Here is a 56,685-nt window from a genome sequence, read left to right as displayed (position 1 = left end):
TCAGTTTTACTATTTTTCATTGGTATCATCGGTGAATATATTGGGATGATTTATACACAAGTTTTGAACCGACCACTAGTTTTTGAAAAAGAGAGAATTAATTTTGATTAAAAATATGAGTGATTACATTTATAGAAATTTATTAAATAATGAACGGTTTCTTTTTTTATTTTCAATACTCGCCGTAGAGTTATACTTATTTCCCCTCTACTTTTTTGGTCAGGGGGCGCAAGTTCAGATTTTTGATAATCTTGATATTGTTTTTCCTGTTTTAAAAACACTAGTATCCAGTGGGCAGATTTTTGCACCATCAGATGCCATTGTCCCCAACATGATGGGTGGACTTCCAAGACTTGTCTATGGGACAGAATTTAATGTTTATGTATGGCTATTTTATTTCTTCCCACCTTTTACAGCCTTTGTTATAAATGAAACAATAATTCATCTTGGTGCATTTTTCAGTATGTTTGTGTTGTTAAATCGCTATTTTATCCCTTCGCATTCTCGCTATCGACTCTTAATTATTCATGCCGTTTCGCTTATGTTTGCCCTTTTGCCCTTTTATACGGGTGCCGGTTTGAGTGTTCCTTCGATTCCTTTGGCACTTTACGCATTTTTAAATATTAGAAGTGGAGTTTGGCGATGGTATGATTGGTTAATCATTATATTAATACCATTTTACAGCAGTTTGGTGCTTGTATACTTCTTTTTTCTTTTGCTGATGAGTGGACTTTTGGTGATTGATTGTGTCAAAAATCGTCGATTCAATCTTAGGTTCTTGCTGGCCCTTGCGATTATGTCATTAGTATTTGTTTTCGTTGAATATAGATTGTTTTATGATACTTTTGTCCAGCATCTTTTTGTGTCTCATCGAACAGAATTTAGAGCTATTCAAGATTATACTTTATTGGAAACGTATCGATCAGCTCATCAATCATTTTTAAATGGGACAACGGATATGGATACGCGAGCTTCTGTTGTCATTATCCCATTTATGCTTTTAGTTATTATTACTACTTTTTTCAAAAAACGTTTACCTTGGCAGCTTTCGTTGAGTTTTATAGGTTTGTTTTTTCTTTGGGTCTCATTGCCAGATTATGGGCAATACATCACGGGAAATAAATTTGCAATGCCAATTATAACCACTCTCTTAATTATTTTATGGATTTTAAAAAAACAGTATCGATTATTTTACGGAGCTATTTTACTTCAAATATTGTTTGCTTATTGGTATGCACTATGGTTCTACCGTGGAACAGGAGAGCTTTCCGATCTTATCCCAATATTACGAGAATTCAATTTTGCCCGTATTGCCATGTTGCAACCTGTGATTTGGATGGTTATTGCAGGACTTGGTATGGTGATAATGGCTCGAAAAATACGCTTTATGCCGCTTTTACTTATTGGCATTGTTTTGGTAGAAGCATATGTGATGTTAAATACTCGGCAGTTTTCGGCACAGAAGTCACCTTTTACGTATAAAGCGTATTTCGCCGAGGATCTTTTTGCAAAAATAAAAAACTATATTAATTTGGATCCTTCGAGCTATCGCGTAGGGTGTATTGGATTTGAGCCATCCATTGCAGTCTTTAATGGACTCTACACAATCGATGGCTATATTACCAGTTATCCTCTCGAATATAAGCATCAGTTTTATGAAATCATCGAAAAAACTCTTTCTACGGATAAGGCTAATCGTGAGCTGTTTTTGGGGTGGGGAAGTAAGTGTTATCTTTTTGATGGGGGTGAATCTACACTCTATTTTCGCTCTAAAGCGACTGTTAAAAAGCTAAGTCTTGATATGAGAGCCTACTATGCGCTAGGAGGACGATACCTTATCTCAGCCCATAAAATAGAGGAATCTCAGCTTAAACATTTGGCTTTTATGAAAGAATTCAGAGATACAAATACCTTTTGGACGATGTATTTGTATCGGGTTGATCTTACTAAAGAATGATACATTTAAGTAATCGTAACGCTCTTTGGTTTTTCATCAGTATTAGTGCGCTTTTTTTGTATCTTTTACCGCTCGTAGTATATGGTGAAAATAACTATATTCGTGTTCATGATAATCTAGATATTACTGTCCCCTCATTAAAAATATTAGCGCAAAGCGGGATGATATTTAGCAACTCTATGGAGATTGTTCCCAATATGATGGGAGGATTGCCCAGACTGGTTTATGGGAGCGAATTTAACTACCTGCTTTGGCTTTTTGTTTTTTTTAAACCTTTTACAGCCATGTTCATCAATGAAATATTCATTCATTTTGTCGCTTATTTTAGCATGGTTGCTTTGCTGCAAACTATCTTACGTGATCAAGACGTTGAATTTAAAAATGCCATTATCCATCTTTCAAGTCTTTGGTTTGCTCTAACCCCCTTTTTCCCTGCTACAGGATTGGGTGTTGCACTTCTCCCTTATGCCCTCTTTTTATTGTTAAAAATGAGATCACGGCAGGATAGGTGGTTTGACAGGACAGCGTTGCTGATCATTCCATTTTTTAGTAGTTTCGTATTGATCTATCTCTTTTTTTTATTTTGTATCGGTGTTTTCTTTATCGGTGAAATGCTTATGAATAAAAAAATAAATACGAAACTATTACTAGGTTTATTTGGCATGATCATTGTGTTCTTGTTTATCGAGTATCGTCTTATTTATGAGATGTTTATTGGAGATGATTTTATTTCTCATCGGAGCGAGTTTGTAAGAAAATCCGTTGATTTTATGGGGGCATACCGTGGAGCTCATAACGCATTTTTATTTGGACAATCTCATTCGATAAATTTGCAATTTTTCTATGTATTGGCAATGCTTCATCTCGCCATTGTTATCTCGTGGCTAAAAAATCGTTTATCCGTTACTATCTCATTGCTGATCGTTTTACTCTTTATGGTCTCTTTGTTTAGTGGATTATGGGAAAGCATATTGATGTCTCAATATTATCTTCCAATTCTTTTTCTTATCACGTTAATTTCACTAACGTATCAAAAACATTTTCGATTATTTTATGCTTTCTTGTTGTTGGTAGTATGTTGTTCAGCGTGGTACGGGTTTTGGTATTATCAAGGATGGATTGAATTTTCACAATCTATAGCACTTCTCAAAACATTCGATTTTTCCCGTTTTATTTTACTTACAAGCCCTATTTGGTATTTATTATTTGCGCTGGCCGGTATAATTATCCTCAAAAAGATACACTTTGGTATGGTCATAGTGGCAATAATATCGCTATTACAGCTTAATCAGACATTTGAATCCGCCCAATTTTTTCCAAATCCTAAAGGGATGACGTATCAAAAATTCTATGATACAGCACTGTTTGATGAAATTAAAAATTTTATAGCCAAAGAGCCATCCAGCTATAAAGTTGCGAGTGTTGGTATCCATCCTGCAGTTCCTCTGTATAATGGTTTTTATACTTTAGACGGTTATGCTGCAAACTATCCCCTTTCGTATAAACATCAATTTAAACAATTGGTAGAAAAAAATTTCTTATTCAATCCTAACGCTTACACGTTTATCGAAAATTGGGGGAGTAAATGTTACCTCATAGCAGGAGAATACAGCTATGATGAGTATCAGAGGGGGAGTGTTATCGAAAATTTTCATTTTAATGCAGAGCTTTTTTATGCGATGGGAGGACGGTATATACTTTCAGGCTATAAGATTAATAATGCAGCTGAAAATCATTTACAATTTCAAAAAGTGTTTACTTCGTCTAAAAGTTATTGGAGCATATATCTTTATCGAGTCGATCTCTAAATCATCATTAAAGATTAAGTTTTATTTTAGAGATAGAAATGTAATAGGTTCAGCTAAAATTAATCTATAATGACAAATAATACTAATAGAGTTACAAGTGTAACTACTTTATATTATGCATAAGGAGTAAGCCATGAAACGTTCTGGTTTTACTATGATCGAGTTGATCTTTGTTATTGTTATTCTAGGTATTTTAGCGGCAGTAGCTATTCCAAAATTGGCAGCAACGCGTGATGATGCAAAAGCATCAAAGGCGGCAACTGATTTGGCAACATTTATTGGTGATGTTGGAGCGTATTATACCTCGAAAGGTGCGATTGCGACAGACGCGAGCGCAACAAACGTGGTTCTTGCAAATGATGCGTGTTTTGCTACGACAGCATCTACGTCAAGTTCTATTACTATTTCTGGTGGAGCAAGTGTTGCTACCCCTGCATGTTCTGCTGCTAACACCATGGCATCAAAAGCAGGTAATTTAGGTCTTAAAACATTCGGTGGATCAGGCGTAACGTACTAAACCATTGTATGTTTTACTAATTCCCAAGTTTTAACTTGGGAACATAGTTAACTCTTGAATTGAATTTTGGTGATTGTGGCTCAATCGTAAAATTCAGCGCAATAGGATGAAATGATGAAACGAACTGCTTTTACAATGATAGAGTTGGTTTTTGTCATTGTTATTTTAGGGATTTTGGCTGCTGTCGCAATACCAAAATTGGCTGCAACGCGTGATGATGCTGTTAATTCCGGTCTTGCTCAAAATATTGTTGGCGGAGCAGGGGAGATAGCGGCTTATGCAACGGCAAACGGTCAGGTGTTGGATGATTTGACGCTCATGTCGAATGGAATGAAAACACTGGTCGATACGGGTGCGGGTGTCTCTACGAGTAAAAAAATGACCGTTACACGCGGTGCTGATAGTGAATGTGTTGTTGTTGAGATAGTTACAAGCGGGGGAATAGATACGCTTACTATTAGTACCAGTTCAAGCTCTGATCCTAAATGCTTAATACTGCAAAGCTTGATTGATACATCTACCTATCCTATGGTTTTACGAGGTACAAATGTTGTTTTATAAACGAAAAGCTTTTACAATGATCGAGTTGGTATTTGTAATCGTTGTATTGGGGATTTTAGCGGCTGTTGCTATACCAAAGTTTGCAGCAACTCGTGATGATGCGCAGATAGCCAAAGGTCGGAGTGATGTTGCGGCGATCCGTGCGGCGATTGTGAGTGAACGGCAAACACGTTTGTTAAAAGGGGAGAGCAGTTATATTTCAGCTTTACATGGTGCTACATCCGGTGTATTGTTTGATGGAAATGATTCAACCCATAAACTATTACAGTATGGGATTACGTCCGAAGATAAAAATGGACATTGGCAGTTAGCGAGCGGGAAATATATTTTTAAAGTAATGAACGTTAATAATGAATTTACTTATAATTCGGCTGATGGAACGTTCAAATGTACCTCTGGAACCTATTGCTCTGACTTAACCAATTGATAAAGTGACAGTATATTTTTACTCGATAGCCCTTTTGGGCTCCCCTCTCGAACCTCTTACATATCAATCAAAAGTACCTCTCAATATCGGTAGTAAGACGGAAGTTGCACTTTCCGGCCGCTCGCTGCACGGGGCTGTCATCGAATTGACCGAAAAACCTGATTTTTCAACCCAGCCGGTTGGTGCTGTTCTCCCTTTTGTATATTCGCCAACGCAACTCAAAACCGCTCAGTTTATAGCAGAATATTACGGGTGTTCGCTGGGGGAGGCATTAAATCTTTTTGTTCCATATCAACGTCATTGCGGACTTGATCCGCAATCTGAGATTCCGAATCAAGTTCGGGATGACGGAGTATGTCATTCCCGCGTAGGCGGGAATCTAGCTTATTCTTCAATTGCTATTATCCTCTCGGAAGTTCAATGTGAAGCTCTTGATTTTATCCGTACCCATCCCGTCTCCCTTCTCTTCGGCGATACGGGTGCGGGAAAAAGTGAAATCTATATGCGGCGGATGGATGAAATCCTTAGCGAGGGAAAACGGGCACTGCTGCTGCTTCCGGAAATCTCCCTTACCCCTCAGATGGAGACCCGTTTTAAAAATCATTTTGGAGATGCGGTAGTACTGTGGCATTCCAAAATGACACCGAAGCAAAAAAAAGTGACATTGGATAAGATTTATGAGGGTACGGCGCATATTGTCGTCGGTCCCCGGTCGGCACTGTTTTTGCCGATTCACGATTTGGGGCTGATCGTTGTGGATGAAGAACACGATGAGAGCTATAAGTCTTCCTCCCGCCCCCGCTACAATGCCCGTGATATGGCGGTTTATATCGGAAATCTGCTCAAAATACCGGTGATACTCGGAAGTGCGACACCGAGTTTGGCGAGCTATGTGAAATATCCGTTTTTCCGATTACGAGGAGGGTATTTTGAAGCCAAACGGACCTTTGTGTTTGAACCCTCCATTGAGGCATTGACTTCAAGCATCGATCGCGCCGTGATGGAAAATTTTGCTACGGGCCATCAGGGGATCGTTTTTATCCCTACGCGAGCCAATTTTAAATATACCGTGTGTGATGCGTGCGGCTACCATGTAGAGTGCCCATTTTGCAGTGTCGGGATGTCTCAGCATAAAAATTCTCGTGCCCTCAAATGCCATTACTGCAATTACACCGAAGTACTTCCGAAAGTGTGTCCAAAATGTCAAAGCGGTGCGCTGCGCACGGCAAGGCTGGGGACGGCCGAGGCGGTAGAACATTTCGGAAAACTGAGTGAAAAATTGCGGGTTCAGCAGTTTGATCGCGATGTCATTACGACCCAAAACAAACTCATCAAAGTGCTCGGAGCATTTAACAACCGCGAGATCGATTTACTGGTCGGAACACAGATGCTCTCCAAAGGGCATGATTATCATGATATTACCTTGGCCGTCGTGATGGGGATTGATAATCTCCTTTCCCAGTCTGATTATCGAGCTCGGGAAAAGGCATTGTCGTTGCTGGTGCAGATCGCCGGGCGGAGCGGTCGGAAACAAAATGCGACGGTGATCGTCCAAAGTTTTAATGCCTCTTTTTTCCGAAACTATTTGGACGATTATGAAAAATTTTTGATCGATGAGATGAAAATCAGAGAGGGGCGTTATCCCCCTACCAAAAAGTTGGCACGGTTACTGTATGCCCATAAAAATGCTCTTAAGGCAAAAGATGTCATGGAAAAGGCGGTTGAGCAAATCGAGCAGATGGAGAAGGTGCAGATCGTTGGGTCCGGAGCTTCTCCGATAGAAAAGATTGCCGATAAATACCGTTTTCAAATACTGTTGCGAAGCGATAAAAGTACCGATCTGATTCGTGCTATCAAGCATGTGAAATCGCCTCTGTGTGAGATCGATATGGACCCGATCGAGTTTACGTAACCAAACTTTCGTCATTCCCGCGAAGGCGGGCATTGTGCCCCTCGCGGGTAAATCCAGCTCTGCTTTATGGGGATGGATCCCCGGGTCAAGCCCGAGGATGACGGAGAACAAATTCATCTGTATAAGATTAGGTCATAACTTTATTTTAACATCTTAAAAGCTACAATCTCCCCTATGATAACACGCTACCCTACTAAACAGATTTTTGTCGGAAATGTCGCTATCGGCGGTGATGCTCCAATCTCGGTGCAGTCGATGACTTACTCACGCACTGCCGATGTCGCGGCAACCGTCGAGCAGATCAACCGTCTCCATTTTGCCGGCTGCGATATCGTTCGTGTCGCGGTTCCCGATGAAGAGGATGCGCATGCGCTTAAAGCAATCAAAGAGCAGATTTCCCTTCCTTTGGTTGCTGATATCCATTTTAACTACAAGCTTGCCCTTATTGCGGCAGAGAGCGTGGATTGTATCCGGTTTAATCCAGGAAATATCGGAGAAAAATCCAGGATTCGCGAAATCGTCAAAGCATGTCAGGAACGCTCAATTCCTATCCGTATCGGGGTGAATGCCGGGAGTTTGGAAAAAGAGTTTGAACAGCGTTACGGTCAGAGTGCGGAGGGAATGGTCGCTTCGGCGGAGTACAACATTAAATATCTCGAAGATCTCGGTTTTACTGATATTAAAGTCTCTTTGAAAGCGAGTGATGTTCAGCGTACGGTCGAAGCGTATCGGATGTTGCGCCCCAAAAACAACTATCCGTTCCATCTGGGCGTTACCGAAGCGGGGACGATTTTTCATGCAACGATCAAAAGTGCAATCGGCTTAGGGACCCTCTTGCTCGAAGGGATCGGCGATACGATGCGGGTATCCATAACCGGAGAACTGGAAGAGGAGATCAAAGTAGGGCGTGCCATTCTCAAAGACAGCGGGGTCGCAAAAGAAGGACCGAATATTATCTCCTGTCCGACTTGTGGACGGATCGAAGCTGATCTGGTGAGTGCGGTTGCCGTGATTGAAGAGCGTACGAAACACATTAAAAAGCCGCTTGACCTTTCGGTGATGGGGTGTGTTGTGAATGCAATCGGAGAAGCGAAACATGCGGATGTCGCTATTGCCTACGGTAAAGGTTCAGGTCTTGTGATGGTTCGCGGTGAAGTGGTTGCCCGTCTCGATGAGGATAAACTCGTTGACCGTTTTGTTGAAGAGGTCGAAAAAATGGAAGCGGAAGAGGATTAATTGTGGAAGAATCACTCTATAACTTAGCTTTTGAACGATCTGTTTTAAGCTCGATCATTTTTGACCCTTCACAGTTTGATGATTTTGATGCGGTTTTAACCCCCGAGGATTTTTATCTTTCGGCGCATCAGGAGATTTACCGCTCTATGCTGAGCTTGGCCCATCGTGATCTCCCGATCGATGAGGAGTTTATCCGTAAAGAGCTCACGGCAAAGCAAAAGTTTGATGAACGGGTGATGGTCGATATTCTCACCGCGAATCCGATTGCCAATACCAAAGCATACGTCCAAGAGATTAAAGACAAAGCGATTAAACGCCATCTTCTTACCCTCACGACCGAGATCAAGCGGGTAACGCTAGAAGAGGAACTCAGCGGAACCGATGTTGTCGATTTGGTCGAGAAGAAGCTCTATGAGATTACCCAAAGTTCTCAAGCGACCGACTTTAAAGATGCTCCCTCAATCGCAGATGAGACGTTGGCCTACATTGAAGAGATGAAAGCACGCGGAGATGCCATCCTCGTCGGAGTGGATACAGGATATGCGGAACTCAACAAAATGACGACAGGATTCGGGAAAGGGGATTTGGTTATTATTGCCGCCCGCCCGGCAATGGGGAAAACCTCGTTTGCCCTCAATATGGTTCAAAATCTCCTTGACAAAGGGAGTGGGGTTGCTTTTTTCTCGCTGGAGATGCCGGCAGAGCAGTTGATGCTGAGATTGCTCAGTGTACAAACCTCGATTCAGCTTCAGCGTCTCCGTGTCGGAGATATGAATCCGCAGGAGTATAAACAGCTTAATGATGCGGTTGACAAGATGCGCCGCTCTAAACTGTTTGTAGACGATCACGGCTCTGTCAATATTCATCAGCTCAGGTCCAAACTGCGCAAGCTCAAAAGCCGTCATCCTGAGATCGAAGTAGCGGTCATCGACTATCTCCAGATCATGAACGGTACGGGGGGAAAAGATCGTCACCTTGAAGTCAGTGAGATTTCACGGGGACTGAAGATGTTGGCCCGTGAGTTGGGGATCCCTATCGTTGCTCTCTCTCAGCTTAACCGCGGTCTCGAATCGCGCGCCGATAAACGCCCGATGCTCAGTGATATCCGTGAATCGGGTTCGATCGAGCAAGATGCCGATATCATTCTTTTCGTCTACCGTAACGATGTTTATCTCTATAAAGAGGAGAAAGAGCGGGAAAAAGAGGCAATTTCTGCCGGAAAAGAGTTTATCTCCAAATACGTTGAAAAAGAGGAAGAGGAGGCGGAGATCATCATCGGAAAACAGCGTAACGGTCCAACGGGACATGTGAAGCTGATGTTCCAGAAGAAATTCACCCGATTCGTCGATCGTCCGACGTTTGGTGCGGCGCAGATTGTGTATGAAAGTATCGATATGAAAAGTGCGACGATGAATATCGATGAAGGTGTTCAGAACGTTTCGATGCCGATAATATAATTTTGTCATTCCTGCGAAGGCGGGAATCCAGCTGGATCCCCGGGTCAAGCCCGAGGATGACGGGGAGGGGAATTTTATGTCTAAGCTCGAACGCGTTGATCTCTTCGATTTCAAAAGCGGCTCCCTTTTTGTTCTGTTTCTTTTTTTTATCCTCTCACTCTCTCTTTCCTATGAATACTATAAATTTACCGAACTCAAAACCTTTGACGATCCCCTCGTACGTGCTGAGGTAATCGATCAAGAGGTGCGTCTCATCAATGATAAGCCTAAGACTTCTATGAAACTTCGGCTTGTGAACGGTGCACATGTGCGATGCGCGATGAGTCCTTATCTACGTGATTTACGCGGACGTGAGGTGTTGGTTGAACTTCAGGTGGCAAAGGTTACTTTTTTAGACTATATAAAAGGCTTTCATGCACGCGGGATAATTTATGAAGTTTATCCGCAGCTGAGCCTCAAAGAGCAGTGGTATCGTCGTATCGCATCAACGCATGAAGATCAATGGATGAAAGAGCTTTACGGGGCACTTTTTGTCGCTACCCCCATGTCCCAAGAGTTTCAGATATTGGTCGGGGCAATGGGGCTCAGTCATATCCTCTCTATCAGCGGCTATCACTACGGTATTATTTCACTGATCGCTTACTTTTTTCTCCGTCGTCCCTACCGGTGGCTTCAAAATCGTTACTTCCCTTATCGTCATGGCAATCGGGATCTCTTTTTTATCATAGTGGGCATTTTGTTTCTCTATCTATGGGCATTGGAATTTATCCCCCCGATGGTGAGGGCATTTGGGATGATTGCGGTGGGATATTGGCTGTATGATCGTGGGATAAAAATCCTTTCAATCCAGACCTTGTTGATTGCAGTGGGACTGATACTCTCATTTTTCCCTAAGCTTTTTTTCTCACTCGGATTTTGGTTCTCGTCGTTTGGGGTCCTCTCAATCTTCATATTTATCCGTTATTATGAGCATTGGAAGCCGTGGCAGATATTTTTGGCCCTTCATATCTGGTGTTATCTGGTACTGCTGCCCATTTCACTTTCAATTTTCGGAACGTTCGGATGGTGGCATATCGGCTCGATTCCCCTTGCCCTTTTGTTTAATCTCTATTATCCTGCCGTTTTAACACTGCACCTGACACCATGGGGCGACTTTTTTGATCCTTATCTCATAACGTTATTTGAATCGGGAGATATTCATAAGGTTGTCATACCGATGTGGATAGGGCTGGGGAGTGTTGTTTTGGCATTGGGGGCCATGCGGTGGAAAACAGCGTTTTGGGCGTTAGGAATTCTGGGCATTGCGACGTTGGGCGGCGCGGTTTATCAGATAGCATAGCTTCATTCCATAGATCACGATGATCCACGAAACATAAATCCATAAAAAGAAAAAGATAAGGGCTGAGAAGGAGCCGTACATCGTTGCATAGGTTTTGTTGTAAAAGACATAGTGGACAAAGCTGTTTTTAGCCAATCCCCATACAATCGCAACGATAAAGGAACTGAGTGCCGCTGCTTTGGTTGAGACATCGGTATTGATGGCGATTTTATAGATAATAAAAAAGATCCCCCATAACAGTAAAAAAGGGAAAATAGAGAAGGCCGCAATGATCAAGGGGCTTTCAAACGATGTTTGAATATAGGCTTTGAGACTCATGGAAGCTATAAGGACAATCGGCGTAAGGGTTATAAGGGTCCAATAAGTGGTGATCGCTTCCCAGATTTTTCTCTGAGGCGCTTTGAAAATTTTTTCGGCGATGTATTCAAAATTTTGGAAAAAGAGCATGGAGGAGATAATCATCGTTATAAAACCGATGATTCCAAGTTGTACTGAATTTTGGAAAAAAGATTCGAGATATTCGGCAATTGCGGCCGTTTGTACCGGCATAATATTCTCAAAGATAAAAATCTGAATTTTGGCGTATTGATCTTCAAATATGGGAACATTGGTAATTAGACTCATGGAAATAATAAGGAGCGGTACAACAGTAAAGATGGTATAAAAACTAAGGCTTGAAGCGTAAACGGTAATATCGGGATCAAAGAGGGCAAGGAAGAAAAGACGTATATGTTTCCATGCTCTTTGGATCATCATTGATTACGCAAGACCCATTTTTGAGGGATTGAGAATATTGTTAGGATCAAATGCCCGTTTGATCGATTGAAACAGCGCCATCTCTTCTGGAGTGAATGCCATTGACATGTAGGGAGCTTTTGCCAAGCCGATACCGTGTTCGCCGCTGAGGGTTCCACCCAAATCAATCGTCGCTTGGAACACTTCACGGATTGCTTCGTAGCCGATTTTCACCTGTTCAGGATCTTTGCCGTCGACCATTACGTTGGTATGGACGTTTCCATCGCCTGTATGTCCAAAACAGGGGATGTTAATATTGTATTTTTGGGCAATCGCATAAAAACGTTCCAGCAGTTCAGGGAGTGCGGAACGGGGAACGGTAACGTCTTCGTTGATTTTTTTGGAACCGTACACTGAGAGCGATTGGCTGGCATTTCTGCGGGCAAACCATAAATCAGAGGCTTCTTGCTTATCTTTCGCAATTTTGAATTCACTGCATCCATTTTCACGGAATACTTTTTCAACCAGTCCGAGTTGAAAATCGAGGTCTTCTTCGAGATTTCCATCGACATCGGTGACCAAAATGGCTCCAGCTTCCACGGGAAGACCTTTATGATAGACTTGTTCCACGGCACGGATCGTGAGATTGTCTAAAAACTCCATGGCGACCGGAGTGACACCACTCGCCATCGTTTTATAAACGGCTTCCATCGCTGCATGAACGGTTGGGAAAATACCCATCGCCGTTTTGGTCATTTTAGGTTTTGACAGGAGTTTAAGGGTCACTTCGGTGGTAACGGCGAGTGTCCCCTCTGAGGCGATCAAAATCCCTGCAATGTTATATCCGGCAACGTCTTTGATGGTCCGTTTTCCCGCTTTGATGATGTCCCCGTTAGGAAGCACCGCCCGGATCGCCATAACGTAGTCTTTGGTAATACCGTATTTGGCTGCGCGCATGCCGCCGGCGTTTTCGTTGACATTCCCACCGATGGTCGAATACTCCTGACTTGCCGGATCGGGAGGGTAGAAAAGACCTACCTCTTCCACCGCTTTTTGCAGCTCCATATTGACGACTCCCGGCTGAACGATAGCAACCATGTTTTGCATATCGATCTCGAGGATCTTATTCATATGTTTTTCAAAGGCCAACACGATCCCGCCGGATGAGGGAAGGGCTCCTCCGGTAAATCCGCTTCCGGCTCCGCGCGGGACAATAACGATACGGTGCTCATTGCAGTATTTCAGGATATCACTGACATCTTGTTCATGGCGTGGGAAAAGGACAGCTTCGGGCTCAAAATGCTCGCGTGTCGCGTCGTAACTGTAGGCAATCAGATGGGCTTTGTCGCTGTAAACATTCTCTTTACCTAGCAGAGAGGTGAAAAAATCTAAGGCAGAAGTGCTAAGCATAGATTACTCCTTGATTTGAAAATGGCGTAATAGTGCGCTTTTATCGCTAAATTTCGCTTTGTAGAGCTCATATAGTTCTTTGTTTTGTGCATTGTTTAAAGCAATAACGTCGAGGTAATACGGATCATAACTCTCCAAGCGTGAACTTCCCTCACCCCACCATGCCGCACGGATCGTTGGAATGCGGGTATAGAAGGGGGTTTGCTCTTTCTCAGAAGCATGCAAAGAAGGGGTGCTCTGGAGAAGTGTAAAGCTTTTGCAATCAAGGGTAAAAAGGGTTTGGGCGCTTTGGATATAGAGCAATCCTACCGAATTGGCGGTGCAGTAACGTTTGAAGTCTTCGACGAGGGGGGTAGGGTGCCCTTCATAGGAGAGATAGCTGGCGTAGTTATCGGGGTGAATCCATTCGATACCGGAGATACTTTTGGTAATTGCGTCGTAGGCATCTTCGTTCGGAGCGATTAAGAGGGCGCGTTCATAATCGGAAGCTAAGACGGCCATATCCGATATTTTTGGGACCCAGTTACCGCTTGGGAGTGAGTTTTGACGAAGACCGTCGTATTCGCTGAGTTTCAAAATGGCACGTCCATTGGCAGCATTTGTTTTTTCGACGCGTGCATTAGCAATAATAGTGCTGTGAGCAGCGTCAAATTGACGAATAATAAAACCGCTCATTCCTTCACGTAAATTTTCGGCTACAATCGTTGCTCGGTTCTTCTCAACCTCGAGTAGTGGTGCAGTAATGGATGAAGCGTTTAAGACGCCACACGCGATAAGAGTAGTAAGCCAGATGCGCATCATGGTAACCTTTGGGTAAAGTAATTAATAGCGATTATAGCTTATCACATCTTTGTAAATGGAATTTTTGCTATGATTTAAATCTTTTTTATTTTGATCAAGGATGAGAATGGGCCGTTTGTTTGCATTATTGTTATTGCCCCTTCTCCTTTTCGGTGGCTCTGTAAAACCGTTTAAATGGAAAGACGGTGAAAGTTTTCTCACCTTTTTAGAGAGAAAAAAGCTCCCGCTTACCGTCTATTATAACCTCGATAAAGAGGATCAGAAACTTACCGAAGATATCCCCTTCAGTGCCAATTGTCAGATGATTGTGGATAACAAAAATTTTATTCGTCAAATTCTGATCCCTGTGAATGATGAACTTCAATTGCAGATTTACCTCACTCCTAAAAAACGTTATGAAATGAAAGTGACTCCAATCATCAGTGAAGAGTATACGGAGACCCTTTATGTTCCGATTCAAACCCTTCCTTATGATGACATACTCAAAACAACCGGTTCTAAAAATTTAGCTTCAGTATTTGTCAAAATGTTTAAAGGAAAAGTTGATTTTCGAAAAGGATTGCAGCCGGGTGCTCCGATTATTATGGTCTATACCCAGAAATATCGTCTCGGGAAACCGTTTTCAATGCCGGAAGTGCATGGTGCTATGGTAGAAATTAACGGAAAGCGCGTAGCGATTTACCGACATACCGATGGACGGTTTTATGATGAAAAGGGAGGGCAATATGAGACGTTTTTGTTTAAGCTCCCGATGCGAAATGCCCGTATAACCTCACGTTTTACGAAAAGCCGTTATCATCCGGTACTTCACCGTTACCGTGCCCACTTGGGAGTTGATTTCGGAGCGCGTCCCGGGACGCCGATTTTGGCTACGGGTGATGGACGTGTCAGTTTTGCCGGATATTCGACAGGATATGGAAAAACAATCAAGATACGGCATGAGAACGGATTGACCAGCCTTTATGCGCATCAAAAATCGTTTAAAAAAGGGATCCATTCGGGTTCAAAAGTAAAACAAGGAGAGATCATCGGCTATGTCGGTTCATCAGGGCTTTCATCCGGTCCGCATCTCCATTTTGGAATGTACCGGGGAAGTACGGTTATTGATCCTCTGAGTGTCATGAAGAAAAAAACCGAAGGGTTCAGCGGTAAAGAGCGTAAAGCGTTTCTTGCAATTCGTGATAAAATAGATAAAAAATTCAAACAGGCACTTAAAAACAAACCGGTTCGAAGACCTTATTTTGATTTTCATGAAACTTATTACGTTGATAGCACAACGTTTAAACCTAAACCTTTTTAAAGAATATCAATGATTACAGATGTTACTATCGTACCCTGTGAAAATTCGGCTTTTGTGAAACCGAAACGGATGCACTATTTCCAAAAGGGCATTTCCAAAATATGGGATATGGTGGAAGTTCACGACAGTGTAGCGATCCTTTTGTACCACGAAGAGCATGAAACACTCATTGTTGTCCGGCAATTTCGTCCTCCTGTTTATCTGAAAAACGGGGATGGTTATACGTATGAGCTGTGTGCCGGAATCGTGGATAAAGATAAAACACTCGTAGAGATTGCCCACGAAGAGATACTTGAAGAGTGCGGATACAACATTCCTATTGAGCGGCTAGAGCGTATAACATCCTTCTATACTGCTGTAGGGTTTGCAGGATCGGTACAGACCCTTTATTTTGGCCGTGTGGATGAGTCCATGCGAGTGAATGACGGCGGCGGGGTAGAAGCTGAGATGATTGAAGTAGTCGAGATTCCTGTAAGTGAGGCAAAAGCATTTGCGATGGATGAAACCAAAGCCAAAACGCCGGGATTGATGTTTGGTTTTGGATGGTTTTTTGAAAATCGAGCATAGGTTCCCGCAAAAGCGGGAAATAACAGAAAGGTTTTGATTAGAATTTATAACTTACCGTCGTGTAGAAGTTTCGGCCCGGCTCGTTGAGGACAAGAGGATCGGTAAGACTGGCACCCGTAATCAACTCATTCCCGATATAGCTATTATTGACCGCATAGGTACGGTTGAAGAAGTTGTTGATTCCGGCCATAAGCGAAAACCCATTTTTAAAGTCGTGACCGTATTTGAGGTTTAAAATAGCGTATCCCGCCACCTCTTTTTCGCCGTTATCGCTGTCGATAGTTTGGAAACGTGCACCAATCCATTCGGCCATAGCATAATTGATGGCATCATCAAATACCAATGCAACACGTCCTTTGAGCGGAGGGATCTCTGCCAAATCTTTATCGGTTTGAGGCAATGTTGCTAAAGCATCCAGTTGAGCAACATCTTTTTTGGTCCCTTTTTGATACGCCATACCTGATTCAACTCTCCACTCGGTGTTTAGAAGATAATCGGCTTGAAGATCGAATCCGATGATACGAGCATCGATATTGGCCCAGGGTGAAAGGGTTTGAACCCCTGATGTTGTGGTAACGGTTTGATTTTTATACTGATAGATGAAATCTTTCAAGTCACTGTAAAATGCCGTCCCTTTGATATGGAAATTTCCGGCAGTATGTTCGGCTCCCATATCGATCTCACGATTGATTGTTTCGTTCAGATTGTCATGCGGGATAGAGATCGTGGCCCCCGTTGTATCTTTTGCCGATGTCGGCCAGTAGAGTTCTTTTGCATCGGGTACCCGTACGGATTGACCGATACCGATAAAGACATTGGTCATTGGGGTGTAGTTATATTTGGCCATCAGATTGGCACTGATATTGTTATACTCTTTGTCTTTAACCGTTGCCATTAATGTTTGATCCGCATCGATGGTGGTGTCATCGTATCGAACCCCACCGCTCAAATCGTATTTCTCGATTGATTTTGATGCTTTTGCGTAAAGGGCAATATTTTTTGTATCGACATCGGGGAGAAGGACGGAAGTAACGGCTGGAGGATTCATAGTTCCACCCGGCGTTGTAACTAACGAAGCCACATCCATAGTTTTTGTGCCGTTCCAATTACGGATACTTCCATCCAAACCAACCGATACCTTAACATTATTGACATTGAGCGTGTTTTCAATCGAAGCACCTTGCATAGTAGCTTCGACCGGAGCCACCGTTGGAGTTGCCATAGTCGTAGTATAGGTTGTTCCACCACTCGTAAACATCATCGGCATATCCCAATTTCTAAAATTGGTTCCCATAACATGTTTAACTTTGGAGTGATACGCTTCGACTTTGAGTTCATCGGAATAATCAGAGAGATTAAAGAGTTGGTATGTTGCTTTGAGCATATCGGTATCATCGACTTGTGCATCCATCGGATAGCGCGGATAAAGGATATCATCGGCACGGTCGCCGAAATAACTGAGGGTTAATTTTTGATTGTCGCCGATCTTACCGACGACTTTGGCCCAGAAATTGTTTCGATCATAAGCGTTTGCATCTCGGTAAGCTGCATCGTACTCTTGTGCCGGAGATTTGGCTAAAAGCTCTGTCTGCTCAACCAGTGTCCGCCCTTCACCGTCTTTATACTGACCACTTGTTTCACGACTGAATCCGACCAGGGCTTGAACGGTATCGTTCCCCCCCTCTAAAGTCGTGGAGAGTTTACGGTAATCAAAGCTTCCCAGAGTCGCGGAAACTTCACCGTGAAGTCCCTTTTCGGGGTCTTTGGTCACGACATTGATTTTACCGCCGAGGCTGCCGAATTGGGTAACGTCAAACGGACCTTCTTGGACTTCTACTGCCGCAATTTGGCTCGAAGATACGTGCATCGCCGGTGGATCCATTCGGTTGGGGCAGGCACCGCACACTTTCGCATCATCTATGGTGACGTTGATATTGTCTTTACGGAATCCGCGAAGGATGATATCGTTGCCGACGCCGCTGTTACGGACATGGGTGATTTCGGGAAGAGCTCCTGAGAGCATTTCTCCCAAATCGCTTTGGCGGGAGAATTTGACCATCTCATCGGCCGAGACGTTTTTGGCATCTGATTTTCCGCCATCGGCTTCAACCGTGATTTTTTGGATCGTGACGGGTTCAGTGGCAAGCGCAAGCGTGGCCGCCAGTGAAAGGAGGGTAAATTTCTTCATACTTTATATCCTTAAGCAAATATGAAGAATTGTAGGAAAGAAGTGTTACAATAGTGTTAAGTCGGTATAATTCCTTTTATGAAATTAAATGCAAAACAAATAATCGTAACCCTCTTATTATTAGCCGCTTCGGGCTATTTTCTCTATACGGGTTTTTCTATTTTATTCCACCCGTAATCCGACCTCTTCAGGAAACTGCATTGTGACGCAGTGGAGCGATCCGTGCTGGCGGATGAGGACGGAGCAGTCGATCGGGATGATATCACGTCCATGAAACGCTTTTTTACATATTTCGATCGCTTCACTGTCGTGCGGATCGTTATAAACCGGTAATAAGAGAGCACCGTTGATGATCAAAAAATTGGCATAGGTAGCGGGAAGCCGTTCATCGTCATAATAGTGGGGTTGCGTCATTGGTAAAGCAATCAGGTTGAAAGGCTCTCCGTCTGTATCGCGCAGCGCTTGAAGTTCTTCTTCCATTTTTTTCAGGGCATCGTAATGCTCATCGTTTTGATCGTCGCATTTGACATACATAATGGTGTCGGTATCAATAAAACGGGCGAGGGTATCGATGTGGCTGTCGGTGTCGTCTCCTGCAAGATAGCCATGATTTAGCCATAATATTTGTTCCACACCGAAGTGCTTTTTGAGTTCTTTTTCCATCCCTTTTTTATCCAAATGGGGATTGCGGTTGGGATTGAGGAGACATTCGGCCGTTGTGAGAAGCATTCCGGCCCCATTGCTCTCTACTCCTCCCCCTTCTAAAATGAGATCAATCTTCTGCATCGGAGCACCGTAGATTTCAGCAAGTGCACCGCTCATTGCATTATCGCGCGTGGCGTCAAATTTCCCCCCCCAGCCGGTGAAAGTAAAGTCAAGCAGAAACGGCTCATCTTCATCCTCGTCAATTACGCTGAGTGCACTGCAATCGCGTGCCCAGGTGTCGTTACTTTGGTACGCTACAAAAATCAGATTCTCATGAGAGGCAAAATAGCTTTTTACGACATCGATATCATCACACACGATGAGACAGGGTTGATAACGGGCGATGGCGGTAGCGATGTTGACAAAACATCCGCGTGCCTCTTCGAGATAAGGGGCCCAATCACTTTGCGGATGAGGGAAAATGAGTTGGACAAAACTTTGGGGTTCAAATTCGGCAGGGAAATAACGCATTAATTGACCTTGTACTATAATTTTAACATTCTGCTCCGAATGGAGCAAGCTTTAGCGTCTTAGCGGCTAGCGTAGCCAAAGGGATGTATTCTTTTGGCGTTCAAATAGGAAAATAACAATGGCATTGATAAAACTTAGCCGTGAGGCATTGATTCATAATCTTGACATTATCGCACACCAAATCGGTGGAAAAGATAAAATTGCGGTTGTTTTAAAAGATAACGCGTACGGGCATGGTGCCCGGATGATTGCCGAAGCGGCATCTGCATACGGAGTCCGGCAGGCGGTGGTGCGGCTGGAACGGGAAGCTGAAGAAATTGAAAAATTCTTTGAGAATGTCCTGATATTGGGACAAAAACCCGTACAGGTACATCCAAAATTCAGTTATGCGATCAATTCGCTAGAAGAGATTTCCAGATATCCGAATGGAGCGCGCGTTGAGCTTAAAGTGGATACGGGGATGCATCGAAACGGGATTGCTCCCGAACACATCGAAGAGGCGTTCGCGAGAATGGCGAAATACGGATTAATCTGCATCGGTGTGATGAGCCATTTTCGCAGTGCCGATACCCTTAGCTCTGAATGGTTTTGGCAACGACAAACATTTGAGAGCGTCAAACTAAAAGCCTCTGTGTTAGCACAAAAATACGGATGGTCCTTACGTTTCCATATCTCGAATTCTGCCGGAACGTTTCGCTCGTCGGTGTGTTGCGATGATATGGTACGGGTGGGGATTGCCTTGTACGGATGTTTGGAAATGGATGTCAGTCTGCCCCAGCCCGAATTTAAAAGTGTCCTCTCTCTTTGGGGAGACAAAATTTCTACACGGATTCTAAAAGCCGGAGAGCGTGTCGGTTACAACGGTATTTACGAGGCCACTGTCGATGAGGTCGTCAGCACGTATGACCTGGGGTATGCGAACGGATTGGACAGGCTCGCCTCCAACCGTTATGTAACCCCTGAGGGGAAAGCATTGCGAGGACGTATCTCGATGGACAGTGCGAGTTTCGCATGTGATACGGATCAATTGATGATTTTTGATAATGCTAACGAGTATGCCCGCGCTGTCGGGACGATCGGATACGAGATATTAGCGTGCTTGGATAAAGAGTTAAAACGAGAGTGGTTAGATGAATAACCTACGAAGAAATCTTAATAAGATTATCGGCAAAAATTGCGCCATCCAACCGCATCTCGATCAAATCTTCTAGATCGTCCGTCTTCTCAAGGTATCCTAATACTTTTGCATCAAAGAGGTAATGCTCCGCTACTTTTTGGATCGCTTCACCGTGTTTGGGGAGAACAATAAAGTAAGATGCCCCCAAGTTTTCCCCGATAACAGCATCGGTCGGTGTTTCGATATGAAGTGCAAAGCGGATGCCGTTTTGGCGAAGATGCTCGATGATATCGAGATTTTCAGGGGTAAAAAAGAGGGCTACGACGGAGTTGGCCGGAGTATGCCGGATCGCTTCGATCGCATCAATATGGTAAAACGGTGCAGAGGGGACGTAAGGGTGACCGAATAACAACATGGACTAAGCCTCCAGACATTCGCGTGAACAATAGTATTTGCCATCACGCATCAATGCTTCTTTGACTTGTACGTAGGTATCGCATTTTGCACAGGGTATCATCGCTTCCTCTTGTGAATTATCCGAAGAGGGCGGGGTGAGCTTTTTTTTCTTGAAAAAAAGAAAATAAGCACCGACCAACACTCCGATCAATAGTAATATTTTTAACATGGTTATCTCTTTATAAGCAAATAATGGCGTTTTTCTGCTTCAATAATTTTATAATCAAGTGTTTCATCGATTTCATCATACACTTTTTCCCCTTTGTAAAAGAGCAAAAGGGTCCCTTCGGCACAAAATGGTTTTGAAAGTTTTAAGAGCATTTCGGTATCGGTAACAGCGCGCGAAGTGATGAGATCATAAGGCTCACTGGGGAGCTGTTCTGCTCTGAGTGCTTTGACTTCGACGTTTTTGAGTCCCAAATCGGCTTTTACGAACTGTAAAAAGCTGGCTCGCTTGGAGAGAGGTTCGACAAGGGTAAAATGCGTTTGCGGCATGGCAATCGCCAAAATCATCCCCGGAAATCCTGCACCCGTTCCGATATCCATCGCTTTTCTGACGGGAGGGAGAAAAGTGACGGGCATTACCGCATCAATGATAAACTGATCGATTTGTTGGAGGGTCTTTGCTCCGGTGAGGTTGTGGATTTTATTCCATTTTTCAAGCAGTGTTTTGTACTGTTGAATTTTTTTACCGAAATCTTCCGGAACGGTGACGTTATGCTGTGATAAAAGTTGTTCCAGATGGCTCATAGGTCATGCCCCATTTGTTCTTTTTTGACGCGCAGATATCCCTCATTATGAGGATTCGGATCGATAATTACAGGGACGCGTTCGGTAATTTCGACGTTTAACCCCTCTACGACATTCACTTTGGCGGGGTTGTTGGTCAGAAGACGGATTTTTATAAGACCGAAATCGGAAAATATTTCACCTACGACGTCATAGGTACGTTGATCGGGAGCAAATCCAAGCTCAACGTTGGCTTCAATCGTATTGCGTCCTTGATCTTGAAGGCAGTAGGCATTGATTTTATTGAGAAGGCCGATATTACGCCCTTCCTGACGATGGTAAATGACCAACCCCCCCTCCTGTGCGATCAGTTTGAGGGCTTTGTGCAACTGATTGTTGCAATCACATTTAATACTGCCGAAAGTATCGCCGGTAAGACACTCTGAGTGGATCCGAACCAGAGGAGATTCTTGAAGCTCAAAATGTTCGGTAAAGATGGCCAAATGTTCTTGAATCCCCTCTTTATAGACACGGATTTTAAAATGGCCGTATTTACTGGGGAGATTGGCAATGGATGATTTTTCAAAAAGTGGTGTTTGTGTTTTCATTACTGCCATTATAATCGGTGTTTCTAAAAAATGGATTATTAAACTAAGTGGCGATACAATCCATCTACTATTTTGCAACTGGAGTCACATTTATGGAGCGTTTTCGCCGCACCCGCCTCAATTCCCAACTGCGTTCATTGGTCCGTGAAACCCACGTGAGCGTGAACGATTTCATTTATCCGCTGTTTGTGAGACCGGGAGAGGGGATAAAAACCGAAGTATCTTCGATGCCGGGTGTTTATCAGATGAGTCTGGATGAGATTTTAAAAGAGTGTGAATTGCTTCAATCGATCGGAATTCGTTCGATTATTCTCTTTGGTATCCCCGAAGTGAAAGATTCGGTCGGTTCGGATGCGCTGTGCGATCACGGGATCATTGCGACGGCAGTTCGTGCTATTAAGCGCGCCTATCCGAAAATGTTCGTGGTGACAGACCTTTGTTTCTGCGAATACACTGATCACGGGCATTGCGGTATTCTGGATCATGTCCATGAAACAGTGGATAACGATCTAACTCTCGGAATTTCGGCACAGCAGGCCTTGGTGCATGCCCGTGCAGGGGCTGATTTGATTGCACCTTCGGGAATGATGGACGGGATTATTACGACGTTGCGTGATGCCCTTGATGGCGGCGGATACGTCAATTTGCCGATTATGAGTTATTCGACCAAATTTGCGAGCGGTTATTACGGGCCGTTTCGGGATGTCGCCGAATCGGTACCGAGCTTTGGAGACCGTTCAACCTATCAGATGGATCCGGCTAACCGACGCGAAGCAATTCGTGAGAGCTTGGCGGATGAAGCTCAGGGAGCCGATATCTTGATGGTAAAACCGGCATTGGCGTATCTGGATATTATCCGCGACATTCGCGAAGCCTCATCCCTTCCCCTCGCGGTCTACAACGTCAGCGGCGAATACGCGATGCTCAAACACGCCGGAGCGGCAGGACTCATTGATTATAACCGTGTCATGATGGAAACAATGATCGGATTTAAGCGTGCCGGTGCCGATATCATCATCAGTTACCATGCCAAGGAAGTAGCCGCATTGCTCGCGTGATTTGAATGCTGAGGCAGAATTGTTAATGAATTTTTTTTATGATATGATTGTTTTTTGTATCGAAGGAACACCGTGAGACACTTTTTAACGTTGAAAGATTATTCGAAAGAAGAGATCTTAGAAATTTTGGATCTTGGATTAAAAATTAAAAAAGAGATCAAAGCCAAAGAATTCAAACCCCGTTTGGCGAACCAAACACTGGCAATGATTTTTGAAAAGAGTTCTACCCGTACCCGTGTCAGTTTTGAAGTGGGGATGTATCAGCTCGGCGGTCATGCATTGTTTCTCTCAAACCGTGATATCCATCTCGGACGGGGCGAACCGGTTAAAGATACGGCACGTGTGATCTCTTCAATGTGCGATATGGTCATGATCCGAACCTATGAGCAAGCGATGCTTGAAGAGTTTGCTCTTCATTCGAAAGTTCCTGTGATCAACGGACTGAGTGATACCTATCATCCGGTACAGCTCTTGGCCGATTATATGACGATGATGGAGTGCGGCAAAGATAAAAATCCGATTGTCGCCTATGTCGGTGACGGTAATAACATGACCCATTCATGGTTAATGCTCGCCTCTAAACTCGGATTTGAACTCCGTGTTGCGACACCAAAAGGGTATGAGTGTGATCCTGCGGTAATCGCCGATGCCCTTGCTTTTGCGGAACAAAGCGGTGCTAAAATCACCTTTACCCATGAACCCAAAGAAGCGGTTGTCGGGGCTAATGTTGTTACGACGGACACGTGGATCTCTATGGGGCAGGAAGACGAAAAAGCACTCCGTATCCAAGCGTTTAACGGGTATATCGTTGATGAAGCATTGATGGCACTGGCGCGTGAAGATGCAATCTTTTTGCACTGCCTTCCGGCCTATCGCGGGGTTGAAGTCAGCGAAGCGGTTCTTGATGGAGAGCAGAGTGTTATTTTCGAAGAGGCAGAAAACCGTCTGCATGCACAAAAAGGGTTAATGGTTTGGTTAGATAATCATCGATAAGGAGTACCAATGCGTTTCGTATGGCTGTTAACACTTGTAGGCTTGAACCTTTATGCTGCGAATGCGGTTCAGGTTGGAGATAAGTTTAAAGATTCGGGTAAATGCAAGGCCTGTCACAGCCATATTGTAAAGCAATGGGAAGAGTCGTGGCACGCGAAGTCGCATTATGAGAATGATGAATATTTCCAAAAAACGATTGATTATGTCGCCCGTAAAAACAATCGAAAATCGCTCAATAGCGTCAAAATTGAGTGCGCCGCGTGTCATAATCCCCGCATATCGGTAACTTCTACCAACAGCGAATACGAAGCGATTGCCGCATTAAAACTCGATAAAGATTCAGCCGCTACCCAGGCTCTTAAAAGTGATGGAATTTCGGAAGGGATCAATTGTGTGGTTTGTCATAATATTGATCAAATTCACGATACGCTTCCGGATAGCAAACGGGGTATCCATCGTGTCAGTTGGATGAAATCGGGTATTATGAGTGGCCCTTATGCCGATGCCAAGTCGCCGTATCATAAAGTCGAACAACGTGATTTTATGGATACCAATCCCAATCAGCTCTGTTTTGTCTGCCATGCCAACGATACGTCGGAGGAAGGGCACCGTTTTACGAACATGCAGGCCGAATTCAAAACAGGGGGAAAGCAGTGTGTCGATTGTCATATGGGACCGCGTAAAGAGGGGGTTGCCGCGACACTGCGCGATGCCAAGGGGCAGCAGCATAAACGGTTAATCCGTTCGCATGGCTTTATCGGGGCACATACGGAGGGGATGTGGCAGGGGGCATTAAACGTGGATGTACGCAAAGGGACGCGTACGCTTGACGTGACCCTTACCAATCCTCAACCTCATGCTTTGCCAAGCGGATTCGGCTCACGCGAAATTTTGATTGAAGCACAGTATGTGAGCGGTGGGAAGGTGATCAAAACCGAAGCCCTTTCGCTAACCTCAAAATTTTTAAGCAAGAGGGGTAAACCGACCATTCCCCATTTGGCGGAAAAAACGGTGAGCAGCGTTGCGATCCCGGCATTTGGCTCAAAAACCTTTGCAATACCTTTGGTTGCAGGTTCGGATGGAGCAACGATCGTCGTTTCGTATCGATTGGTAAATGATGAAGTACGGGAATTATTGGATTTGAAAGATCCGATTTGGTCGAAGAAGATGGTGATTAAAAAATTAAATCTAAAATTGTAAGGGGCTGTGCCCCTTAATTCATCTCAACTTTGATAATGAGATCATTCCCCTCTTCAACGATTGAAAAATTGTGTTTTTTGCAGAATGTTTCATTCATCTCTTCGGTCCAATCTTTGGCTTCGATCATTGCATCGTCTTTGTTATCAAACGTTTTGATACTTTTCATCCCGCTTCGTTTGAAACAGCCGCACTCTTTTTCCATTTTCACATTGAACATAATTTGACTCCTTGAATGTACTATCGATTTTTTGGAAGTATAGTTCTAAAAGTTTAAAAAAATCAGACAAAATAGAAACGATTTGAAACTAAAGGTTATCTTTATCTTTAGGTAAAGTGCAGTTGTCAGTCTATTTTATAAAAAATTCAGCTATAATTCCGTTTGAATTTTGGGTACCTTCTAAAGAGATTGGTAAATCTTTTTCAAAGGTGCCCTCGCGGATGAGAATCCAACTTATCCTCATAAAATTTCTCTCCCCCATGAGTGGGCAAGCGTAACTGGCCGGAAATAGGTTTTCCGGTGGCGTATATACAAAGGTAAATTATGAACGTAATAGAAGAAGCAATCACAGACGAAAACTTGGTAACATTTGAATCTTTCGGTCTCAGAAAAGAGATCATGCAAAGTATCAATTATGCCGGTTTTAAAACACCAAGCCCGATTCAACAAATGGTTATTCCTGTTATTATGGAAGGACGTGACGTTGTAGGACAAGCACATACCGGTACCGGTAAAACAGCTGCTTTCGGTCTTCCTGCACTGAATAAAATGCATTTAAAAGGGGGGATCGAAACCCTCATTATTACCCCAACGCGTGAATTGGCCAACCAGGTCAGTGACGAAATTTTCAAGTACGGTAAGCACTTGGGTGTACGTACCGTAACGATTTACGGCGGATCATCGTACAACCGTCAAATGGATTTGATCGAGCGCGGTGCGCAAGTGATCATTGCCACTCCGGGACGTTTGCTTGATATGTTGAGCCGTAATATGCTCAAAGGATTCACTCCGTCAACGGTTATTTTAGACGAAGCGGACGAAATGCTCGATATGGGCTTTTTGGACGATATCAATGAGATTTTCAGCTATTTGCCGACAGAGCGTCAAACTCTTTTGTTTTCTGCGACGATGCCGGCTCCGATCAAACAATTGGCAGAGCGTATTTTGGTTAATCCATTTTTTGCGTCGATTACCAAATCGGAAACGACCAATACCGACATCACACAGCAATATTATGTGATTGAAGAATCGGAACGCGATGATGCAATTATCCGTTTGATGGATGCGGAAGATGCGAAAAAAACGGTTGTCTTCTGCCGAACTAAAAAAGAGGTTGATCGTCTCTCTAATGTTCTCTCTGCAGCTGGATATTCGGCAAAAGGGCTTCATGGCGACATGGAACAACGTCAGCGCGAAAGTGTTATCAAAGGGCTTAAAACGGATGCAGTTGATGTATTGATCGCGACAGACGTTGCGGCGCGCGGATTGCATATTGATGATGTTACTCACGTTTTCAACTACCATATTCCGTTTGACCCGGAAAGTTATGTCCACCGTATCGGACGTACAGGACGTGCGGGTAAAAAAGGGGTAGCGATTACCCTGGTAACTCCATTGGAGTTTAAAGAACTTCAGCGTATCCGTGCCAAAGTCGGTACAACAATGGAACACGCGTATATTCCAAGTAAATTGGATGTTAAAGAGGCTCAAGTCAGCCGTTTGGTTAACGAAATCGAAAAACAGCATGTGTATGATGAAGCCCATAAGGTACTTGATTTGTTGAAGCAAGATTATGACCAAGAGCAAATTGCGTACAAATTGATTTCTGTATTGATGGAACGCAACACAGTTCAAGGGCCGAATAATATCGGTATCGCAGCAGAACGTTTAGAAAAAATTCTCAGCAATTTGGCAAACCGACACGATCGCGGCGGTCAACGCAGCGGTGGATTTAACCGTAACCGCAGTGGTGGAAACCGAAGCGGTGGAGGTGGATACCGAGGCAGTAATGATCGTAGCGGAGGCGGAGAACGCGGCGGAAGCGATCGTGGAGATCGTTCACGTAGTTTTAGCGGCGGTAATCGCTCAACGAGTAGTAGCAAGCCTAGAAGCTAATTTAACTCGTAACTCCTCTATAAACGGCTCCATCGGAGCTGTTTCTCTTCTTCCTTCTCTTTGTTTTAACCCCCACATTGGTTCGGGAAAATAGCTGTCATTTTCAAATCGTGCCATTATATGCCAATGAACGCGCGGTAACATATTCCCAAATGAGGCAATATTGATTTTATCCGGCTTGAAGTAGAGCAACATCTGTTTTTCGATAATGTCTAAACATTCCCAAATAATTTCTTTCTCTTCACGCGAACACTGCGAAAATTCTTTATGGGGTGCATGCGTAAAAATTTTTAGCCAGGGAATTTCGCTGGTGTGGATTTCGATATAAATAAGGGGATTGGAAAAAAGCATAGCAAACCTTTAAATAAGTCTGCTATTGTAACGAGAGTTAAATAAAGGGGATTTTAGCGTCCCGATCCTGCGAACGGTACGAGGGCACTTCCCCACGTTAAACCGCCGCCGAATGCATCCAGAAGCATTAAATCACCTTGTTGCAATCTTCCCGATTCATAGATGTCGTTAATGGCCATCGGAATCGATGCACCGGAGGTATTACCGTATTTTTCGACCGTTAAAACAACCTGTTCTTCTTTGAGATCAAGTGCATCCCCCACCGCTTTGATAATGCGGTAGTTTGCTTGATGGGGGACGAAATGGGTAATGGCGGAAGAGGGAATATTATTTTGTTCCAAAATTTCGACCACATCATTAGTGAGGGTGCGTACGGCCACTTTAAACGTTTCATTCCCTTTCATCCGCATAAAGCACCCTGCGCTCTCGCGGTCAAGTTCATCGTGGGCTGAACCGCTTCCGCCATTGGGTGTCATCAGCAAATCAGCATAGGAACCATCCGAACCGGTATGGATATCAATGATCGCTTCGGATTTATCTTCCGTAGCACTGATAATGGCAGCACCTGCCCCGTCACCGAAGAGGATACAAGTACCGCGATCGGTATAATCGGTAATGGTACTGAGTCTTTCCGCCCCGACGATAAGGATATTTTTTTTCATTCCCGACTCAATAAAGGCTTTGGCAACACTCAGGGCATAGACAAATCCGGTGCACGCAGCGGAGACGTCAAATGCGGTGATTTTGTTTAAACCGAGTTTCGTAGCAATAATCGTAGCGGTAGAGGGCATACAAAAATAGTCGGGTGAGATGGTTGCGCAGATAAGCATATCAATATCTTCTTTGGCAAGACCGGAGCGCTTAATGGCAAGTTCTGAAGCTTTTACCCCCATATCACTGGTGGTTTCATCCGCAGCAGCAATATGACGTTCTTTGATCCCTGTGCGCTTGGTAATCCACTCATCGCTTGTATCTACGAGTGTTTCCAGCTCGGCATTGGTGAGGATTTTAGAAGGAACATAAGCTCCGATGGAACGAAACGCAGCGTACATAGTTAGCCTTTATAAGGGATCGAAGTTTATTTTTTAAGCTCTTCGAGACGGTTTTCAATATGCTCGTTAACTCCGGTATTAACGTACCGGATAGCTTGAAAAATCGCATTTTTAATTGCTTTTGGATTGCTTTTACCGTGACTGACGATGGCACACCCTTTGATACCAATTAAGGGTGCTCCCCCGATTTCAGCGTAATCAATCTCTTTTTTCAAAAGTTTGAAGACTTTACGCATAAGCAGCGCACCGGTGATCGCGATAGGTGATTTTCGGATGTATTGTTTTATGAAAAAACTGATCGTTGATGCAACCCCCTCGGATGCTTTGAGAACCAAATTACCGATAAAGCCGTCACATACGATAACATCACAACTGCCGTCAAAGATATTGTTACCTTCAACATTACCGATAAACCCTTTTTGCCCTTCGAGCATTTTGAAGGCCTCTTTCGTGACTTCATTCCCTTTGGAATCTTCTTCACCGTTGGCGAGCAGACCTACGCGTGGATCACTTAGTTTGAACATATCCTGGGCATAGTAATATCCCATGATTCCAAATTGAAAAAGGTGCTCCGCTTTACAGTCGACATTGGCACCGGCATCCATCAGGATACTCCGTTTTCCGCTTTTAGTAGGCATTGAAGTTACTAGGGCAGGACGAAGAACATGCTTTAACCGACCAAGGCGAAGCGTAGCAAGACTCATCGTGGCACCGCTGTGCCCGGCGCTGACAACGCCGTCAGCTTGCCCTTCACGGACAAGTTCTATCGCTTTGTAGATGGAGCTCTCTTTGCGCTTGAGCGCATCAGTAGCCGCGTCACCCATATCAATGACATCATCCGCTTCGACAATTAAAATTTTATCTTTATAGCCCTTAGGTAATAAAGATAAAATCTCATCTTTTTTACCAACTAGAATTGGTTGAAAACTCTTTTCTTTGAGTGCTTCAAGTGTCCCTTTAACAATCGGTTCGGGACCGAAGTCCCCGCCCATTGCATCAATTGCAATTCTAATCATTGATTATTTATACTCACCGGTTGTCGGATTGACGTAGTGAGACAATTTGTACGTGCCGTCTTTGTCTTTGACTGGACGAGCAAGAGAAATTTTATAGTGAGTTCTGCGTTTTGCTGCGCGAGAATGACTCACTCTTCTTTTAGGTACTGCCATAGTATTTATCCCTTTCTATTTAAATTTAAACACCGAAGGAATTCATCCCCTCGATTTCGTTAACACTGGGTTTCCTTCGATAGGATCTCCAGCTTCGCGATCAGAATTCTCGATCTAGTGAGGTTCCTTCGCAGTTTTTGCAACAAAAATAGTCGCTTTTGATCAGTTCGATTTCTGATTTGAGAAGTTCATCCAAATCAACCATCGAGTTGTCGATTTCGACGACATCCAACTCATCGTCGTTGCCCTCGAATATCCCATCACTAAGATAAAACGTAATCTCTTCATTTAAAGAGCGTTCTACTTCTTCGGCACATAGGTCACAAGGAATCGAAATGCTCCCCGTAATTGTACCGTTTAATTGGGCAAGATTGCTTTTTTTAAGGATGATGTCACCCGAAAAAAAAGTATTGTCACTATTTGCCTCAAAATGAAGCGGTTGTGATCCCAATTTTTTAAATGCTATTTTCATTGCAGTTACGAAATTTCGCGGCCTGAAAAGAAAAATGCGATTTCATTTTTAGCATTTTCAACTGAATCACTTCCGTGAACCGCGTTAGCATCGATGTTTTCAGCGAAATCAGCACGGATGGTTCCCGCCTCTGCTTCTTTAGGGTTAGTTGCACCCATCAAATCACGGTTTCTTTGAACAGCGTTTTCGCCTTCAAGAACGGTGATAACAACCGGACCACTTACCATAAAATCAACAAGGTCGTTGAAGAAAGGGCGAGCAGCGTGTACTGCGTAGAATGCTTCAGCGTCTTGACGGCTAAGCTGAACTTTTTTGGTAGCTGCGATTTTAAGACCATCAGTCTCAAAACGATCCAAAATTTTCCCAATGACACCTTTTGCTACGGCGTCAGGCTTGATGATTGACAACGTTTGTTCCATCAATGCTCCTGTTTTGTGTGTAAAAAATAGAACGGGATTATAGCGAAACAATAATTTAAGTAATATTAAAGATGTGAGGAGAAGAAAAGATAGTGTAGAAATGTGTCCCAAAGGGACAAATTTTAGTGCTCTGTGCAGCTAAGCGTAGCCAAAGGAATAAAATTCCTTTGGCATTTTGAATAAAATTAATTTACGACGTTCGCTTTAGAAGAACGCATTTCAGCACTGATATCATCGCGATGAGCAGGGCTTGCACCGATTTCATCCCAAGTAATACAACCCTCTGTTGGACAAGCTGTTGCACATGCAGGCTCATCATGGTGACCAACACACTCGACACATTTGTCAGCGTAAACGTAATAGATCTCTTCACCCGTTGGGTTATCGTCCTCGTCGACGATCGCTTCTACCGGACACTCGTCGATGCAAGCGCCGCAGTTAATACAGGTATCATTAATGACTACTGCCATAGGGTTCTCCTTGGTTGATAAATATGAGGTAACTATAACAGAAGAATTTTAAACCCACCTAAAAAATAAGGTGGGTGAATGAAGATTATTTGGAGAGTGTTACAGAAAGCGATTTATAGTCCGAGATAGGCTTTGATTGCGTCCACTTTGTCTGTTTTTTCCCATGTAAAATCGTCAATCTCACGCCCGAAATGGCCATAAGCAGCTGTCTGGCGATAGATAGGACGGAGGAGATTGAGTGATTCGATGATACCTCTTGGGGTAAGATCAAAAAGCTCTTTAACGCAACTTTCGATTTTCTCTTCCGCAACGACGGCCGTACCGTGCGTATTGACCATGATTGAGATCGGCTTGACGACTCCGATGGCGTATGCCACTTGAATCGTAGCACGATCACATGCCCCGGATGCAACGAGATTTTTGGCCACATACCGAGCTGCATATGCGGCTGAACGGTCTACTTTGGTAGGGTCTTTTCCGCTGAATGCCCCGCCGCCGTGAGGACAGCTTCCGCCGTACGTATCGACGATGATTTTACGTCCGGTCAATCCTGCATCTCCTTGAGGTCCGCCGATGACGAATTTTCCGGTCGGGTTGATGTGATAGACGATATTCGGACTCATCAACTCTTCGGGGATAACGTGTCGAATGACTTCGGAGATAACATCGGCATGGAGTTTTTCCTGAGAAATTTCAGGGGCATGTTGGGTAGAGACGACAACCGTTTCAACGGAAACCGGTTTGTCATCGACATAGCGGACACTGACTTGTGCTTTTCCGTCCGGGCGTAAATAAGGGATAATCCCCTCTTTGCGTACTTGAGCCAAACGTTCGGTAATACGGTGGGCCAAATGGATCGGAAGGGGCATTAAGACATCGGTTTCTCGGCACGCGTAACCGAACATTAACCCTTGGTCTCCTGCACCGATTTCCCCCCCCTCTTGGTCTACCCCTTGATTGATGTCTGGGGATTGTTCGCCGATTCCGTTTAAAACAGCGCATGAACGGTAATCAAAACCATAGGTGGCATCGGTGTACCCGATCTCACGGACGACTTGGCGTGCAATCTCCTGCATAGGAGCATACGCAGTCGTTTTAAGTTCACCGGCGATGACACAAAATCCGTTGGATACGAGCGTTTCACACGCTACACGCGCTTTCGGATCGTCTTGGATAATGTAATCCAAGATTGCGTCGCTGATCTGATCGGCCATCTTATCCGGATGTCCCTCGGTAACCGATTCAGAGGTAAAAATATATTCTTTAGGCATTTAAGTCCTTGGGTAAAATTTTCAAAATTTTTGTGGTTGGGCGGATTATAGCAAATTGCTTTTTAAGAAATCTCTTTCCCAAAAAAAGTCGATCCAGTCCGTAGCTTCATGTAAGGAAAAATCGGGTTGGATAAGAGCTGTCTGTTTGGTGAAAAGGGTTGCGATTTTAAACTCGCAATGGGAATTTTCCAGACGCAGTATCGGCATAAGAGAGGCCAATGTCTGGCCGCTGTCAACGATATCATCGACTACGATAACGCGTGTTGAAAGCGAAAGATCGCATTGCCCGGAAATGGTGAGGAGATCGCGCTGCGTGTCTCCATCGTAGCTTTCTGCGCGGATGCTTTGGAGATTACGGATGTCCAAAGCCATCGCCAAGGCGTGGGCAAGGGTCATTCCCCCCCGGGCAACGGCGATGATGGTATCCGCTTCAAAGGGTTCGCACCGTTTTCGTAACTCTTGAAGATCGTTTTTAAAGTGTTCATATTTATAAGCTATCATTTTGAAATCATACCCTAAGTGCAACTACGCTATAATTAAAAATCAATTAAAGCGCAGTTGGAGCGGAGCGGGAAATTTTCCCCAAATGACGCAATGTCTGCGCATCCATTCGAATTTTAAATTCCGAATGGTGTAAAAAATAGGAAGTCTATGAAAAAATTAGCGATTATCGGTCGTCCGAATGTCGGAAAAAGTTCTCTTTTTAACCGTTTGCTCAAACAGCGTGATGCAATCACCTCTGAGCAGGCCGGGACGACACGTGATGTCAAAAAACGTGTTGCCGTAGTGGTGGACAAAGAAGTGGAGATTCTCGATACGGGAGGACTTGATGAGGGGTGTGAACTCTTCGACCGGATCAAAGAAAAATCATTAAAAGCGGCGCATGAAGCCGATATCATCCTCTTTATGGTGGACGGTAAAAGTCTCCCTGAAGAGGATGATAAAAAGCTCTTTTACGAACTCGAAGCGATGGGAAAAGCAATCGCATTGGTTGTAAACAAAATCGATAACGATAAGATGCAGGAAAAACTGTGGGAATATTACGAGTTCGGCACCGATCGAATTTTCGGTATTTCCGTCGCGCATAACCGTTCGGTCTTGCCGCTGCTCAACTGGATCGCTTCGGAACTTCCTGAATCGTCCATCGTGAAAGCGGAAAGTGATATTGCCGTAGGTGAAGATGAACTGGACGGTTTTGATGCCGCTATGAGGGCATCGGCGGATGATGAAGAATTCGATGAGGACGAGGATGAGGACGACGGGTTCTTTATTCCTGAAGAGGATGATGAAGAGGAGGAAACGTCGATCGAAGTGCTCGAAGAGGCGTATCGCGGAATCGTCAAAGAGTACGAAGCGGGTGATGTCAATCAAATGAAAGTGGCGATCATCGGACGTGTTAATGTCGGGAAAAGCTCCCTGCTCAATGCACTCCTCGGTGAAGATCGCTCGGTTGTCAGCTCGGTAGCGGGGACAACGATTGATCCTATCGATGAGACGGTTGAGTATGCGGATAAAAAAATCACCTTTATCGATACGGCGGGGATTCGCAAACGGGGGAAAATTCTCGGAATCGAAAAATATGCTCTAATGCGTACCGAAGAGATGTTAGAGACGGCAGATATCGCGTTGCTCGTACTTGATGCGTCACAGCCGTTTATGGATCTGGATGAGAAGATTGCAGGATTTGTCGATAAAAACCGTCTTGCGTGTTTGATCGTCCTCAACAAATGGGACATGGCACCGCGAGAGGACTATGACAAAATTATCGCTGAAGTACGGGATCGTTTTAAATTTCTCAGCTATGCTCCGATCATCACGATTTCAGCACAGAGCAAGCAGCGGGTTCACAAGATTTTTGATATGTTACTCAAAATCAATGAGAACTATTCACAGCGTATTCCGACGGCAAAACTTAATGAAGTCATCCAAGCGGCGATGCGCAAACATATTCTTCCGAGTATCAACGGGATGAATATCCGCCTCTATTTCGCGACGCAGTATGATATCCGTCCGCCGCGTATTGCCCTCATTATGAACAAACCGCAAGGGCTCCATTTCAGTTATCGCCGATATTTGACGAATCAGTTACGAGAGCAGTTTGATTTTGAAGGGACTCCGGTCCTTTTCAAAGCGAAAGCAAAAAATCAGAAGAAAAAACCGCAGCCGCATAAAACTCGGTCGATGTGGTAATTTTTCACTCCTTTATAATTTTCCCGTTCGCCCTGAGCTTGTCGAAGGGTGAATATTTAATAAAAGTTCATGGTTCGACAAGCTCACCACGAACGGGTACCTTCTTCGTCATTCCCGACTTGATCGGGAATCTAGATTCTTGTATAAATAAAAAATATACGTTTTAAACTTCCAAATTTTTTGCGATATAATTGTTAAAAATTGATGAATTTACAAAAGACAAAGAGGTTTAATGTCATCTGAAGATTGTTGGAAAGAATCTGAAAAAGATATAGGTTTTTTTGAATATGAGCTTGATTCTTGGGAGTGTTTTGGGGAATTTATCAATAAAATAATGCTTCAATATACTAATTATATTTATCGTGGTCATGGAGATGAACGCTGGAAATTAGAGCCAACTGTTGATAGAATCGTTGGTGATTCATCTTCATATATAAGAGAAGAACATTTAACAAGATTTAAATATGAGACAAGATCTCGTCGCGGTAATAACCCACCTGAGTTAAAAGATGATAATGATTGGTGGGCATTAGGGCAACACCATGGACTTCTTACACCGTTATTGGATTGGACCCAGTCGCCCTTTGTAGCTTTGTTTTTTGCGGTCTCCACAGCCTTAAAGGAAAAAACAAAAAAATGCTCTGTTTATGCGCTATGGCAAGGTGGAGTAAATATTATTAATGAAAATATAAAAGAAAGTGATAAAATAGAAAATATTAATAATCGTAAGCCTACAGTAAAAATTTTCCGGCCATTAAGTGATGAAAATAATCGACTTGTTAATCAAAGAGGTCTTTTTACAAGAGGTCCGAATAATATGACATTAGAAGAATGGGTTCCAAAATTTAGTCAGAATATAGAAAGGATAAATAATTTAATGATATTAATAAAAATTACTATACCATCTAATGATTTAGAAAACTGTTTACGATATTTAAACAGAATGAATATTAATGATTCAACGCTGTTCCCAGATTTAACTGGTGCCTCAATACATTGTAATAATTATTTGAGTATTAATAATTATTGATCTCTTGATTGCTCTTGAGATGAGTATTTTTCCCGTTCTTAGTGAGCCTATTGAACCGTGAACTCTATTTCCGTTTACCCTTCGACAAGCTCAGGGTGAACGGATACATTCTCCGTCATTCCTGACTTGATCGGGAATCCAGCTTGTTAAATCACAAAATTTTATATTTTAACTTTAGGGTATAATTCAGAGGATTAGAATATTTTTTGGAAAAGTGAATGTTGGTAAAAGATGTCTGTTAGTGCTGTAAAAATTAAAGTTACCATTGCACAACCATTTGTAATAGCCGGTACACCATTTACTATTACGACTATTATAGAAAATGCACATGAGGAGACTATTGATATTCTTGAATTTTGGTATCACATTCCCTATCAAATGCAATGGATTCATGATGAAAAATACTATGCTGAATTTGGGAAAATGGAAGGAATACCTTGGTATAAAAAAATAATTCAGTCATCTCCTTGGAAAAAAACTATGCAACCTCCAGGACAAAGTATGTTTTATGGGAATACACAATCACCAGATCAAGCTGTTTTTTCTGTTTTATCTGGAGAATCAACAAGTTATTCATTCAATGCAATTGTAACAAAATGGTTATTTATCTCAGGAAGCGAACTTGTTTTTCCAGGACGTGTCAAATATCGCTATAAGGGAATGATCCATTATGCACCCTTTGAAGTTAATCTTATTTTACGCCCACCCTTATTAGCAAATAGTTTGGGTGCACTTAGTGGTTCAATATTGGGTAATATTGCACGAAGTCTTAAGGATCAAGGGGCGATTTTTTTACAAAATATAACAATTCAATTTGTAGCTACAAGTGTGCTTGCTTCCATACTTGCCATTATTGCAGTTGTGTATTCATCTCGTCGTAGTAGCGAAGCACAACCAATTTTGACAGTTGAAGACTTTTTTGGAGGGCTAATTGTAGGTTTTATGATTGGTTATTTAGGTAATAGTTTTTTTCAAAAGGTAGTTCCTCTATAAAATATTCTTTATTCCCGTTCGCCCTGAGCCTGTCGAAGGGTGAACGGAAATCAAACTCAGGACTTAGCCAGCCTCGATACTTCATCCCAATCCCCTCGAATCATCGCTTCTTTCTTTTTACGGCTCCACCCTTTTATCTGTTGTTCTGATGCTAAAGCTTCTTCACGAGTAGGAAATTCTTGTGAGAAAACGAAAGTGAGAGGGCGACGTTTGAAGGTATAACAGCTTGGTATTGCACCACTGATATGTTCAGCGAGACGTTTTTCAAGATTATCGGTGTGACCTGTGTAGTAACTGTTGTCGGAGCAGTGGAGAATGTAGACGTGAAAAGGCATGATAAAATCCTTCATTATTCCGTTCGCCCTGAGCCTGTCGAAGGGAGAATATTTATAAGGGGATGTTCATGGTTCGACAGGCTCACCACGAACGGAAAATACACTTTTACTCTGTTTACCCTTACATACCTCATAGGGCATGTGAGCTCAGGGCGAACGGAGATACATCACGAATGGAGAAGGTTAAAACGGTTTTACGATAACGAGGGCGACAATCCCGATCAGTAAAAGGGTCGGTACTTCATTATACATACGAAAAAACTTCCCGCTTTTATATGCTGTGTTCTCTTTGAGTTTTAGACGATAATGTCCAAGTGAATAGAAATAGGCAATTAAGATAGCGACGAGTGTCAGTTTTGCATGCATCCATCCCCCCATTTTAAAGACATTCATTCCGTAATGTGCTGTTGACATCATAATCAATGCCGTACCGGAGAGAAGTGTTGCCCAAAACGCGGGGACACCGATGTATTTATAAATTTTCATCTCCATAACTTCCACCACCTCAAGGAATCCCTGATTGGTACCGTTTTCGACATGGTAAACGAAAAGGCGGGGAAGATAAAAAAGTACCGCGAACCACGATACCATTGAGATAATGTGAAACCAAAGCATCCAACTGTACATGTATTAAGTCCTCTACCTAAAAAATTAGCGTTAGATTACCCGAAAAAGATTAATAACTACAGGTGCTTTTTAACCCATGCGATAATTTGAGGAGCGCTCAAAGCTCCGCTGAACTGATCGATGATTCGGTTATTTTTAAAGGCGATGACGGTAGGGATGGAGCGGATAGAGAAACGTGCACCCAGTTGCTGGAGCTCTTCGGTATTGATTTTGATAAATTGTGCTTTGAGGGGGAAACTTCGTGCCGCTTCTTCGAAAGAGGGGGCCATACTTCGGCACGGTCCGCACCACGGTGCCCAGAAATCGGCGATTATAAGACGCTGGTCATTGAGGATGATTTGATCAAAACTCTCGCTAGTAACGGACAGAGGTTTCGTTTCGAGCAGGGAAGCTTTGCAGTGACCGCAGGCAGCTTTTAGATAAGAGTCTTTGACCGGTATAGCATTAACACCCCCGCAGTGGGGGCAAACGACATTAATTTTAGACATTAAAACCTCCAAAATCTGCCCCTCTACGGGCAAGCTTTAGTGCCATAGCGGCGAGCGTAGCCTAAGGGATGAATATTCTCCTTAGGCGTTCTATTAAATAGCTTCTTCTTCGATGACTTCCATATCGCGGATGGATGAGGTATGGTGATCTTTCATTTTGTCATGGAGGCGGCGAAGGGCTTTGTTGGCACGATCAATTGCCAAATCGATTGCGGTATCGAGATCTTCATCGGTATCGTTAATAACGACTGGCTGAGCATGCGCGATGTGCATATCAAATTCGACTCCGACCCCGTTTTTTTCTTTGGTGATCATGACGTTAACGGTTGTGATATCAAGATGAAAACGTTTAAAGTTTTCGATAGCGGTTGCAATGTGATCATTTAAGTGTTGAGTAAGTTTGATTTCTTTTGAGCGAATTTGTACATTCATGGTAAATCCTTTTTGGTTGAACTGTGGAAAAATATAACACATTTTTTCTTAATACGAAGCTTAAGAGAGGTTGCGGTAAAATTATTGGTATTCAAGGAGATTATTTTGAGAGTATTAACCGGTATTCAGCCATCAGGTGATTTACATATTGGAAACTATTTCGGTTCGATCAAGGCAATGATCGAATCGCAAAACGATCATGAGGTATTTGCGTTTATCGCCAATTATCACGCGATGAGCTCACTGAGTGACGGAGAACGTCTCTCAAAACTCACCATGCAGGCAGCGACGGACTTTTTGGCGCTGGGGATGGATCCTCAGAAAAGCACTTTTTGGGTACAGTCGGATGTTAAAGAGGTATTGGAACTTTACTGGGTACTCTCAGGTTTTACCCCTATGGGGCTGTTGGAGAGAGCCCACAGCTACAAAGACAAAGTGGCCAAAGGGATTGCGAGCAATCACAGCCTTTTCTCTTATCCCGTCCTCATGGCGGCGGATATTTTGCTTTTCGGTTCAGAGGTGATTCCGGTCGGAAAAGATCAGATACAGCACGTTGAGATTGCCCGTGATATCGCGGTGAAATTCAATAATCAATACGGCGATATTTTTGTTCTGCCGGAGTTTCGTGTGGATGAGAACGTCGCAACCGTACCGGGGATCGACGGGCAGAAAATGTCTAAAAGTTACGGTAATACGATCCCGATTTTCAGTGAAGAGAAGATTCAGTCTAAAATCATCAAAAAGATTGTGACCGAAGCGGTACCAATGGAAGAGCCAAAAGAGTATGAAGGGTGTAATGTGTATAACATTGCTAAACTCTTTTTGGATTATGAAGAGTGTGCGGCGTTGCAAGATCGGTATAAGCGTGGCGGCGAGGGGCACGGGCACTTCAAACTCTATACGCATGATGTCATCTGGGAATATTTTCGCCCGTATCGTGAGCGACGCGAATACTTTGAAACGCATCAGGACGAAGTACGGGAGATTTTGAATCTCGGTGCGGCAAAAGCGAGTGCAGCAGCATCTGAAACAATGGAGAAAGTTCGTTCGGTTACTGGGATTAGATATTAATGGAGTTTTCTTTCGTCATTCCCGCGAAAGCGGGCATTGTGCCCCCTGCGGGTAAATCCAGCTTCTCTTTTTTGGGATGGATCCCCGGGGCATACCCTATAGGGCACGTGAGCTCGAGGATGACGGGGAAATGATATTAGCTATTAAAGGAAACAAATGAAAAACTATGTTATGAAACAAATTGCCGATTCTGCGGCAACAAAACAAGCAATTTTAGAGAATGAGAGCCTTTTAAATACGATTGTAGCCGTTGCCGAAGCGTGTGTCGAAGTCTACCGAAAAGGGAAAAAAACGATGTTGGCCGGTAACGGCGGATCGGCTGCCGATGCACAGCACATTGCGGCGGAGTTGGTGGGACGTTACGGATTTGACCGTCCCTCAATCCCCTCATTGGCACTGACGACCGATACGTCGAATCTCACGGCAATCGGGAACGATTACGGATATGACAAAGTCTTCTCCCGTCAACTCGAGGGGATGGCTCAGGAGGGGGACCTCTTTATAGGAATCTCCACATCGGGAAATTCGCAAAATATTATCAACGCGTTCGAATCGGCGAAGGACAGAGGGGTAACGACGGTCGCTCTCGTCGGACGTGACGGTGGAAAAATGGCCGCGATGGCCGATTATGCGATAATCATCCCTTCCAATGCAACGCCGCGTATCCAAGAATCCCATATTCTGATCGGACATATTCTCTGCGATATCATCGAAAAAGAACTTTTCGGAGGCGGAGTTGCGTAAAGCACTCTTTCTCGACCGTGATGGTGTTGTGAATGTCGAGAAAAATTATCTCCATAAGATCGAAGAGTTTGAGCTCATGGACGGTATTATCGATGTGTGCCGTGCGTACCAAGATCAAGGGTGTCTCATCATCATCGTCACGAACCAATCGGGTATTTCACGGGGCTATTATACGGAAGAGGATTTTGCCCTTTTGAGTGAATGGATGGTGAAACATTTCAAAGAACTCGGAATTACCATCACCCGTATCTATCATTGCCCTCATCATGAGAGTATCGACGGTGCATGTGAGTGCCGCAAGCCGGAACCGGGGATGCTTTTAGAGGCTCAGAGAGAGTATGACTTGGATATGGAGCATTCGGTAATGATTGGGGACAACGAGCGTGATATCGAAGCTTCTCTCAAAGCGGGTGTCGGAATAAACATCCTTCTCTCATCCGAAGCTACCGATTCACAAGCAAATCGAATTATCCATTCTCTGCGGGAGTTGCTTTAATGCGTATCATTAACACGGGCGGTACTTTTAATAAACGGTACGATCCGATCAAGGGGGAATTATTCGTCCCTAATGATAACCATGCGATTGAAGCGATACTGAAATCATTAGTGATCGATATTCCTCTCCAAGGGGTTATCTATAAAGACTCTTTGGAGATGGATAATCATGATCGTGCATTGTTGGGACAAACGATCATGCTCTCTGATGAAAAAACCATTATTATTATCCATGGAACCGATACGATGGATCTGAGTGCAGCATACGTTTCAAGTTTGGCATTGGATAAGGTGATTGTTTTTACGGGAGCTATGATCCCCTTTAGTATTGATCCCATAGAGGCGACGGCAAATCTCTCAATGGCAATCGGGTATGCACAAGGGGCCAAAAACGGTGTTTATATCGTGATACAAGGGGTCATGGGAAATTTTGAGCACGTGAAAAAAAATAAGTCTCTTGGCAGATTTGAAAGGGGAGTAAATGTTTTATAAATCTCAAAAAACTCAGTTTTTTGTAGCTTTAGGGGGTTGCAAGGGACAACTTTTTCCCTGCCACTGGGCTTTGCTCATAGAGTGTGTGGCATTAAATGAATATGTCTAAGGTCAAATGCGATCACTGTCATCTGGAGTTTAGCGATTCGGTGATGATCCATGACGGAGAGTACCGCTTTTGCTGTAACGGATGCCGCGGGATTTTTCATCTTCTTAAAGATGAGGGACTGGAGAGCTTTTATTCCAAAATGGGGGATACGACCCTCTCTCCTCCTACTGAGCAGTTCGAAGCGAGTTCCAATTTTGACACCCCTGCTTTTAGCGAGCGTTTTGTAACGACCACCAAAGAGGGGCTGTCTCAAGTTTCCTTAGTAATCGAGGGGATCCATTGTGCGGCGTGTGTGTGGCTGAACGAAAAAGCGCTCCACAAAATGGAGGGCGTCATCGAAGCGCATATCAACTATACGAATAATAAAGCCCGCATCACGTGGGATCCTAATACGGTGAAGCTCTCTGCCATCATCGATATGATCCGTGCCATCGGGTACAATGCATTTCCGTATGACGCCTCGCTCCAAGAAGTGCGTGCGAACAAAGAGCGTAAAGAATATTATCTGCGGATGGCGGTTGCGACCTTTGCGACGATGAACATGATGTGGATTGCCGTGGCCCAATATGCGGGGTATTTCACCGGAATCACTCAAGATATCAAGACGATTTTAAATATCGCCGAATGGTTTTTGGCAACCCCCGTACTCTTTTACAGCGGATGGGTTTTTTACCGCGGAGCCTATTATGGGTTGAGAAACCGCTCGGTAACGATGGATTTGCTGGTCGTTACGGGATCGAGTCTGGCGTATCTCTACTCCATCTATATTACCGTGTTCGAAAAAGGGGAAGCGTATTTCGATTCGGTCGCGATGATTATCACTTTTGTCCTCTTCGGAAAGTTTCTCGAAGTCCTCAGTCGCAAAAATGCCGCCGATACTCTTGATATTATCGGCAAACATATTCCGCGCGAAGTGAGTATTTCCGAGGGGGATAGTATCCGATCTGTTGATGTAAATGAGGTCAAAGTCGGGGATGTGATCGTCATCCGAAGCGGAGAGCGCTCCGCAATCGACGGTGAGGTGATCTCCGGAGAGGGGAGTTTTGATGAAAGCAATCTAACCGGAGAATCGGAGCCGATTTTCAAACGTATCGGTGATAAAATTATCAGCGGAACGACGAGTATCGACGCGCTGATCCATTACCGGGCAACCAAAGATTTTGCCCACTCGACCCTCTCCAATCTTGTCAACTTACTCGAGAATGCAATGGCGCAAAAACCCTCAATCGAGCAGTTGGCGAACCGGCTCTCTCAACATTTTTCTTCAACGATCCTCTTTTTGGCTATTGCGACCTTTTGGGCATGGTTTTTTTGGCCGCACAGTTTTGATCGCTCTTTGATGGTAGGGATTTCGGTTATTATTATTGCCTGCCCGTGTGCGCTGGCATTGGCGACTCCGGTGGCGACATTGGTGGGATTAGCGCTGGGAGCTTCTCGGGGGATCCTCTTTAAATCGGCCGCGCAGATTGAGACGATGGCGTCGTCGACGATGGTGGTACTCGATAAAACGGGAACGATCACCCAAGGGAGACCGGAAGTCGTTTATTCTATGATTCATCATGCATTTGATGCGCGTGCCTTGTACACGCTCGTCTCCTCTTCAAAACATCCGATTAGCCGAGGGGTGATGGAGTATTTGGAACGGACCGAAGAGGGGATTGACTCGATCAGCATCGAAGAGGCACGTGAAATTCCCGCCCGCGGTATGGTCGGACGCTTGAATGGAGTGATGATTGCCGGAGGGAATGCTCTGCTCATGCAAGAACTTGGGATTGAGGTGGACTCTTCAAGTGATAAAAGCCTTTTTTATTATGCAGTCAATAATGAATTGGCGGCACGATATGAGTTGCGTGATCTCCCAAAAGAGCGTGCGCGTGAATCGATTGAGCTACTCAAAAAGCTGAATCTTCGTGTCGTAATGCTCACGGGCGATCATGAGGCGGCAGCACTCAGAGTAGCGAACGAAGTGGGGATTGATGAAGTCTATTCTCATCTTACCCCCGAGGGAAAAGCGGCATTTATTGAGCAAGCCCACAGTGAGGGGCATGTTGTTGTGATGGCGGGAGACGGAGTGAACGATCTGTTGGCGTTAGCGGCTTCGGATATTGCTATCGCGATGGGGAACGGGAGCGATATTGCGATTGAGGTGAGTGATGTGGTATTGATGAACGATTCACTGACCTCATTGGCTGAAGCATTCAGCATCAGCCGAAAAACCTATGGGCTTATCAAACAAAACCTCGGAATTTCACTGGTGTATAACTCAATTACGATTCCTCTGGCGATGATGGGGTATGTTATTCCGCTGATTGCGGCGATATCGATGTCGTTCAGTTCGTTGCTCGTTGTCGGAAATTCGATGCGGGTACGCTGGATGTATAAATAAAAAGATAAAATTGTAAGTGCGGTTTACTGCACGCGGGCTCTCTGCCGAAGAGAACCCAGTGTTAACGTAACCAAAGGGATGTATTCCTTTGGTGTATAAAAGGAATATGATGGATTCTTGGGTTGTGGCAATGATGCTTGGGGCATCTCTCGTTTTGGGAGGGATTGCATTGATCGCATTTTTATGGGGAATCAAAAACGGTCAGTTTGATGATGAGACAAAAATGATGAATCAGGTTTTGTACGATGATGAGGTTGAACTCAATGATGCGGCAAATCAGCAGCGTAAACGAGAAGAGTTGAAAAAGAAAGCGTATAAACCGGAATAATTTAGAGAATAGTAGAAGAAAAAGCGAGGTTAGCTCTCCGCTGAGGACATTGTGCCCCCTGCGGGTAGAACCCAGCTAGCGCAGCCAAAGGGATGAGAACCCCTTCTTTAGCGTTTAACTTATTTGATTCCTGCTACGTAAGAAGCAAGAGCTTTCATATCAGCATCTGACATAGAAGCAACTTGACCTTTCATCAATGCACCCATACCCGCTTTGTTTTGTGTACCCGCTTTGTATGCTTTCAAAGAAGCTTCGATAGCTGCAGCTTTTTGACCTTTTACGATCGCTGATTTACCAAGGGCCGCTTTTTCGAAAGAAGCACCGTGACACGCAGCACATTTAGCTGCAAGAGTTTTTCCATCAGCAGCCATCAAAGATACACCAGCAAACAACATTGCAAGAGCAATTTTTTTCATTTGTTTTCTCCATTTAAAATTTCGCCGCTATTATAATCCTATCTATCTTAAATCACTCTAACTGTTTAACCTTTAATAAAGAGTTTGTTACAATATGATACTACCTTTAAGAAGGATTATCCATGCGTTACAGTGATATTGATTTGAACCATAAGACGATTTTAATAACGGGAGGGGCAGGTTTTATCGGCTCCAATCTGGCCTTCTATTTTCAGAAGCATTATCCGCAAGCCCATGTAGTCGTACTGGATCTTTTCCGCTCGAATCTGACCCTTTCCAACGGCAATCTCAAAAGTTTCGGCCATTTTAAAAATCTCCTCGGATTTACCGGTGAAGTGATCAGCGGCGATATCAATGACAAAGAATTGCTTCATTCCCTTCAGCGAAATTATAAATTTGATTATATTTTTCATGAAGCGGCGATTTCGGATACGACAGCGCTGGAGCAGGACCTGATGATTCAAACCAACGTCAATGCGTTCAAAGATCTTCTTGATATCGCCGTGGCGCACGGTGCGAATATGATCTATGCCTCTTCGGGTGCGACGTACGGTGATGCTCCCTCTCCTCAGAAGGTCGGTCGGGAAGCACCCCAAAACGTCTACGGTTTTTCAAAACTGATGATGGACCATTTAGCCCGTCAATATTCTCAAAAATTTGAGAATATTTCTATTGTGGGATTGCGTTATTTCAATGTTTATGGACCGAGAGAGTTTTTTAAGAATAAAACATCATCGATGGTGGTGCAGTTTGGCCATCAGCTCCTCTCTGGGAAAAATCCGAAACTTTTTGAAAACTCTGACAAAATTTTGCGTGATTTCATTTACATCGAGGATATCGTCCAGGCAAATATTTTGGCGATGCATCCAAAAGAAAACGGTGTCTTTAATGTCGGTACTGGAAAAGCCCGATCGTTTCAGTCGATGGTTGATATTCTGCAACATGAATTGGGGACATCCTTCGAGTGTGAATATATCCCGAATCCGTATGTAGGACGATACCAGTTTCATACGGAAGCCGATATCCAAAGTACCCGTGATATTTTAGGCTATGCTCCGCGGTTTGAATTTGAAGAGGGAATCGCGGCGTACGTTCCTGAAATTAAACGACTGTTTGAACAGGAGCTTTCATGAAAGCGCTCCATAATGCTCATCCCCATATTCTGGTGATTGGGGATTTGATGATCGACCATTATTTGTGGGGCGGGTGCGAACGTATCTCTCCCGAAGCACCGGTACAGGTGGTGGATATTTCCCGTGAGACCACGGTTCTCGGCGGTGCGGGAAACGTGATCAATAATCTGGTTGCTTTGGGTGCAAAGGTCAGCGTGGCAGGGGTGATCGGTGATGATGAAAACGGGGAAGAGTTACGTTCCATGCTGGGTGCCATTGGTGTCAATAGTGACGGATTGATCCGCCAACTGGAGCGTAAAACGTCGAAAAAGAGCCGTATTATCGCATCTAATCAGCAGATTTTACGCTACGACAAAGAGTCCAAAGATGCTATCGATAAAGCGAGTGAACGTTCGATCGTCTCCTTCGTCATTGATGTCATTGACACCTGCGATATTATTATTCTCTCAGATTATGGCAAAGGGGTGATTACCGATGCGGTTGCAGGCGGTGTGATTGCTGCGGCGAAAGCGGCCGGGAAAAAAGTGCTTGTTGATCCCAAAGGGAAAGATTATCGTAAATACCGTGGTGCCTATCTCCTGACCCCCAATAAAAAAGAGGCTTCCGAAGCGACGGGGATCGTGATCAACGATGAGAAGAGTCTTCAAAAAGCCCTCTTAAGCCTCAAAGAGACCTGTGCATTAGAGTGTTCGATGATCACCCTCTCCGAAGACGGGATTGCGATTTATGATCAGAGTATGCGGCTATTCCCTACGGTGGCCAAAGAGGTCTATGATGTGACGGGGGCTGGGGATACGGTGATCGCATCGCTCTCCTATGCCCTGAGTGCAGGTCTTTCAATCGACGAAGCCGCCCCTTTTGCAAACCATGCCGCGGCTGTTGTTGTCGGGAAGATCGGATCAGCGACCGTAACGCTTGCTGAGATCGAAGCGTATGAGTCGAGTCTCCACCAAAGCACTTCGGAGATGCATATCAAAACCAAAGAAGAGATCTTCGCGCTTGCGGATCGCCTTAAAAAAGAGGGGAAGAAAGTCGTCTTTACCAACGGCTGTTTTGACATTCTCCATGTCGGCCATGTCAAGTATCTCCAAGAGGCAAAAAGCTATGGGGATGTTTTGATCGTGGGAGTTAACTCCGATAGTTCGGTGAGAGAACTCAAAGGGCCGACTCGCCCGGTTAATCCGCAAGAGGATCGGGCCTATATTTTAGCCGCACTCGAGAGCGTGGATTATGTTGTCGTGTTTAGCGAAGAGACCCCGCATGAATTGATCAAAAATATTTCTCCCGATATTTTGGTCAAAGGGGGAGATTATGAGGGAAAAAGTGTTGTTGGAGCAGAATTTGCTGGGGAACTGCGGCTGGTTCAGTTTGTGGACGGTAAAAGTACAACGGCCACGATAACACGTATAAATAAAGGAACAACATGTTAAAAAAATTACTTTTCATCGCTTTAATCAGCAGCGGTGCTTACGCAGCACATCAGATTGAAGTCAATGTGAATGACAAAGACGTTGAAGGGCAAATCCGTCTTGATATGGGACGGATGGGCAATACCATAAGCGGTACCTATATCGGGGCCCGTTTTGTGAACGGCGATAACAACAACAGCCAAACGATTAGCGATCCTGATCCTCTGATGGAGGTGTCGTTTATGGTGATGCGTCCGGTTCAAGGTGTTAGAGGATTGAAACTGGGGCTGGGAATCAAAGGCGAATATACGGAGATCGACGGTCAACGTTATGCGGCAATTCCATTAGGTGCGGAAGCGGAATTGCAATTGCCGCTCAATACTCCGTTTCCCGTTTATCTCGGCGGAGCACTTTATTATGCCCCTTCCGTGTTGAGCTTTAAAGAGGGAGACGGTTATGCGGAAACCCGTATCCATCTTGATATCGAGCCTATAGACAACGGACGGTTTGAAGTGGGATATCGGAAGATCGATACCGATTTGGACAGTCGTAATGTTACCTATAATGATGCTTGGTATTTTGGGATGAGACTCGATTTTTAATTTCATACTTTTCTTTTTCATAAGAAAAGTATGCAAAAGAAAATCGCCTCCACAACAAATCGCTAGCGGTACGCTTTCGCACTACTGCGAGCGACCTTGCTCTATGTGTGTTGCGGAGGTATGATATTTAAATAATTCGTTTTGCTGCTTCAATCACTTCTTCCGCCATGATACTTTTCATACACTCATGATGCCCCAACGGACACTCTCGTTTCATGCACGGCGCACACTCCATATCATGACGCACGATCACACTTTTTTCATTCATCCATTGGGATGTCTCCAAATGGCGTGTCGGACCGAAAATGGCGACAGTCGGTACTTGATAGGCTGCCGCGACGTGCATCGGACCGCTGTCGTTCGTGATAAACAGGTCGAGGCCGCCGATAAAACTGCACAGCTCTGAAATCGATGTTTTCCCTGCAAGATTGGTGACGTTGATCCCGTTTAGACGGGATTCGATATCGTTCGCCATCCCCACTTCGCTCGGCCCTCCGAAAAGGACGATTTCATAGCGATCCGCATAAGTACGTGCCACTTCGGCAAATTTTTCGGGATACCACCGTTTGGCGCTTCCATAGGTTGCCCCCGGATTGATCCCCAGTGTCGGACGATCATATCGATGAGGCGGAACATGAAGCTTTAGATTTTCGATAACGAGAGGGGCAGGGCTGAGGGGTTGGGCGATATCGCGGTATTGTTCTACCAGATGGGAGGGGTGGATCGGTTTGATGGCGTGCTTGAGCAAAAATGACGAATGCCAACTGTGCCGTCCCGCCGTTACCGGGGTACCGCTCCAAAAGAGGAGCAGTGAAGAATGGAGTTGATTGCGGAATGTGATTGCCAGATCATGCGTTCCGAGTTTTTTGGCAAAGTGGTAGGTATTGATAAGCCGATTTCCCCCCTTTTTCGTTACATCGACATAATGGCGTTTGCATTGGGGATGATATTTAAGTGCTTCGACACTCACGAACGAGCCAACCATAGTGAGTTCTGCATCAGGATAAACGTTGCACAGTGCTTCGATGGCGGGGGTCGCCATAACGGCGTCGCCGAGCCAGTTGGGTAGGATAATCAAAATTTTCACGCTTTAGCCTTATAGCGGTAGATAGGTGCAGAGGTTAGATTCCAGGTAATGTGTAACTCTCCTCTTGGGGTGGAGCAGATAAGCAGATGGGTATCTGAAGTGTGCCGGTAATCGATAAATGTCGCATCGCTCATATGGGAGAGCATAACTTTATACCCTTCAAAAGCGTTCCGCTTTCGGAGAATCTTTTCTCGATTATCGATCAGACCGTATCCCGGGGCGATGAGCTGATGCCAATAGACACAGCTGACCTGCTGAGAAGCGAATGCGAGGAGGTGGTAACGGACCATAAAATCGGTGTAATCCTCTTCGCTGACACACTCATGTTCGCTGGTAGGGGCATAGGGGGCCGTATTTTTGATCGGCCAGTTGGTTTCGGTGATAATGAGCTCGTTGGAAGTTTTCGGACTGAGTGTTATCAACGCATTCAAGAGATTGATTTTTCCCATGAGATTAAAACCCATTTGGCTGTTTTCGGGGGCCCCGCGACGGTCGACATAGAGGAGGCTTCCTATCGCATCGAAGCGTATTTTTGCGAGATTGAAGAGAGTATGGGCGCTAAAGTGGTACTCAAAATCGATGACGTTGGAACCGATGAGTTTGAGGCGGGGAAATCGTGTTTGTTTCAGATTGTACGCGACAGCGAAAAAATCGAGATATTCGTTGACGCTGAAAAATCCCCATTTCGCACGGTTGATGGTAGAACCGATGATATAGGTATGGCATACCCCATCGAGTGCTTCGAAAATCTGGATAAAATGATCCCGGCTCAGTTCGCACGAAGTGATGTGTTCACGATCTTGGAGGAGGGCGACGGTAATCTCTTTTCCTGTAAACGAGCGGATAAAGGTGACGTACTCATGCAGCCGATCCATCTCCCATAGGGGGATACGGATCAGGAGTTTTTGGATACCCAGCTCCTCGATCAGATAAGGGGTTGCGTTGGGTTCTTTGTCCAGATTGACCCCCATGCCGAAAAAATGTTCCCCGGTAATGGTGCGCCGCCCTAGAAACGGCATGACTAAGAGGGCTATCGGTAACGTTATCAACGCAATCAAAAAAGTTTTTATGAGTGATGGGAGGGCGCTGCGACGCATGGCACGTTTAAGTGCTTTATCCCGGATAATAGCGGGTTGATCGGAATAATGATCCCAGGCAAACGGTTGTTTCATAAGGAAATTGTACCTTTTTATTACCTTCAATCGGGTAAAATATGAAGATAATAACAAGGGACTTCAATGAATATTTTAGTGGTACGCAACGATAAACTGGGGGATTTTATTACCGCGCTTCCGACACTTTATGTCCTTAAACACCATAATCCCGCCAACCGCATCATCGCGCTCGTAGCCCCTTTGAATCGTACCTTGGCGGAATCGTGCGATTTTATTGATGAGGTGATTGTCGATGGCTCCGAGGATATTTTAGAACTCGCTTTTAAAATCAAGCAAGCCCGTATCGATGCGTCGATCACCCTGTTTTCTAACACCCGTGTCGCACTCGCACAGTGGATAGCCCGTATCCCTATCCGTATCGCCCCCGCGACGAAAATTGCCCAAATCTTTTACAACCGCCGTATTACCCAACGCCGTAGTGAGGTAAAGATGGGGGAATTTGAATACAATTTGGAACTGACGCGTACACTTTTTCCGAATATCAGCCTCGATTTTCCAAAACCGCTATTGCAGTTTAAAGGTAATGATGAAGCGTATCGTGCTTTCTGTGCCGAGTATGGGATTACCAAACCTGTAGTTGCGTTTCACCCCGGTTTTGGAGGATCATCCGATGCCAACTGGACGCTGCGCGAGTACATCGAATTGGTACGCATTGCCGAAGCGGTTGAGACTATCGACGTGGTAATGACGTTCGGTCCGGATGAGGAAAAACTTTACGAGGAAGCCAAAGAACTGCTAGGGAAGGGCAGAGTGAAACTGTATCGTTCTGTGGGAAGCGTTGTCGATTTCGCCAAGCTTTTGAGCGGTTTTAAACTGTTTATAAGTACCTCGACGGGGACGTATCATTTGGCAAGTGCGGTAGGGTGTGAAACGTTTACCTTTTTCGCCGATACCCTTTTTGCCTCTTCGGCACGTTGGAAAAGCATCGGTGGAAAGCAGCACCATTTTATGATCCCTTTAAACGCAGAGGGGAGAGCAGCAATGTTTGAGCACATCAAGCAGGAGTTGAAAAATCGCCTTTTAACACTCTCTTGAGTCTCTTTTTAAAATTTTTGTGCCGTTTGTTGGCATCATTGTGTCGTTTCATTGTATTGATAGTGACCGCTTCTTCGAGTCCGCTGAGACGTGCGTACTCGCGTCCCATCATTTCAAGCTCTTGATCACTCGCCCACAGTTTGTTGAAATTCTCGCACCCATCTATCGGACAAATCTCTCTAAACTCCATCCGGTTGATATCGACGATGGAAAATTGGTACCCCTCTTCGGTACGTTTGATCAGAATATTGCCGGGGGAGTAGTCCAGATGCCAAACTCCTTTTTGGTGCAGATCATAGGTATAGGCGGCAAAAGCGGTAAAAATGGCTTCGCGGTCTTCAAGCGGCTCAAGTAATGGCGTACGGATCGTAAAATCGTATTCGAAGTACTCACTGATAAAATAGCTGTCTGCGAGTAACCCGGATTCAAAAAATTCGATAAGGGCAATCGGCTGCGGTGTCGAAATGCCGAGTTCATGTAAACGAAGTGCATTATGATACGATTTATAGGCTTTGCTTTTACGCCAATAGGTGTAGACGATTCGGTTCAGAAGATGGGGAATTTTAAACGATTTTACGACGGTTTTTATTCCGTCCAAATGAATAATTTTCAGCTCATTACGGGCTTTATGAATACTGTGGTCATCTCCCGAAAAAATAGACCGGATATCCCTAAATGTTTCTTGCAAAGCGGCGTACTGAGACGGAAAATCGCATTTAAAATTCATACTGACCTTTGAGTAAGTGAGGGTATGGTATGATACTTTATTATTCCTGAAACACTTCAAGAGGACGTGAATGTTTAGTGTCATCATGTACCATCATATCAACAGCGATGATCTCCCCCTCTCCAATACCGATACAATGATGGAATTACATTTACGTCTTATTTCGGAGCGGTATACGACGCTGTTCCCCGGAGATACGATCGGTTCGGATGGCATCTGTCTGACGTTTGACGATGCTTACTATGATTTTTACCATTATGTTTTTCCGCTACTCAAAAAATACAATCTCAAAGCCCTTCTTGCCGTTCCCTCTGCTTATATCCTAGAGGATACCGATGTTACGGCGGAGCGTCGATTATCACTCAAACATCATGAAATCTATGAGGCGGAGAATTATAAATCGTATGCACCGTTTTGTACCTATACCGAACTTCGGGAGATGGTGAGAAGCGGTCATGTCGCCATCGCATCCCACTCTATGAACCATGTCAATTTGAGTGACGAAGGAGTTGATTTGAAAAGAGAAATTTTCGGCTCAAAAATAGCTCTTGAAGAGAATCTTGGATGCCGAATTGATTCTTTCGTTTTGCCGTATGGGAAATACAACGATGCGTCAGTGGCATTGGCGCGTGAGCACTACTCCTATGTCTTTCGGATCGGCAATGCACTTAACCCTTCATGGGAAGGGATCGGCGGGCTGATCTACCGTATCAAAGGGGATGGACTGAGATCTGCGGATGAACTTTTTAAACCGCTCAAACAGTTGAGATATTGGTTTAAAGCGATGATTAAAACGGTAAAAGGATCACGATGACCGTATCGGCGGTAATGATCGTTAAAAACGGAGCGCGAACAATCCGAAGATCGCTGGAAAGTTTGAGAGAATTTGACGATGTCATTGTCTATGACAACGGTTCGAGCGACGGAACCCAAGCGATTGCGGGTGAATTTTCGAATGTTCGTCTTGTTGAAGGGGAATTTGACGGATTCGGGACGACGAAAAATCGTGCGGCAAGTTATGCCAAGCATGATTGGGTTTTGATTATTGACAGTGATGAGGTGGTAGATGATGCGTTGTTGCAAGCCCTTAAAACCGAAGAGCTTGATCCTAAAGCCATCTACATCGTCAACTTTCTCGCTTATTACAAAGAGATTCCCATCCGTCACTGCGGCTGGAACAACCAAAAAATCCGCCGTTTATACAATAAAAGGGTAACCCGCTTTAACGATAATTTTGTCCATGAAAACATCCTTGATGAAGGGATGAAAAAACTCCCCATATCGGGCAATATGAAGCACTATAGCTACATGAGCATCTCTGATTTTATCGTTAAACTCGATCGCTATTCGACCCTTTTCGCGACCGATAACGTCGGTAAAAAATCTTCTTCTCCGGCAAAGGCCTTTTTTAACGGCCTCTACTCCTTTTTCCGTACGTATATCCTGAAGAGGGGATTTTTGGACGGATATGCGGGGCTTATTATTGCCTTTTCCCATATGGCAACCAATTTTTATAAATACATCAAACTCTACGAGATGAATCTGGAACAAAAGAGCAAACGTGGCAACTAAAATCTGTGAACTGTGTCTCTCCCCCGATTTGGGAGGGTTGGAACTGTATATGATGCGCGCTTCGCACTATTTGGGTAATGAGTGTGTGAGCGTTATCAATGAAAAAGGGAAACTTAAAAGCTATTACGAAGGGTCCAATTATCGCTATTTTACCCTGAAGAGGCGTAATGTCCTCCTCTCATGGCTCAGTGCCGGAGAGTTGGCTCGTATTATTGACAGCGAAGCGATTGATATCCTCCATGTTCACTGGACAAAAGATCTCCCCCTTGCCGTAACGGCTAAACTCCTCTCTGCGCGTCGTCCCAAAGTGGTACAGTCGCGTCATATGACGATGACCCGATTTAAAGACGACTTTTACCACCGCTTTCTGTACAAAAATATGGACATGATACTGGCCGTTACCCAGCAGGTAAAATCGCAGATCGAAAAATTTATCCCCTCCGATATTCGTCCTGAGACCGAGGTGCTCTACATCGGTGCGGAACAGCCGGCATTGATCTCTCCCGAAGAGAGGAAAGCGCGTCGTGAACAACTGGGATTAGGTGATTCCTTTACGGTCGGGATTGTAGGACGGATTGAAGTTCCCAAGGGGCAGCATATTGTCCTCGAAGCGGTAAAGGCGTTAAAGAGTAGGGGTATAGATGCCAAAGCGCTCGTTGTCGGTCACGCCATGGATGAGAAGTACCTTGTGCAATTACAAAACACCTATACTGACAGCGCTGTGTTTACAGGTTTTACCCGCGAAGCTCAAGTGATGATGCAGCTGTGTGATGTGATGGTCCTGGCAACGGAGAATGAGACATTCGGGCTGGTACTGATTGAGGCAATGATGTCCGGAGTATGTGTCGTCGCCAGCAACAGCGGCGGGCCATTGGAAATTATTGATGATGGGGTGAACGGGTTGCTTTTTCAAACGTTTGCAAGTGATGATTTGGCAGAGAAATTAGTGTTGCTTGAACAAGATATTGTTTTGCGTCGAACATTTGCGGAAGCGGGAAAAGCAAAAGCGTTGGATCAGTTTGAAAGTCAGAAGCAGTTTGGAGAATTGTTGATACGACTGCAATCCATAAAAAACACTAAAGACGTGTAATGGACAATTTGAATCGTTTAAAAGTGTGGTTATATCTGATATTGGCCAATAAAAAAATTTCAAATTTGTTTCGTAATCAATTTAATGTACATGCACGATTAAGAGGAAAATCAAAAATTCGTATAGCAGGAAGAAACAATACGATTACAATACGAAACGGAAAATTAAAAAATATTCGTATTGGAATAGATGGTAATGATAATTCGATTGTTATTGATGAAAATGTACAAATTGGAGCATTGGAAATCATTATTCAGAATTCAGGTAGCCAGATTACGATAGGAAAAGGTACCGAGATAGGTGGCGCTAAAATCGTTTGTTGTGAATTTCAAGATCAGGTACATATCGGAAATGATAGCTTAATTGCCGATGATGTCGAATTTTGGTCATGTGATGGACATTCTATTTATCAAAATGGGGAAAGGATTAATCCGAGTAAGCCGATTATCATTTCGGATAATGTCTGGATTGGCAGAAATGTAAAAATTCTCAAAGGTGCAACCAATTTTTCAGAATACGGTGATAGGGATGGGGAGCCTGGTTACAGCGCGGAATTATCCTGCTAATTCTCTTATTGCCGGTTTTCCGGCTAAGGTCTTAAAAGAAGGTATTACCTGGAGTGCAGAGAGGACGTAACCCTTTTAATAGATTGTTTGTATCGCAAGCTTTGATGAATAGGCGAACCGGATACAATAAATAAAAAGAGGGATAGCCCATTCTTTTTGGTAAAAATTCGACGAAACTGTTTGAATAAGAGAGCTGTTTTGATCAATATCCGCTCAAGACGATTGAAATGCTTTTCGATTAAAAGTTTGTAGGAAATGTAGAACTCTTTTTCCAATGTAATATTCTGTCCGGAACTACCACCGCCTTTGTGAAAAATTTCTGCTTCGGGGAGAAAATAGATTTGTTTTCCATGATCCCATACCCGTTTGCACATATCTTCTTCTTCGCAATAGAGGAAAAAAACGGTATCAAACCCGCCTATAGCATCAAAATTCACTGCTCTAAAAAACATACATGAACCGCTGATCACTTCTACTGCAGTTGGGGATTCTAAGCGTATTTTATTACTTGGAAAAGATTTTGATGAAAGTGCCCGGTGAACTGAATTTCCGAACCACTGTTTTATGACGGACGGAAACTGTTTGTAGGATGAAGAAAAATGTCCTTTTTCGTCTGTTACTTTTGCTGTCGTTACTGCAACGTCATTATGAGTATCCAGAAAACTTTTCATAAAATTTCCAGCGTCATTGAGCAATAGGCAGTCATTATTGATAAAAAAGTAGTAATCTCCGTGTGCGTGGTTGATTCCCAGCATATTACCGCCTGCAAATCCGTTATTGATTCGATTACGGATGATGGACACCTGCGGAAAATGACCGACGGCATTCTCCAGATGCGTGTAATCATCCGGTTCTGATGCGTTGTCCACCACAATGATTTCATAATTCAAATCAATAGAAGTATGATGAAGAATACTTTGGATCAGTGCAATCGTATGATGTGATGAGTTGTAATTGATGGTAATGAACGAAATGTCTATTTTCATGAAAATACCGCTTTTTTGAATAATTTAAGTCCGAGTGAATGTTTAAAAGAGAGCCTGACTTTGTTTTTTTTGAAAAATTTAAAAAAAATCTCTCTATTTTTCGTTAAAAATATAAAAAATTGCCAGTTAATCCACGTCGTTTGAAAACCAGTTACATATTTTTGGATTTGATGCAAAAGATTCTTTTCTTCTTGTGTGAGTGTTGATATGTTTCTAAAAGCTTCCATACGGATTAAAAAATTTTGGTTGTCATTTATGCGCTTATGCGTCATGTTTTGTATTTTTTCAAGCAAGGATT

The 56,685-nt window shown here is 44.0% G+C and carries 63 protein-coding genes (1 of these 63 only partly in view); 34 read left to right on the top strand and 29 right to left on the bottom strand.

Features of this window, described 5'->3' with window-relative positions; translation table 11 throughout:
• The 10 genes from WB308_RS01530 to WB308_RS01485 form a co-directional block, all read left to right on the top strand.
• Positions 1–111, top strand: partial view of a glycosyltransferase family 2 protein gene (locus WB308_RS01530; protein WP_424188308.1) — the 3' portion only. The gene continues 825 nt to the left of window position 1, outside the view; the window shows 111 of its 936 coding nt (coding positions 826–936); its start codon lies off the left edge, out of view; its stop codon occupies positions 109–111.
• Positions 83–1,957 (top strand): DUF6044 family protein, encoded by a 1,875-nt coding sequence (locus WB308_RS01525; RefSeq protein ID WP_424188306.1) that lies wholly within the window; start codon positions 83–85, stop codon positions 1,955–1,957. The genes WB308_RS01530 and WB308_RS01525 overlap by 29 nt, the downstream gene beginning before the upstream one ends.
• Positions 1,954–3,765: a DUF6044 family protein gene (locus WB308_RS01520; protein ID WP_424188304.1), complete on the top strand. Its 1,812-nt coding sequence runs from the start codon at positions 1,954–1,956 to the stop codon at positions 3,763–3,765. Before WB308_RS01525 ends, WB308_RS01520 begins: the two co-directional genes overlap by 4 nt.
• A 133-nt stretch (positions 3,766–3,898) precedes the next feature.
• On the top strand, positions 3,899–4,282 hold the full coding sequence (locus WB308_RS01515) for a type II secretion system protein (protein WP_424188302.1): 384 nt from the start codon (positions 3,899–3,901) through the stop codon (positions 4,280–4,282).
• A gap of 114 nt (positions 4,283–4,396) precedes the next feature.
• A complete protein-coding gene (locus tag WB308_RS01510) occupies positions 4,397–4,843 on the top strand; it encodes a type II secretion system protein (protein ID WP_424188300.1) in 447 nt (148 codons plus the stop codon).
• A 16-nt stretch (positions 4,844–4,859) separates the two neighbouring features.
• Positions 4,860–5,270 carry a type II secretion system protein gene (locus tag WB308_RS01505; RefSeq protein ID WP_424188298.1) on the top strand — a complete coding sequence of 137 codons (411 nt, stop codon included), beginning with the start codon at positions 4,860–4,862 and terminating at the stop codon, positions 5,268–5,270.
• Positions 5,271–5,274: 4 nt separating this feature from the next.
• A complete protein-coding gene (locus WB308_RS01500; RefSeq protein ID WP_424188296.1) occupies positions 5,275–7,182 on the top strand; it encodes a primosomal protein N' in 1,908 nt (635 codons plus the stop codon).
• 174 nt (positions 7,183–7,356) lie between these two features.
• A complete protein-coding gene (ispG, locus tag WB308_RS01495; protein ID WP_424188294.1) occupies positions 7,357–8,418 on the top strand; it encodes a flavodoxin-dependent (E)-4-hydroxy-3-methylbut-2-enyl-diphosphate synthase in 1,062 nt (353 codons plus the stop codon).
• A gap of 2 nt (positions 8,419–8,420) precedes the next feature.
• Positions 8,421–9,875 carry a replicative DNA helicase gene (locus WB308_RS01490; RefSeq protein ID WP_424188292.1) on the top strand — a complete coding sequence of 485 codons (1,455 nt, stop codon included), beginning with the start codon at positions 8,421–8,423 and terminating at the stop codon, positions 9,873–9,875.
• A gap of 76 nt (positions 9,876–9,951) precedes the next feature.
• Positions 9,952–11,214: a ComEC/Rec2 family competence protein gene (locus WB308_RS01485; protein WP_424188290.1), complete on the top strand. Its 1,263-nt coding sequence runs from the start codon at positions 9,952–9,954 to the stop codon at positions 11,212–11,214.
• Here WB308_RS01485 and WB308_RS01480 read toward each other — a convergent pair.
• The 3 genes from WB308_RS01480 to WB308_RS01470 are packed head-to-tail and all read right to left on the bottom strand — an operon-like array spanning position 11,161 to position 14,157.
• Entirely contained in the window at positions 11,161–11,970 is an 810-nt protein-coding gene (locus WB308_RS01480; protein ID WP_424188288.1) for a YihY/virulence factor BrkB family protein, read from the bottom strand. The genes WB308_RS01485 and WB308_RS01480 overlap by 54 nt on opposite strands.
• Before the next feature lie 3 nt (positions 11,971–11,973).
• Complete coding sequence (locus tag WB308_RS01475) at positions 11,974–13,359, bottom strand: FAD-linked oxidase C-terminal domain-containing protein (RefSeq protein WP_424188286.1); 1,386 nt, start codon at positions 13,357–13,359, stop codon at positions 11,974–11,976.
• Positions 13,360–13,362: 3 nt separating this feature from the next.
• Positions 13,363–14,157, bottom strand: a complete 795-nt coding sequence (locus WB308_RS01470; protein ID WP_424188284.1) for a plasminogen-binding N-terminal domain-containing protein — start codon at positions 14,155–14,157, stop codon at positions 13,363–13,365.
• A gap of 109 nt (positions 14,158–14,266) precedes the next feature.
• Between WB308_RS01470 and WB308_RS01465 the strand changes: the two genes are divergently transcribed.
• Both WB308_RS01465 and WB308_RS01460 read left to right on the top strand, forming a co-directional pair.
• On the top strand, positions 14,267–15,460 hold the full coding sequence (locus WB308_RS01465; RefSeq protein WP_424188282.1) for a peptidoglycan DD-metalloendopeptidase family protein: 1,194 nt from the start codon (positions 14,267–14,269) through the stop codon (positions 15,458–15,460).
• Between the two features lie 9 nt (positions 15,461–15,469).
• Positions 15,470–16,027: an NUDIX domain-containing protein gene (locus tag WB308_RS01460; RefSeq protein ID WP_424188280.1), complete on the top strand. Its 558-nt coding sequence runs from the start codon at positions 15,470–15,472 to the stop codon at positions 16,025–16,027.
• A 37-nt stretch (positions 16,028–16,064) separates the two neighbouring features.
• Here the strand turns inward: WB308_RS01460 and WB308_RS01455 are convergent, their stop codons facing one another.
• Both WB308_RS01455 and WB308_RS01450 read right to left on the bottom strand, forming a co-directional pair.
• Positions 16,065–18,215: a TonB-dependent receptor gene (locus tag WB308_RS01455; protein ID WP_424188278.1), complete on the bottom strand. Its 2,151-nt coding sequence runs from the start codon at positions 18,213–18,215 to the stop codon at positions 16,065–16,067.
• A 162-nt stretch (positions 18,216–18,377) separates the two neighbouring features.
• Positions 18,378–19,391, bottom strand: a complete 1,014-nt coding sequence (locus tag WB308_RS01450) for an agmatine deiminase family protein (protein WP_424188276.1) — start codon at positions 19,389–19,391, stop codon at positions 18,378–18,380.
• A 118-nt stretch (positions 19,392–19,509) separates the two neighbouring features.
• On the opposite strand from WB308_RS01450, the gene WB308_RS01445 reads away from it, so the two are divergent.
• A complete protein-coding gene (locus WB308_RS01445) occupies positions 19,510–20,529 on the top strand; it encodes an alanine racemase (protein WP_424188274.1) in 1,020 nt (339 codons plus the stop codon).
• A gap of 1 nt (position 20,530) precedes the next feature.
• Here WB308_RS01445 and WB308_RS01440 read toward each other — a convergent pair whose 3' ends face one another.
• The 4 genes from WB308_RS01440 to ribA are packed head-to-tail and all read right to left on the bottom strand — an operon-like array spanning position 20,531 to position 22,310.
• Positions 20,531–20,923 (bottom strand): hypothetical protein, encoded by a 393-nt coding sequence (locus WB308_RS01440; protein WP_424188272.1) that lies wholly within the window; start codon positions 20,921–20,923, stop codon positions 20,531–20,533.
• 3 nt (positions 20,924–20,926) lie between these two features.
• Entirely contained in the window at positions 20,927–21,133 is a 207-nt protein-coding gene (locus tag WB308_RS01435) for a PP0621 family protein (RefSeq protein WP_424188270.1), read from the bottom strand.
• 2 nt (positions 21,134–21,135) lie between these two features.
• Complete coding sequence (rsmG, locus tag WB308_RS01430; protein ID WP_424188268.1) at positions 21,136–21,714, bottom strand: 16S rRNA (guanine(527)-N(7))-methyltransferase RsmG; 579 nt, start codon at positions 21,712–21,714, stop codon at positions 21,136–21,138.
• Entirely contained in the window at positions 21,711–22,310 is a 600-nt protein-coding gene (gene ribA, locus WB308_RS01425) for a GTP cyclohydrolase II (RefSeq protein WP_424188266.1), read from the bottom strand. The genes rsmG and ribA overlap by 4 nt, the downstream gene beginning before the upstream one ends.
• An 83-nt stretch (positions 22,311–22,393) precedes the next feature.
• Between ribA and hemB the strand changes: the two genes are divergently transcribed.
• The 3 genes from hemB to WB308_RS01410 all read left to right on the top strand — a co-directional run bounded on the left by hemB (position 22,394) and on the right by WB308_RS01410 (position 25,552).
• Positions 22,394–23,359: a porphobilinogen synthase gene (gene hemB / locus WB308_RS01420; protein WP_424188264.1), complete on the top strand. Its 966-nt coding sequence runs from the start codon at positions 22,394–22,396 to the stop codon at positions 23,357–23,359.
• 72 nt (positions 23,360–23,431) lie between these two features.
• The gene (gene argF, locus WB308_RS01415) at positions 23,432–24,352 is read left to right on the top strand and encodes an ornithine carbamoyltransferase (RefSeq protein ID WP_424188262.1); all 921 of its coding nucleotides are present in this window, start codon (positions 23,432–23,434) and stop codon (positions 24,350–24,352) included.
• Between the two features lie 9 nt (positions 24,353–24,361).
• Entirely contained in the window at positions 24,362–25,552 is a 1,191-nt protein-coding gene (locus tag WB308_RS01410; RefSeq protein WP_424188260.1) for a multiheme c-type cytochrome, read from the top strand.
• Positions 25,553–25,565: 13 nt separating this feature from the next.
• Here WB308_RS01410 and WB308_RS01405 read toward each other — a convergent pair whose 3' ends face one another.
• Positions 25,566–25,769 (bottom strand): hypothetical protein, encoded by a 204-nt coding sequence (locus WB308_RS01405; RefSeq protein WP_424188258.1) that lies wholly within the window; start codon positions 25,767–25,769, stop codon positions 25,566–25,568.
• 324 nt (positions 25,770–26,093) lie between these two features.
• On the opposite strand from WB308_RS01405, the gene WB308_RS01400 reads away from it, so the two are divergent.
• Complete coding sequence (locus WB308_RS01400; RefSeq protein WP_424188256.1) at positions 26,094–27,665, top strand: DEAD/DEAH box helicase; 1,572 nt, start codon at positions 26,094–26,096, stop codon at positions 27,663–27,665.
• On the opposite strand, the gene WB308_RS01395 is transcribed toward WB308_RS01400, so the two are convergent.
• The 9 genes from WB308_RS01395 to WB308_RS01355 all read right to left on the bottom strand — a co-directional run bounded on the left by WB308_RS01395 (position 27,636) and on the right by WB308_RS01355 (position 33,370).
• On the bottom strand, positions 27,636–28,016 hold the full coding sequence (locus WB308_RS01395) for an HIT family protein (protein WP_424188254.1): 381 nt from the start codon (positions 28,014–28,016) through the stop codon (positions 27,636–27,638). The two genes, WB308_RS01400 and WB308_RS01395, sit on opposite strands and share 30 nt — an antisense overlap.
• A 53-nt stretch (positions 28,017–28,069) precedes the next feature.
• Positions 28,070–29,068 carry a beta-ketoacyl-ACP synthase III gene (locus tag WB308_RS01390; RefSeq protein ID WP_424188252.1) on the bottom strand — a complete coding sequence of 333 codons (999 nt, stop codon included), beginning with the start codon at positions 29,066–29,068 and terminating at the stop codon, positions 28,070–28,072.
• Positions 29,069–29,094: 26 nt separating this feature from the next.
• Positions 29,095–30,084, bottom strand: a complete 990-nt coding sequence (gene plsX / locus WB308_RS01385; RefSeq protein ID WP_424188250.1) for a phosphate acyltransferase PlsX — start codon at positions 30,082–30,084, stop codon at positions 29,095–29,097.
• Positions 30,085–30,087: 3 nt separating this feature from the next.
• Positions 30,088–30,237, bottom strand: a complete 150-nt coding sequence (gene rpmF, locus WB308_RS01380; RefSeq protein WP_013461018.1) for a 50S ribosomal protein L32 — start codon at positions 30,235–30,237, stop codon at positions 30,088–30,090.
• Between the two features lie 100 nt (positions 30,238–30,337).
• A complete protein-coding gene (locus WB308_RS01375; protein WP_424188247.1) occupies positions 30,338–30,709 on the bottom strand; it encodes a YceD family protein in 372 nt (123 codons plus the stop codon).
• 5 nt (positions 30,710–30,714) lie between these two features.
• The gene (ndk, locus tag WB308_RS01370; protein ID WP_373022187.1) at positions 30,715–31,128 is read right to left on the bottom strand and encodes a nucleoside-diphosphate kinase; all 414 of its coding nucleotides are present in this window, start codon (positions 31,126–31,128) and stop codon (positions 30,715–30,717) included.
• A 185-nt stretch (positions 31,129–31,313) separates the two neighbouring features.
• A complete protein-coding gene (locus WB308_RS01365; RefSeq protein ID WP_424188244.1) occupies positions 31,314–31,598 on the bottom strand; it encodes a 4Fe-4S dicluster domain-containing protein in 285 nt (94 codons plus the stop codon).
• A 113-nt stretch (positions 31,599–31,711) separates the two neighbouring features.
• Complete coding sequence (gene metK / locus WB308_RS01360) at positions 31,712–32,869, bottom strand: methionine adenosyltransferase (RefSeq protein WP_424188242.1); 1,158 nt, start codon at positions 32,867–32,869, stop codon at positions 31,712–31,714.
• 45 nt (positions 32,870–32,914) lie between these two features.
• Entirely contained in the window at positions 32,915–33,370 is a 456-nt protein-coding gene (locus tag WB308_RS01355) for a phosphoribosyltransferase (protein WP_424188240.1), read from the bottom strand.
• A gap of 150 nt (positions 33,371–33,520) precedes the next feature.
• On the opposite strand from WB308_RS01355, the gene der reads away from it, so the two are divergent.
• The 3 genes from der to WB308_RS01340 all read left to right on the top strand — a co-directional run bounded on the left by der (position 33,521) and on the right by WB308_RS01340 (position 37,082).
• On the top strand, positions 33,521–35,059 hold the full coding sequence (gene der, locus WB308_RS01350; protein WP_424188238.1) for a ribosome biogenesis GTPase Der: 1,539 nt from the start codon (positions 33,521–33,523) through the stop codon (positions 35,057–35,059).
• Positions 35,060–35,291: 232 nt separating this feature from the next.
• Complete coding sequence (locus WB308_RS01345; RefSeq protein ID WP_424188236.1) at positions 35,292–36,089, top strand: FRG domain-containing protein; 798 nt, start codon at positions 35,292–35,294, stop codon at positions 36,087–36,089.
• A 231-nt stretch (positions 36,090–36,320) separates the two neighbouring features.
• Positions 36,321–37,082: a hypothetical protein gene (locus WB308_RS01340; RefSeq protein ID WP_424188234.1), complete on the top strand. Its 762-nt coding sequence runs from the start codon at positions 36,321–36,323 to the stop codon at positions 37,080–37,082.
• 56 nt (positions 37,083–37,138) lie between these two features.
• Here the strand turns inward: WB308_RS01340 and WB308_RS01335 are convergent, their stop codons facing one another.
• The 4 genes from WB308_RS01335 to hpf all read right to left on the bottom strand — a co-directional run bounded on the left by WB308_RS01335 (position 37,139) and on the right by hpf (position 38,964).
• Positions 37,139–37,417 carry a GIY-YIG nuclease family protein gene (locus tag WB308_RS01335; RefSeq protein ID WP_424188232.1) on the bottom strand — a complete coding sequence of 93 codons (279 nt, stop codon included), beginning with the start codon at positions 37,415–37,417 and terminating at the stop codon, positions 37,139–37,141.
• 183 nt (positions 37,418–37,600) lie between these two features.
• Positions 37,601–38,044, bottom strand: a complete 444-nt coding sequence (locus WB308_RS01330; RefSeq protein ID WP_424188230.1) for a CopD family protein — start codon at positions 38,042–38,044, stop codon at positions 37,601–37,603.
• Positions 38,045–38,100: 56 nt separating this feature from the next.
• Complete coding sequence (gene trxC, locus WB308_RS01325; protein ID WP_424188228.1) at positions 38,101–38,532, bottom strand: thioredoxin TrxC; 432 nt, start codon at positions 38,530–38,532, stop codon at positions 38,101–38,103.
• A 93-nt stretch (positions 38,533–38,625) separates the two neighbouring features.
• Positions 38,626–38,964: a ribosome hibernation-promoting factor, HPF/YfiA family gene (gene hpf, locus WB308_RS01320; RefSeq protein ID WP_424188226.1), complete on the bottom strand. Its 339-nt coding sequence runs from the start codon at positions 38,962–38,964 to the stop codon at positions 38,626–38,628.
• 105 nt (positions 38,965–39,069) lie between these two features.
• Between hpf and trpS the strand changes: the two genes are divergently transcribed.
• From trpS to ccoS, 6 genes are all read left to right on the top strand, one after another.
• A complete protein-coding gene (trpS, locus tag WB308_RS01315) occupies positions 39,070–40,035 on the top strand; it encodes a tryptophan--tRNA ligase (protein WP_424188224.1) in 966 nt (321 codons plus the stop codon).
• Positions 40,036–40,191: 156 nt separating this feature from the next.
• On the top strand, positions 40,192–40,779 hold the full coding sequence (locus WB308_RS01310; protein WP_424188222.1) for a D-sedoheptulose-7-phosphate isomerase: 588 nt from the start codon (positions 40,192–40,194) through the stop codon (positions 40,777–40,779).
• Complete coding sequence (gmhB, locus tag WB308_RS01305) at positions 40,772–41,275, top strand: D-glycero-beta-D-manno-heptose 1,7-bisphosphate 7-phosphatase (protein WP_424188220.1); 504 nt, start codon at positions 40,772–40,774, stop codon at positions 41,273–41,275. Before WB308_RS01310 ends, gmhB begins: the two co-directional genes overlap by 8 nt.
• Positions 41,275–41,766, top strand: coding sequence for an asparaginase domain-containing protein (locus WB308_RS01300; RefSeq protein WP_424188218.1), 492 nt, complete (start codon positions 41,275–41,277; stop codon positions 41,764–41,766). Before gmhB ends, WB308_RS01300 begins: the two co-directional genes overlap by 1 nt.
• Before the next feature lie 101 nt (positions 41,767–41,867).
• Positions 41,868–44,261 (top strand): heavy metal translocating P-type ATPase, encoded by a 2,394-nt coding sequence (locus WB308_RS01295; RefSeq protein ID WP_424188639.1) that lies wholly within the window; start codon positions 41,868–41,870, stop codon positions 44,259–44,261.
• Between the two features lie 106 nt (positions 44,262–44,367).
• Positions 44,368–44,589, top strand: coding sequence for a cbb3-type cytochrome oxidase assembly protein CcoS (gene ccoS, locus WB308_RS01290; protein WP_424188216.1), 222 nt, complete (start codon positions 44,368–44,370; stop codon positions 44,587–44,589).
• 119 nt (positions 44,590–44,708) lie between these two features.
• On the opposite strand, the gene WB308_RS01285 is transcribed toward ccoS, so the two are convergent.
• Positions 44,709–45,005, bottom strand: coding sequence for a c-type cytochrome (locus tag WB308_RS01285; RefSeq protein WP_424188214.1), 297 nt, complete (start codon positions 45,003–45,005; stop codon positions 44,709–44,711).
• 122 nt (positions 45,006–45,127) lie between these two features.
• On the opposite strand from WB308_RS01285, the gene rfaD reads away from it, so the two are divergent.
• The 3 genes from rfaD to WB308_RS01270 are packed head-to-tail and all read left to right on the top strand — an operon-like array spanning position 45,128 to position 48,149.
• Positions 45,128–46,138: an ADP-glyceromanno-heptose 6-epimerase gene (gene rfaD / locus WB308_RS01280; RefSeq protein ID WP_424188212.1), complete on the top strand. Its 1,011-nt coding sequence runs from the start codon at positions 45,128–45,130 to the stop codon at positions 46,136–46,138.
• Entirely contained in the window at positions 46,135–47,568 is a 1,434-nt protein-coding gene (gene rfaE1, locus WB308_RS01275) for a D-glycero-beta-D-manno-heptose-7-phosphate kinase (protein ID WP_424188210.1), read from the top strand. The genes rfaD and rfaE1 overlap by 4 nt, the downstream gene beginning before the upstream one ends.
• The gene (locus tag WB308_RS01270; RefSeq protein ID WP_424188208.1) at positions 47,562–48,149 is read left to right on the top strand and encodes a YfaZ family outer membrane protein; all 588 of its coding nucleotides are present in this window, start codon (positions 47,562–47,564) and stop codon (positions 48,147–48,149) included. The genes rfaE1 and WB308_RS01270 overlap by 7 nt, the downstream gene beginning before the upstream one ends.
• Positions 48,150–48,276: 127 nt before the next feature.
• Here WB308_RS01270 and waaF read toward each other — a convergent pair whose 3' ends face one another.
• Together waaF and WB308_RS01260 are read right to left on the bottom strand one after the other, a co-directional pair.
• Positions 48,277–49,236: a lipopolysaccharide heptosyltransferase II gene (waaF, locus tag WB308_RS01265; protein WP_424188206.1), complete on the bottom strand. Its 960-nt coding sequence runs from the start codon at positions 49,234–49,236 to the stop codon at positions 48,277–48,279.
• Positions 49,233–50,408 (bottom strand): glycosyl hydrolase, encoded by a 1,176-nt coding sequence (locus tag WB308_RS01260; protein WP_424188204.1) that lies wholly within the window; start codon positions 50,406–50,408, stop codon positions 49,233–49,235. Before WB308_RS01260 ends, waaF begins: the two co-directional genes overlap by 4 nt.
• A gap of 66 nt (positions 50,409–50,474) precedes the next feature.
• Between WB308_RS01260 and WB308_RS01255 the strand changes: the two genes are divergently transcribed.
• Positions 50,475–51,446 (top strand): glycosyltransferase family 9 protein, encoded by a 972-nt coding sequence (locus tag WB308_RS01255; protein WP_424188202.1) that lies wholly within the window; start codon positions 50,475–50,477, stop codon positions 51,444–51,446.
• On the opposite strand, the gene WB308_RS01250 is transcribed toward WB308_RS01255, so the two are convergent.
• On the bottom strand, positions 51,406–52,173 hold the full coding sequence (locus WB308_RS01250) for a lipopolysaccharide kinase InaA family protein (RefSeq protein WP_424188200.1): 768 nt from the start codon (positions 52,171–52,173) through the stop codon (positions 51,406–51,408). The two genes, WB308_RS01255 and WB308_RS01250, sit on opposite strands and share 41 nt — an antisense overlap.
• A 70-nt stretch (positions 52,174–52,243) precedes the next feature.
• Here WB308_RS01250 and WB308_RS01245 point away from each other — a divergent pair, with 70 nt between their 5' ends.
• Genes WB308_RS01245 through WB308_RS01230 form a run of 4 tightly spaced genes read left to right on the top strand, consistent with a single transcriptional unit; the run spans position 52,244 to position 55,401 of the window.
• Positions 52,244–52,987, top strand: a complete 744-nt coding sequence (locus tag WB308_RS01245; RefSeq protein WP_424188198.1) for a polysaccharide deacetylase family protein — start codon at positions 52,244–52,246, stop codon at positions 52,985–52,987.
• Positions 52,984–53,745, top strand: coding sequence for a glycosyltransferase family 2 protein (locus WB308_RS01240; RefSeq protein ID WP_424188196.1), 762 nt, complete (start codon positions 52,984–52,986; stop codon positions 53,743–53,745). Before WB308_RS01245 ends, WB308_RS01240 begins: the two co-directional genes overlap by 4 nt.
• Positions 53,735–54,835, top strand: a complete 1,101-nt coding sequence (locus WB308_RS01235) for a glycosyltransferase family 4 protein (RefSeq protein WP_424188194.1) — start codon at positions 53,735–53,737, stop codon at positions 54,833–54,835. Before WB308_RS01240 ends, WB308_RS01235 begins: the two co-directional genes overlap by 11 nt.
• Positions 54,835–55,401 carry an acyltransferase gene (locus WB308_RS01230; RefSeq protein ID WP_424188192.1) on the top strand — a complete coding sequence of 189 codons (567 nt, stop codon included), beginning with the start codon at positions 54,835–54,837 and terminating at the stop codon, positions 55,399–55,401. Before WB308_RS01235 ends, WB308_RS01230 begins: the two co-directional genes overlap by 1 nt.
• Before the next feature lie 44 nt (positions 55,402–55,445).
• Here the strand turns inward: WB308_RS01230 and WB308_RS01225 are convergent, their stop codons facing one another.
• Together WB308_RS01225 and WB308_RS01220 are read right to left on the bottom strand one after the other, a co-directional pair.
• Positions 55,446–56,387 (bottom strand): glycosyltransferase family 2 protein, encoded by a 942-nt coding sequence (locus tag WB308_RS01225; RefSeq protein ID WP_424188190.1) that lies wholly within the window; start codon positions 56,385–56,387, stop codon positions 55,446–55,448.
• The coding region (locus tag WB308_RS01220) for a hypothetical protein (RefSeq protein ID WP_424188188.1) at positions 56,384–56,685 on the bottom strand (302 nt) is incomplete at its 5' end. The genes WB308_RS01225 and WB308_RS01220, both read right to left, overlap by 4 nt.

Origin of the sequence: Sulfuricurvum sp. (assembly GCF_049587615.1) — a bacterium.
GTDB lineage: Bacteria > Campylobacterota > Campylobacteria > Campylobacterales > Sulfurimonadaceae > Sulfuricurvum.
Note: the sequence above shows the minus strand (reverse complement) of the source record. Positions and strands in the feature narration are given on the sequence as shown.

Excerpts from the sequence above, each read along its gene's own strand:
- WB308_RS01400 (WP_424188256.1), top strand. The coding sequence starts at position 26,094 with ATGAACGTAATAGAAGAAGCAATCACAGACGAAAACTTGGTAACATTT.
- WB308_RS01255 (WP_424188202.1), top strand. The coding sequence starts at position 50,475 with ATGAATATTTTAGTGGTACGCAACGATAAACTGGGGGATTTTATTACC.
- WB308_RS01465 (WP_424188282.1), top strand. The coding sequence starts at position 14,267 with ATGGGCCGTTTGTTTGCATTATTGTTATTGCCCCTTCTCCTTTTCGGT.
- WB308_RS01515 (WP_424188302.1), top strand. The coding sequence starts at position 3,899 with ATGAAACGTTCTGGTTTTACTATGATCGAGTTGATCTTTGTTATTGTT.
- WB308_RS01295 (WP_424188639.1), top strand. The coding sequence starts at position 41,868 with ATGTCTAAGGTCAAATGCGATCACTGTCATCTGGAGTTTAGCGATTCG.
- WB308_RS01470 (WP_424188284.1), bottom strand. The coding sequence starts at position 14,157 with ATGCGCATCTGGCTTACTACTCTTATCGCGTGTGGCGTCTTAAACGCT.
- WB308_RS01310 (WP_424188222.1), top strand. The coding sequence starts at position 40,192 with ATGAAAAACTATGTTATGAAACAAATTGCCGATTCTGCGGCAACAAAA.
- ndk (WP_373022187.1), bottom strand. The coding sequence starts at position 31,128 with ATGGAACAAACGTTGTCAATCATCAAGCCTGACGCCGTAGCAAAAGGT.
- WB308_RS01440 (WP_424188272.1), bottom strand. The coding sequence starts at position 20,923 with ATGTTGTTATTCGGTCACCCTTACGTCCCCTCTGCACCGTTTTACCAT.
- WB308_RS01285 (WP_424188214.1), bottom strand. The coding sequence starts at position 45,005 with ATGAAAAAAATTGCTCTTGCAATGTTGTTTGCTGGTGTATCTTTGATG.
- WB308_RS01520 (WP_424188304.1), top strand. The coding sequence starts at position 1,954 with ATGATACATTTAAGTAATCGTAACGCTCTTTGGTTTTTCATCAGTATT.
- rfaD (WP_424188212.1), top strand. The coding sequence starts at position 45,128 with ATGCGTTACAGTGATATTGATTTGAACCATAAGACGATTTTAATAACG.
- WB308_RS01340 (WP_424188234.1), top strand. The coding sequence starts at position 36,321 with ATGTCTGTTAGTGCTGTAAAAATTAAAGTTACCATTGCACAACCATTT.
- WB308_RS01475 (WP_424188286.1), bottom strand. The coding sequence starts at position 13,359 with ATGCTTAGCACTTCTGCCTTAGATTTTTTCACCTCTCTGCTAGGTAAA.
- WB308_RS01240 (WP_424188196.1), top strand. The coding sequence starts at position 52,984 with ATGACCGTATCGGCGGTAATGATCGTTAAAAACGGAGCGCGAACAATC.
- WB308_RS01480 (WP_424188288.1), bottom strand. The coding sequence starts at position 11,970 with ATGATGATCCAAAGAGCATGGAAACATATACGTCTTTTCTTCCTTGCC.
- WB308_RS01250 (WP_424188200.1), bottom strand. The coding sequence starts at position 52,173 with ATGAATTTTAAATGCGATTTTCCGTCTCAGTACGCCGCTTTGCAAGAA.
- rsmG (WP_424188268.1), bottom strand. The coding sequence starts at position 21,714 with ATGAGCCATCTGGAACAACTTTTATCACAGCATAACGTCACCGTTCCG.
- trxC (WP_424188228.1), bottom strand. The coding sequence starts at position 38,532 with ATGTCTAAAATTAATGTCGTTTGCCCCCACTGCGGGGGTGTTAATGCT.
- hpf (WP_424188226.1), bottom strand. The coding sequence starts at position 38,964 with ATGAATGTACAAATTCGCTCAAAAGAAATCAAACTTACTCAACACTTA.
- ispG (WP_424188294.1), top strand. The coding sequence starts at position 7,357 with ATGATAACACGCTACCCTACTAAACAGATTTTTGTCGGAAATGTCGCT.
- ccoS (WP_424188216.1), top strand. The coding sequence starts at position 44,368 with ATGATGGATTCTTGGGTTGTGGCAATGATGCTTGGGGCATCTCTCGTT.
- WB308_RS01460 (WP_424188280.1), top strand. The coding sequence starts at position 15,470 with ATGATTACAGATGTTACTATCGTACCCTGTGAAAATTCGGCTTTTGTG.
- WB308_RS01225 (WP_424188190.1), bottom strand. The coding sequence starts at position 56,387 with ATGAAAATAGACATTTCGTTCATTACCATCAATTACAACTCATCACAT.
- WB308_RS01365 (WP_424188244.1), bottom strand. The coding sequence starts at position 31,598 with ATGGCAGTAGTCATTAATGATACCTGTATTAACTGCGGCGCTTGCATC.
- rpmF (WP_013461018.1), bottom strand. The coding sequence starts at position 30,237 with ATGGCAGTACCTAAAAGAAGAGTGAGTCATTCTCGCGCAGCAAAACGC.
- WB308_RS01375 (WP_424188247.1), bottom strand. The coding sequence starts at position 30,709 with ATGAAAATAGCATTTAAAAAATTGGGATCACAACCGCTTCATTTTGAG.
- rfaE1 (WP_424188210.1), top strand. The coding sequence starts at position 46,135 with ATGAAAGCGCTCCATAATGCTCATCCCCATATTCTGGTGATTGGGGAT.
- WB308_RS01405 (WP_424188258.1), bottom strand. The coding sequence starts at position 25,769 with ATGTTCAATGTGAAAATGGAAAAAGAGTGCGGCTGTTTCAAACGAAGC.
- WB308_RS01245 (WP_424188198.1), top strand. The coding sequence starts at position 52,244 with ATGTTTAGTGTCATCATGTACCATCATATCAACAGCGATGATCTCCCC.
- WB308_RS01445 (WP_424188274.1), top strand. The coding sequence starts at position 19,510 with ATGGCATTGATAAAACTTAGCCGTGAGGCATTGATTCATAATCTTGAC.
- WB308_RS01330 (WP_424188230.1), bottom strand. The coding sequence starts at position 38,044 with ATGTACAGTTGGATGCTTTGGTTTCACATTATCTCAATGGTATCGTGG.
- WB308_RS01505 (WP_424188298.1), top strand. The coding sequence starts at position 4,860 with ATGATCGAGTTGGTATTTGTAATCGTTGTATTGGGGATTTTAGCGGCT.
- ribA (WP_424188266.1), bottom strand. The coding sequence starts at position 22,310 with ATGGCAGTAATGAAAACACAAACACCACTTTTTGAAAAATCATCCATT.
- WB308_RS01435 (WP_424188270.1), bottom strand. The coding sequence starts at position 21,133 with ATGTTAAAAATATTACTATTGATCGGAGTGTTGGTCGGTGCTTATTTT.
- metK (WP_424188242.1), bottom strand. The coding sequence starts at position 32,869 with ATGCCTAAAGAATATATTTTTACCTCTGAATCGGTTACCGAGGGACAT.
- WB308_RS01230 (WP_424188192.1), top strand. The coding sequence starts at position 54,835 with ATGGACAATTTGAATCGTTTAAAAGTGTGGTTATATCTGATATTGGCC.
- WB308_RS01270 (WP_424188208.1), top strand. The coding sequence starts at position 47,562 with ATGTTAAAAAAATTACTTTTCATCGCTTTAATCAGCAGCGGTGCTTAC.
- WB308_RS01485 (WP_424188290.1), top strand. The coding sequence starts at position 9,952 with ATGTCTAAGCTCGAACGCGTTGATCTCTTCGATTTCAAAAGCGGCTCC.
- WB308_RS01450 (WP_424188276.1), bottom strand. The coding sequence starts at position 19,391 with ATGCGTTATTTCCCTGCCGAATTTGAACCCCAAAGTTTTGTCCAACTC.
- WB308_RS01300 (WP_424188218.1), top strand. The coding sequence starts at position 41,275 with ATGCGTATCATTAACACGGGCGGTACTTTTAATAAACGGTACGATCCG.
- plsX (WP_424188250.1), bottom strand. The coding sequence starts at position 30,084 with ATGATTAGAATTGCAATTGATGCAATGGGCGGGGACTTCGGTCCCGAA.
- WB308_RS01455 (WP_424188278.1), bottom strand. The coding sequence starts at position 18,215 with ATGAAGAAATTTACCCTCCTTTCACTGGCGGCCACGCTTGCGCTTGCC.
- WB308_RS01395 (WP_424188254.1), bottom strand. The coding sequence starts at position 28,016 with ATGCTTTTTTCCAATCCCCTTATTTATATCGAAATCCACACCAGCGAA.
- WB308_RS01355 (WP_424188240.1), bottom strand. The coding sequence starts at position 33,370 with ATGATAGCTTATAAATATGAACACTTTAAAAACGATCTTCAAGAGTTA.
- WB308_RS01345 (WP_424188236.1), top strand. The coding sequence starts at position 35,292 with ATGTCATCTGAAGATTGTTGGAAAGAATCTGAAAAAGATATAGGTTTT.
- WB308_RS01410 (WP_424188260.1), top strand. The coding sequence starts at position 24,362 with ATGCGTTTCGTATGGCTGTTAACACTTGTAGGCTTGAACCTTTATGCT.
- WB308_RS01335 (WP_424188232.1), bottom strand. The coding sequence starts at position 37,417 with ATGCCTTTTCACGTCTACATTCTCCACTGCTCCGACAACAGTTACTAC.
- der (WP_424188238.1), top strand. The coding sequence starts at position 33,521 with ATGAAAAAATTAGCGATTATCGGTCGTCCGAATGTCGGAAAAAGTTCT.
- WB308_RS01260 (WP_424188204.1), bottom strand. The coding sequence starts at position 50,408 with ATGAAACAACCGTTTGCCTGGGATCATTATTCCGATCAACCCGCTATT.
- WB308_RS01390 (WP_424188252.1), bottom strand. The coding sequence starts at position 29,068 with ATGTACGCTGCGTTTCGTTCCATCGGAGCTTATGTTCCTTCTAAAATC.
- WB308_RS01510 (WP_424188300.1), top strand. The coding sequence starts at position 4,397 with ATGAAACGAACTGCTTTTACAATGATAGAGTTGGTTTTTGTCATTGTT.
- hemB (WP_424188264.1), top strand. The coding sequence starts at position 22,394 with ATGGAGCGTTTTCGCCGCACCCGCCTCAATTCCCAACTGCGTTCATTG.